The organism is Deefgea salmonis, assembly GCF_020531905.1.
GTDB lineage: Bacteria > Pseudomonadota > Gammaproteobacteria > Burkholderiales > Chitinibacteraceae > Deefgea > Deefgea salmonis.
Genome location: NZ_JAJAWG010000017.1, coordinates 1 through 41,474, shown reverse-complemented (window position 1 = coordinate 41,474; position 41,474 = coordinate 1). Strand labels below are relative to the sequence as shown.

The 41,474-nt window shown below is 49.9% G+C and carries 40 protein-coding genes; 26 read left to right on the top strand and 14 right to left on the bottom strand.

Annotated features, from left to right (window positions below):
• Positions 1–223: 223 nt before the first annotated feature.
• Both LG219_RS15055 and LG219_RS15050 read right to left on the bottom strand, forming a co-directional pair.
• Positions 224–1,627: a NarK family nitrate/nitrite MFS transporter gene (locus tag LG219_RS15055; RefSeq protein WP_284691705.1), complete on the bottom strand. Its 1,404-nt coding sequence runs from the start codon at positions 1,625–1,627 to the stop codon at positions 224–226.
• A 342-nt stretch (positions 1,628–1,969) separates the two neighbouring features.
• Entirely contained in the window at positions 1,970–2,614 is a 645-nt protein-coding gene (locus LG219_RS15050; RefSeq protein ID WP_226765267.1) for an NAD(P)H-binding protein, read from the bottom strand.
• 329 nt (positions 2,615–2,943) lie between these two features.
• On the opposite strand from LG219_RS15050, the gene yjjJ reads away from it, so the two are divergent.
• Positions 2,944–4,287 carry a type II toxin-antitoxin system HipA family toxin YjjJ gene (gene yjjJ / locus LG219_RS15045; protein WP_226765266.1) on the top strand — a complete coding sequence of 448 codons (1,344 nt, stop codon included), beginning with the start codon at positions 2,944–2,946 and terminating at the stop codon, positions 4,285–4,287.
• Positions 4,288–4,694: 407 nt separating this feature from the next.
• Here the strand turns inward: yjjJ and LG219_RS15040 are convergent, their stop codons facing one another.
• The 4 genes from LG219_RS15040 to dsr1 all read right to left on the bottom strand — a co-directional run bounded on the left by LG219_RS15040 (position 4,695) and on the right by dsr1 (position 10,908).
• Positions 4,695–5,903, bottom strand: coding sequence for a type II toxin-antitoxin system HipA family toxin (locus LG219_RS15040; protein WP_226765265.1), 1,209 nt, complete (start codon positions 5,901–5,903; stop codon positions 4,695–4,697).
• A 41-nt stretch (positions 5,904–5,944) separates the two neighbouring features.
• Positions 5,945–6,283 (bottom strand): helix-turn-helix transcriptional regulator, encoded by a 339-nt coding sequence (locus LG219_RS15035; RefSeq protein ID WP_226765264.1) that lies wholly within the window; start codon positions 6,281–6,283, stop codon positions 5,945–5,947.
• A gap of 93 nt (positions 6,284–6,376) precedes the next feature.
• On the bottom strand, positions 6,377–6,811 hold the full coding sequence (locus LG219_RS15030) for a M15 family metallopeptidase (RefSeq protein ID WP_226765263.1): 435 nt from the start codon (positions 6,809–6,811) through the stop codon (positions 6,377–6,379).
• Between the two features lie 278 nt (positions 6,812–7,089).
• Positions 7,090–10,908 carry an anti-phage defense-associated sirtuin Dsr1 gene (gene dsr1, locus LG219_RS15025; protein ID WP_226765262.1) on the bottom strand — a complete coding sequence of 1,273 codons (3,819 nt, stop codon included), beginning with the start codon at positions 10,906–10,908 and terminating at the stop codon, positions 7,090–7,092.
• A 434-nt stretch (positions 10,909–11,342) separates the two neighbouring features.
• Between dsr1 and dusA the strand changes: the two genes are divergently transcribed.
• The 15 genes from dusA (at position 11,343) to LG219_RS14950 (ending at position 22,663) form a co-directional block, all read left to right on the top strand.
• The gene (gene dusA / locus LG219_RS15020; protein ID WP_226765261.1) at positions 11,343–12,338 is read left to right on the top strand and encodes a tRNA dihydrouridine(20/20a) synthase DusA; all 996 of its coding nucleotides are present in this window, start codon (positions 11,343–11,345) and stop codon (positions 12,336–12,338) included.
• A 4-nt stretch (positions 12,339–12,342) separates the two neighbouring features.
• Positions 12,343–13,002, top strand: a complete 660-nt coding sequence (locus LG219_RS15015; RefSeq protein WP_226765260.1) for a retropepsin-like aspartic protease family protein — start codon at positions 12,343–12,345, stop codon at positions 13,000–13,002.
• Complete coding sequence (rdgB, locus tag LG219_RS15010) at positions 13,002–13,601, top strand: RdgB/HAM1 family non-canonical purine NTP pyrophosphatase (RefSeq protein ID WP_226765259.1); 600 nt, start codon at positions 13,002–13,004, stop codon at positions 13,599–13,601. The genes LG219_RS15015 and rdgB overlap by 1 nt, the downstream gene beginning before the upstream one ends.
• Complete coding sequence (locus LG219_RS15005) at positions 13,598–13,819, top strand: hypothetical protein (protein WP_226765258.1); 222 nt, start codon at positions 13,598–13,600, stop codon at positions 13,817–13,819. The genes rdgB and LG219_RS15005 overlap by 4 nt, the downstream gene beginning before the upstream one ends.
• An 83-nt stretch (positions 13,820–13,902) precedes the next feature.
• Positions 13,903–14,427, top strand: a complete 525-nt coding sequence (locus tag LG219_RS15000) for a hypothetical protein (RefSeq protein WP_226765257.1) — start codon at positions 13,903–13,905, stop codon at positions 14,425–14,427.
• Between the two features lie 144 nt (positions 14,428–14,571).
• Entirely contained in the window at positions 14,572–15,756 is a 1,185-nt protein-coding gene (hemW, locus tag LG219_RS14995) for a radical SAM family heme chaperone HemW (RefSeq protein WP_226765256.1), read from the top strand.
• A 152-nt stretch (positions 15,757–15,908) separates the two neighbouring features.
• Positions 15,909–16,103: a hypothetical protein gene (locus tag LG219_RS14990; RefSeq protein WP_226765255.1), complete on the top strand. Its 195-nt coding sequence runs from the start codon at positions 15,909–15,911 to the stop codon at positions 16,101–16,103.
• Positions 16,104–16,148: 45 nt separating this feature from the next.
• Positions 16,149–16,715, top strand: a complete 567-nt coding sequence (locus LG219_RS14985; RefSeq protein ID WP_226765254.1) for a flavin reductase family protein — start codon at positions 16,149–16,151, stop codon at positions 16,713–16,715.
• A gap of 328 nt (positions 16,716–17,043) precedes the next feature.
• On the top strand, positions 17,044–18,255 hold the full coding sequence (locus tag LG219_RS14980) for an ammonium transporter (protein WP_226765253.1): 1,212 nt from the start codon (positions 17,044–17,046) through the stop codon (positions 18,253–18,255).
• Positions 18,256–18,743: 488 nt separating this feature from the next.
• Complete coding sequence (locus tag LG219_RS14975) at positions 18,744–19,133, top strand: Rid family detoxifying hydrolase (RefSeq protein ID WP_226765252.1); 390 nt, start codon at positions 18,744–18,746, stop codon at positions 19,131–19,133.
• Positions 19,126–19,485, top strand: coding sequence for a DUF3147 family protein (locus LG219_RS14970; RefSeq protein ID WP_226765251.1), 360 nt, complete (start codon positions 19,126–19,128; stop codon positions 19,483–19,485). Before LG219_RS14975 ends, LG219_RS14970 begins: the two co-directional genes overlap by 8 nt.
• A gap of 88 nt (positions 19,486–19,573) precedes the next feature.
• On the top strand, positions 19,574–20,005 hold the full coding sequence (locus LG219_RS14965) for a CoA-binding protein (protein WP_226765250.1): 432 nt from the start codon (positions 19,574–19,576) through the stop codon (positions 20,003–20,005).
• A 142-nt stretch (positions 20,006–20,147) separates the two neighbouring features.
• The gene (dapF, locus tag LG219_RS14960) at positions 20,148–20,981 is read left to right on the top strand and encodes a diaminopimelate epimerase (RefSeq protein ID WP_226765269.1); all 834 of its coding nucleotides are present in this window, start codon (positions 20,148–20,150) and stop codon (positions 20,979–20,981) included.
• A 15-nt stretch (positions 20,982–20,996) separates the two neighbouring features.
• Positions 20,997–21,707: a DUF484 family protein gene (locus LG219_RS14955; RefSeq protein ID WP_226765249.1), complete on the top strand. Its 711-nt coding sequence runs from the start codon at positions 20,997–20,999 to the stop codon at positions 21,705–21,707.
• Positions 21,704–22,663: a tyrosine recombinase XerC gene (locus LG219_RS14950; protein WP_226765248.1), complete on the top strand. Its 960-nt coding sequence runs from the start codon at positions 21,704–21,706 to the stop codon at positions 22,661–22,663. The genes LG219_RS14955 and LG219_RS14950 overlap by 4 nt, the downstream gene beginning before the upstream one ends.
• 112 nt (positions 22,664–22,775) lie before the next feature.
• Here the strand turns inward: LG219_RS14950 and LG219_RS14945 are convergent, their stop codons facing one another.
• Both LG219_RS14945 and bioA read right to left on the bottom strand, forming a co-directional pair.
• The gene (locus tag LG219_RS14945; RefSeq protein ID WP_226765247.1) at positions 22,776–24,335 is read right to left on the bottom strand and encodes a cyclic-di-GMP receptor FimW-related protein; all 1,560 of its coding nucleotides are present in this window, start codon (positions 24,333–24,335) and stop codon (positions 22,776–22,778) included.
• A gap of 18 nt (positions 24,336–24,353) precedes the next feature.
• Positions 24,354–25,685 carry an adenosylmethionine--8-amino-7-oxononanoate transaminase gene (gene bioA, locus LG219_RS14940; RefSeq protein WP_226765246.1) on the bottom strand — a complete coding sequence of 444 codons (1,332 nt, stop codon included), beginning with the start codon at positions 25,683–25,685 and terminating at the stop codon, positions 24,354–24,356.
• A 342-nt stretch (positions 25,686–26,027) separates the two neighbouring features.
• Between bioA and ltaE the strand changes: the two genes are divergently transcribed.
• Positions 26,028–27,056 (top strand): low-specificity L-threonine aldolase, encoded by a 1,029-nt coding sequence (gene ltaE / locus LG219_RS14935; protein WP_226765245.1) that lies wholly within the window; start codon positions 26,028–26,030, stop codon positions 27,054–27,056.
• 336 nt (positions 27,057–27,392) lie between these two features.
• Here the strand turns inward: ltaE and LG219_RS14930 are convergent, their stop codons facing one another.
• Complete coding sequence (locus tag LG219_RS14930) at positions 27,393–27,893, bottom strand: TlpA disulfide reductase family protein (protein WP_226765244.1); 501 nt, start codon at positions 27,891–27,893, stop codon at positions 27,393–27,395.
• A 307-nt stretch (positions 27,894–28,200) separates the two neighbouring features.
• On the opposite strand from LG219_RS14930, the gene LG219_RS14925 reads away from it, so the two are divergent.
• The 6 genes from LG219_RS14925 to LG219_RS15485 all read left to right on the top strand — a co-directional run bounded on the left by LG219_RS14925 (position 28,201) and on the right by LG219_RS15485 (position 34,715).
• A complete protein-coding gene (locus LG219_RS14925; RefSeq protein ID WP_173531806.1) occupies positions 28,201–28,485 on the top strand; it encodes a co-chaperone GroES in 285 nt (94 codons plus the stop codon).
• A 92-nt stretch (positions 28,486–28,577) separates the two neighbouring features.
• Entirely contained in the window at positions 28,578–30,218 is a 1,641-nt protein-coding gene (groL, locus tag LG219_RS14920; protein ID WP_226765243.1) for a chaperonin GroEL, read from the top strand.
• A 196-nt stretch (positions 30,219–30,414) separates the two neighbouring features.
• Positions 30,415–31,665 (top strand): porin, encoded by a 1,251-nt coding sequence (locus LG219_RS14915; protein WP_226765242.1) that lies wholly within the window; start codon positions 30,415–30,417, stop codon positions 31,663–31,665.
• Between the two features lie 9 nt (positions 31,666–31,674).
• Positions 31,675–32,088: a hypothetical protein gene (locus tag LG219_RS14910; RefSeq protein ID WP_226765241.1), complete on the top strand. Its 414-nt coding sequence runs from the start codon at positions 31,675–31,677 to the stop codon at positions 32,086–32,088.
• 44 nt (positions 32,089–32,132) lie between these two features.
• Positions 32,133–33,704: a diguanylate cyclase domain-containing protein gene (locus tag LG219_RS14905; RefSeq protein ID WP_226765240.1), complete on the top strand. Its 1,572-nt coding sequence runs from the start codon at positions 32,133–32,135 to the stop codon at positions 33,702–33,704.
• A gap of 114 nt (positions 33,705–33,818) precedes the next feature.
• Positions 33,819–34,715 (top strand): ankyrin repeat domain-containing protein, encoded by an 897-nt coding sequence (locus LG219_RS15485; RefSeq protein ID WP_226765239.1) that lies wholly within the window; start codon positions 33,819–33,821, stop codon positions 34,713–34,715.
• A 135-nt stretch (positions 34,716–34,850) separates the two neighbouring features.
• On the opposite strand, the gene LG219_RS14895 is transcribed toward LG219_RS15485, so the two are convergent.
• From LG219_RS14895 to tssF, 3 genes are all read right to left on the bottom strand, one after another.
• Positions 34,851–35,306, bottom strand: coding sequence for an acyl-CoA thioesterase (locus LG219_RS14895; protein WP_226765238.1), 456 nt, complete (start codon positions 35,304–35,306; stop codon positions 34,851–34,853).
• Between the two features lie 217 nt (positions 35,307–35,523).
• Entirely contained in the window at positions 35,524–36,543 is a 1,020-nt protein-coding gene (tssG, locus tag LG219_RS14890) for a type VI secretion system baseplate subunit TssG (RefSeq protein WP_226765237.1), read from the bottom strand.
• Positions 36,507–38,360 (bottom strand): type VI secretion system baseplate subunit TssF, encoded by a 1,854-nt coding sequence (tssF, locus tag LG219_RS14885; RefSeq protein ID WP_226765236.1) that lies wholly within the window; start codon positions 38,358–38,360, stop codon positions 36,507–36,509. The genes tssG and tssF overlap by 37 nt, the downstream gene beginning before the upstream one ends.
• A 208-nt stretch (positions 38,361–38,568) precedes the next feature.
• On the opposite strand from tssF, the gene tssA reads away from it, so the two are divergent.
• A complete protein-coding gene (gene tssA / locus LG219_RS14880; RefSeq protein ID WP_226765235.1) occupies positions 38,569–39,690 on the top strand; it encodes a type VI secretion system protein TssA in 1,122 nt (373 codons plus the stop codon).
• Between the two features lie 113 nt (positions 39,691–39,803).
• On the opposite strand, the gene LG219_RS15540 is transcribed toward tssA, so the two are convergent.
• A complete protein-coding gene (locus LG219_RS15540) occupies positions 39,804–40,004 on the bottom strand; it encodes a DUF2345 domain-containing protein (RefSeq protein ID WP_226765234.1) in 201 nt (66 codons plus the stop codon).
• Between the two features lie 177 nt (positions 40,005–40,181).
• Positions 40,182–40,397: a hypothetical protein gene (locus LG219_RS14870; RefSeq protein WP_226765233.1), complete on the bottom strand. Its 216-nt coding sequence runs from the start codon at positions 40,395–40,397 to the stop codon at positions 40,182–40,184.
• A 68-nt stretch (positions 40,398–40,465) separates the two neighbouring features.
• Here LG219_RS14870 and LG219_RS14865 point away from each other — a divergent pair, with 68 nt between their 5' ends.
• Both LG219_RS14865 and LG219_RS14860 read left to right on the top strand, forming a co-directional pair.
• Positions 40,466–40,735 carry a hypothetical protein gene (locus tag LG219_RS14865; RefSeq protein ID WP_226765232.1) on the top strand — a complete coding sequence of 90 codons (270 nt, stop codon included), beginning with the start codon at positions 40,466–40,468 and terminating at the stop codon, positions 40,733–40,735.
• Between the two features lie 77 nt (positions 40,736–40,812).
• Positions 40,813–41,295 (top strand): DUF2345 domain-containing protein, encoded by a 483-nt coding sequence (locus tag LG219_RS14860; protein WP_308444095.1) that lies wholly within the window; start codon positions 40,813–40,815, stop codon positions 41,293–41,295.
• Positions 41,296–41,474 lie beyond the last annotated feature (179 nt).

Genomic DNA, 41,474 nt, shown 5'->3' with positions numbered 1-41,474 from the left:
CATTCCCTCTCCCTTGATGGGAGAGGGTTAGGGTGAGGGTGAAACTACGGCGTGCAGCTCAACACCCCCATCCCAGCCTTCCCCCATCAAGGGGGAAGGGGTTACAGTCGCGCCACTCAAGCGCTGGCGATTTAACGTATCAACACCCAACTTGAACATCGTACATCTATTCAATGTATTGCCCTCTAGACCACAAAACACAAAGCCTAGATGGCAATACCTACTAGCAAGGCAGCTCAGCTTTGGGGCTAGCGTAATAACGCCAAGTCATCCACACGCAGCTCACATAAAAAGCAATAAACGCGTACAAGGCTAATTCTGGCCCGCCACTGGCTTGCATCGACAAACCAAAGCTTTGCGGAATAAAGAAACCACCATACGCACCAATCGCACTAATAAAGCCCGCTGCTGCTGCCGATTCTTGCATCCCGCCCAAGCGCGCCGCTTTCAATGCAGCTTCATCGCTGCCCGTTGCCTCACGCATTCTGAGGGTGGCAAAAATCGTTGGAATCATCTTATACGTCGAGCCATTACCCAAACCGGCAAAGGTAAACAGCAATAAGAACATGGCAAAAAAGCCTGGCCAAGAACCGCCGCTTAACTGTCCATCCACGCCCAACTCAGGCAAAAACGCCAGCACACCCAACACCGCACATGCCATGCCAATAAACACACCTAGCGTAACCTTAGCGCCGCCGATTTTGTCGGAAATAATACCACCCACTGGGCGAATTAATGCCCCGATCAACGGTCCTAAAAAGGCATACTTCATGACAGCAACATCAGGAAATAACGACTTCGTCAACAAGGCAAACGCCCCAGCAAAGCCAATAAAGCTACCAAAAGTACCGATATACAACCAGCACATCAGCCAGTTGTGCTTGCGGCGGAAAATCACCGCTTGCTGCGCAAACGACGAGCGCGCATCAGCAATATCATTCATGCCAAACCAAGCGGCCACTGCAGCAATCGCAATCAATGGCACCCACATAAAGCCCGCGTTTTGTAACCAAAGCGATTGCGCAGCGCCTGCTTTGAGATAACTTTGCGCCTCGCCACCAAAAGCCCCAAACAACGGCAAAGTGATCGCCAACGGAATCAATAATTGCGCCAAAGAAACGCCCAAATTACCAAACCCAGCGTTTAAGCCATTGGCTGAACCTTTTTTCGCCGTCGGGAAAAAATAACCAATATTGGCCATCGAGCTGGCAAAATTGCCGCTACCCAAACCACAGAGCAGCGCAATCATCAACAATTCGGTATACGACGTAGTGGGATCTTGCACCGCAAAGCCCAGCCACAACGCCGGAATCAACAACACCGCCGTTGAAATCGCCGTCCATTTACGCCCGCCAAATCGCGCTGGCATAAACGAATAAAAAATCCGCAGCGTGGCGCCCGACAATTGCGGCAGCGCCGTTAACATAAACAACTGCTCTTTACTAAAATTAAACCCTGCCGAATTCAGATTGAGCGCCACCACACTCCACAGCACTGAAATCACAAAACCCAAAGTCAAACAGGGAATCGAAATCGCCAAATTGCGTTTGGCCACCGACTGACCTTGCTCTTGCCAAAACACCGGATTTTCAGGCTCCCAACGGGTTAACACCGCACTTTTTGCCATGATTTTTACCTTTTCATTTGCCAGCCGCACCATTCATTTCTGCGGTATAGGGGCAACTATACGGCAAAAAAAAAGCGCCCCACGGGCGCAGACCAGCAAAAACCTACCCCCAAAGGAATAGGCAAAATCCACCAAAAATCCGCCTTGGCTCGCAACACAGACCATATCACCGCATGCCCACGGCATAAACCAGCAATACGGGGCGCTCAGCCCGACACCACAACATTGCGAACTACCTCAATAGAGATAGGGGCGCAATAATTAACAACTTCAATTCCTTTGATTTTTCGCAAACTCAAGCCATGAAAAAAGCCATCTCGTCCCAACATCAAAACCAACACCTCAATCGTGCTCTATTTGGGCTGACTCAATCACGCTCACCCCGGGCGCGGCGCGTAATGCCGCGGCCAGCATGGTCGCCGCGACATGCTCAACCTTCACCGCGCGCCACGCCACTGGAATACACGCCGCCAAATGCCGATTGAGCCATAAGCCAAATTCTTCGGCGCGGCGTCGATCTGGCCGCACGCCGGCATCGAGCAAAGACGGCCGAACAATCGTTAACGAGCCAAATCCCAAGGCGCGCACATCGCGCTCTACCTCGCCCTTAGTACGCAGGTACAAACCGCGAGCCTGTGCATTCGCCCCCAATGAAGAATTCAGCACCAAAGTCGGCGTTGCGGCCTGATGTAAACACTGGGCCGCCTGCAAGACATAGTCGTAATCAACGCGCCGAAATGCCGCCGCTGAGCCAGCGATTTGGCGCGTTGTGCCCAATGCACAGAGTGCGGCATCCACCTGCCACCATGCCGCGTCAGTGGGTAGCGCGTCAAAGTCGACAATCGGATTTTGCAATTTAATATGCGCCGTTAAAGCGCGCCGCGTTGGTGCAATCACCCTTGCGACATTAGCGTGCGCCAAAGCCTGTTGCAATAATTGCTGACCGACTGCACCGGTTGCCCCTAAAATCAACAGCGTTTTTTGCATCTATCCAACCTCAAGATCAAACATTGATCGGTGGGTATAACCAGCTAAATCCTGATGAATATAATCGTCAAGGCAATACCCAATAAATTTAACAAACTACATATTCGTTCTGATGGCTTGCTTGCAAAAGCCACAGTGCATTAGCCATGCCCCCTGTCCCTTCAGTAGGTTTGCATGACTATGCCAATAATCCAATAATCGCTCTATTTGCTCACTCAAAAACATCATTGCCACGGCATGATCCTCAGGCCCTTTCTTTTTGCTAGCATCATGACAAAAATACGCCTAAGATACAATTCATTTTCCTATTCAAGAATCAATTCACTCACATGTCTCCACGCGCAGAAAGCATAAAGTCAAAGCTAGAAAAAGGACCACTATCTGCCAAGCAACTGGTTGATATGATTGGCGTTAGTCAACCAACAATTTCACGCGCCATTGCGGAGTTAGAGCATAAAGTCGTCTCGATTTCAGAAAAAAAATCTATTCAATATGCTTTGCGTGATACCAGCAGAAAGCTGACTGACATGCCCATTTTTCGCATTGATGCCGATGGATTAATTCGACAATTAGGCACGCTCATCCCTGTTCGTCCAGAGGGCTTTGTGATGCAAGAAGTCAAAGGCAGCTCATTGCATAGTGATGGCCTGCCATGGTGGTTATTTGACATGCGCCCACAAGGCTATCTGGGACGCGCCTATGCCGCGCAATACGGCAACCGATTGCAACTGCCTGAGCGACTTTCCGACTGGACTGACACCCATGCATTACAAGCCCTACTGGCCTATGGACATGATACGGCGGGAAATTTGCTCATTGGTGAAACCGCGCGTCATCACTGTTTAAACAGCCCTATTCCTCAGCCCATCGCAATAGAAAAAAAAGGTGAAGAGTACGCCCGATTAGCGGTGGCGGTACTTGAAGGCGGGGGCGCAGGCTCATCGGCAGGGGGTGAACAACCCAAATTTACCACTTATGCAATGACCCCAACGGGAACACATCACGCCATCATTAAATTTAGTGAGCGCGAAGTTGGCCCGGTCAGCGAACGATGGCGAGATTTACTGCTCGCCGAGCACGTAGCTTTAGAGACGCTACGCGAAGCCGGCATTGCAGCCGCGCAGACGGACATCATTGACCATGAAGGACAACGATTTCTCGAAGTGATTCGTTTTGATCGCATCGGGCCATTGGGCCGCTGCGCACTATTTTCTTTGGCAGCACTGGATGCCGAATTTGTTGGATCAGGCAAAGGCGGGTGGCCCATCATTGCCGAGCAACTGGCAGCCAACAAGATCATTAAAAAACCAGCCGTCAGCGCTGCGCAGCTTTTATGGGCATTTGGCACACTGATCGGCAACTCGGATATGCACAACGGCAATCTGTCGTTTATCTCCGCCGATGGCCGACCCTATGACATTTCACCCGCTTACGATATGGTGCCAATGGCCTTTGCACCACGCACCGGGGGTGGATTACCGAACGTGATTGCTGAAGCACAAATCTATACCTATATCCCCAATGAAACTTGGCACCTCGCCGCATCATTGGCATGGACATTTTTAAATCAGCTCAAAAAAACCAGCGCTTTGAGTGAGCGATTTACCCCCTGTCTGATGGCCCTTGAACAACATATCCATATTGCCAGCGCAAAAATAGCCCGCCTCGGCTAAATATCGGCACGGTGTATGCCAATTCAGATCACAAGCAATAAAAAAACCACCCTTGTTATCCTCACAAGGGCGGTTTGATTATTTTTTACTCACGACCTACCAGCCGCATTGGCATTGGGTTGCTTAGGCTTATCTACCGTTTATCCACAACTTTAACCTCAGAACTTGTGGATTTAAAATATTCATCTAGCGCAAATTTGAGCGGCGTTTTTACCGGATGGGCTTTGCGCCAAACTCAAACCCAACCGCACACCAGACTGATTGCACTCGAGCCAAACCCCTTTATCACGCGGCTTGTTCACAATCACCGCGATCGCCCACGCCCGCCGCCCGAACTTTAGCCATCAAATGCAAATGACCGACCACATTGGTCGCTATTTCAGCGTGCGATACGCCATTTTTTTCGCTTATATTGCCTGATCCATCGCCCTCCATCGGGTGTGAAGTGAATCAAGATGCGCGGCTATATATCGCAGATCAGCATCACTCATACCGGCATCCACCATTTTTTTTCGCCACGCCTGACTCACCGTTGCCATCAATTCGCGCACGACATTGATGGCCTCTTCTCTTTGATAATGAAAATGATGCGCTTCTGCGAGTAACTGTTCCAAACTCGGTGAGGCATTTTCATTCACCAATGGCATGCCCATATATTGCAGATGTGTGCCTTGTGGATGAACATCATAAACAGGCGCTAGCCGGTATTGATTGTCACCAACATGTAAAAAACCATGATTTTTAATATGGTCATCCGTATTGTCGATCAAAATATTGAATACCATTCGCCGAAACAATTCTTGGCAATCTTGCTTAGGGTTCGCGCCAAAACGGCTTATTGCTTGAGCCAATTCGACATAACTGCCTTGGCCTGACTCATAAGCCACATTCAGCAAACCCGCTGCAGATAGAAAATGGATGCGTTGCTCGCCTTCAGGGCTCGTTATGCGATCAAACCTTTTGATTAAAAAAATTATTCTTTGGTTGATTTCAACACAGCGAAATTCTGCGGTTTGTATGCCGCACATTTTTGCTAATGCCATTGCGCCCGCTTCGGCCAATTCAATATTGAAAGGATCTTCTCGCAGCGGGAACTTAGCCAGCCACAGCGCGCCTTGATCAGCAATGCTGGCCTTGGGTCTGGCGCCACCCAATGAGCCGCCCTGCGTCAACAACCGGCGAATATCCACGGGCACTTCTTTAGCATATTGGATGGCCATCGCCATTTCATACAGCTCGTCCAATGACAATTGGGGTGTTTCAGCCAGCACCTGAGGTTCATCATGAATGACCACCAAAGCACCAATGCGATGCTGATTAGTACAAGACAACATCGCGTAGTCATCTAGGGCAGCCCCCTGATTAGCAGCAGCCAAAACGAGGCGTCCCCATGCATCAGGTAGTGAGTCTTTTAGGTAAGGTGGCAATGCACCACCATCCCGAATCCTTTTGGCTGACAAATGATTAATCGCCAGAGATAAAGCCGGATCGGGGTGGAAGCGAAAATTGTGCTTTTGCTGATATTGCCGCCCATAGCTGAGCGTGCCACTTTCAACAACACCTTGCCGTTCTACTTTTAGTAATGCGGCAGGTATCGGCTGAACTGTACTTGGCAAATACACTCCTATACGCAAACTGTAATGACGTGAAGATGCCATCAGAAATCAATCTCCTCATCCGTAGGCAGCGTTGGATTTACCTTACGCACTCGTTTACGCATCGCTTCGGATTTGATCAATGATTCCACAGGCACGGGCGCAACGGCTGATAGGCTATCCAAGCACCCTAAAATACCTAAAGCATTCACCAATAGCCCGATTTGAGTCGTTGCTTCACCCTTTTCTAGCGCAGCATAAGTCGACAACGAACACTGAAGGCGCTGCGCCATTTGCGCCATCGTATCACTGCGCATGATACGCAGTGTTCGTAAGCGATTACCCAACTCGGCCAGCGCATTTTTACCCGCATCATCAACAGGAAGAAGTTTTCTAGTCATGCTATAGCAGTCATTAAATAGAATAAAAACTATTATAGTACGCATTAAAGTACTTTGTTGCACAAATCAGTGGCGTAGTGCTGCTGCGCCCCATCAGCGTGCAGTGCGCCATTTTTTACGCTCAAAATGCGGGTAATCGGGCGTTTTCCAGCGCCCGCCCCAAGCCAAACCAAGGCGCTCGCCAATCGGGCCGAGGCATAAATAAAAAGCCAACTCGCGGGCGGTATTGCCCTGCAGATAGTTGCCGTTTTCAAACACCCCGACATCCAGCGCCTCAGCGTCGCCATGCGCCGTGTCGGCCAAATCGGTATTGTGCGCGCTATGCGTTACCCACGTGACCTTGCGCCCGGGCTTAGTTCGCCCTTGCGCGTACAAGGCATTTTGCTCAGATTGCGGCCGCCAAGTGCAAACCAAACGCACCGCAAGCGCCGGATTTTGCTGCTGCAAAGCGGCATTGGCCTCAGCCACCAACTGCTCAGCCAGCAAGCGAATGCTGACATGCAAATCTTTGAGATCACGACTCGACATGATTTATCCCTATAAAAAAGGCCAAATCAATACATCAATCAACGCTGGCGGATTTACCGTTGTTAATTTGGCTGGCCGGATTTTTTAAATAGCAGTCAAAACTATTGTTCGCCAAGCTGTTCGCAACAAACGTCCCTTCCCAGACATCTGCATCACCATGCTTTACGCTTCGTGCGCAGACCCAGCAAAGTGGACACCTACAAGCCGAGCAGGCACAAAAAAAGCTGGCTAGGGAGCCAGCTTTAAAATTACTTATTCAGTGACTTTAATCTCTTCAATTATAAAATGCGACGTAAGCAATCATTGAGTCGTATAAAATTATCACTTTGTTCAAGTATTGGTTTCTCTTGTTTAATTTGCACCAAGCATTGTTTCAATTCACTAGGTGGATACTGTGGATCCCCAATAACAACGTCAAGCAAAAACAATAACTCATCTGGAAATTGCTTACATAAATTCGACTCAACGAGCTCGCTAATTATGTAACTCGGATGTTCAACAGGACCAAGCCAAGTCTTGAAAGTTTCAAACGCCGAAGGAAATTCATGCCCTGCAGCTACAATTAACCGGATCACTAATTCGGAAATTAGCGGGGTTACAAGTTCTTTCGATTTTGGCCACACGTTTTGCCAATACGGCAGAATACGATTTTTCCAATACTCCTCACGCTGCTCAGAAGCACCTTCGAGAGCTTGCAGAAGTGCCTGAACAGATGCCTCCAGTCCCTCTTGCGGCAAGTTTTTAAACGCAGTTCTAAACTCTTCAGAAGTAAAGCCCGGAGGCGTTTCTAACGCTACATACGTAAGAAAAGCCGCAAACTGTTGACGATGCTTACCTAAATCAGCGAAATGGTTAGCACTTTCAAGAAACTGGGGCTTAAAAGCAATCAATAAAGGCAGATAAATTCGCGGCGACCATAAAAATCCTTCCCAAGCTGCTTTTGCTTCAGCAGGATTAGTCCAACAAAATAGTGGCAATAAATATTGCTCAGTCCAATCTCGATCCACTCGGAAAACAGCGATTAATCTCGAACTCAGCAATACTCGTCCATGACGAAACCTATCAATATTTGTATCGCTAAGTTCCGTAAATAAGGATTTGAACTCATCTGAAAGCAAATCACCATCGTTCGGTTTGTGCTTAAACCAAAGGTTAATAAGCACCTGCGTTACATGCCCTATGGGATGGTTTATGGCTTCCTCTACCGGTTCATTAATCGGTTTGCCATTAATTAAAATGCCCGTACTTGCTTCTAGTGGCAATGTCAAAACACGGCGGCACAAATTCAACAATATCTCCTCATATCGACTGATTGATTTAGATACAGTCATCATCCACCACGTCAATTGGTGAGCAACATCCTGAAGTTGTTTATCAGGCACGAGACCAACTAAGGGTGCGACATAATTCCAGGATCGCATCACCATGCCTTTTTCGCTCCAAACTTGCAGCGCTTCACGCCATCGCTCAACTGGCCACACTCCATTACGCGCCAAATCACACAGAGCGAACAAACTATTCAACATATGTTTGCGGCAGACCTCGCGCCAAGTGTCCTCCTCAAAAAGCCATTGTTTTTTTGGTGTTTTTATTAACCACTGAACAAGTTCGCTCCGCTTTTTGGGTGCTATATCAACATTACAACTGTCTTCCCAACTTAAGTCATCACCCCCACCCATCCAATATGAAAACTCATCTCTCTCGTTGATTGCCAACTGCCATTCAGGGTTGTCATCGGACAACTCTGCCAAGCGTTCTGCTGCAAGTTTTCCCAGATTGAGGCCCGACGCTTTTAGCTTGCTAAGATGACGCCAGATAGAGTGGGCCACCAAATTCTGCAACGCCCCCTCGTCCAAGTTACCCCGAAACGTATGCGGCCCCAACAAAATTGCAGACTCAAGACGGTTCTGATCAAACTCACCCAACCGTTGGCCCTGCAAAACAAATAGCCTGAACACCTCCCGCCTCGTCTCTGTAGACCATAGCCACATCGCGCCATCAGCCAAAAGCCAATCGACCCACTGCTCTGGCAAAATGCGATCCTCTATGCTGGCGGCAAACAGGGCCAGACGCTTAAATATGGGATATGGTAGCTCGAACCACACGAGCGCTATTTTCGTCGCGCGCGGGCAGTCATTGACACGAAGCGCCAGCCAAGAATCACGCAACAGCTCTATCAGACTGGCCCAGTCGTCAAAACCTTGATTTTGCTTGTGTGGCGCAATAGAGGGCAAATAAAGATATGAACGATCTACATGCTCATCCGTATCGCCCAACGCTTTAAACAAATCCAGTGCATCGCGCAACAATTGCTGAAAATCTTCCAACAGATGCGGCAAAGCTAATGTCCAGTCAGCATTATCAGCCAACTCACTCAGAGTTAAATGGACGTGATCAGTCGCCAGTACGAGATCATAATTCACCAATTGTTTGAACCGCGTGCGCTCGTCAACGCTCTCACTGTCGTCACTCCAACGAGATGACTCCCTCAACATTATTTGCGGAGCAAGCAGCTCGCGCAATTCTAAGCGCAACGTAATAGTAAGGCCTTCTTGCCTTAACCGTTTAGCCCAAAGATAAAGATCAGGCCCAAGTCCTTTTGACTTCACTCGTCCACTAAGCAATAAGCGCCAAAATGTTCGCATTAAAGAGCCAGGAATAGCTAGAGGTGAATTTAACCGAATTTCATCTAATTCGGCGGTATTACCCTCTCTCTCTAGAGATGCCAAATGACTCAGTTTCGATTCAATCATACGCCGCCATTCATGATGTATTCGGCCTCCATCTTGAGCGATCCAGAGTATCAGCCTGGGGTCGCCCAAATGACGTAGAAGCCAAAAAGCCAAATGACGCATCACGTCATCCCACTGACTACCTAGCAAGTCACTTGAAGCCAACACCATACGTGGAGCTTGATCATAAGCAACTGGTCTACGAATTAAACTAAAGCTAAGCTTGCCGTCTAAATCACGGCTCGGCGAAACGCCAAAACGTGGCAGATCAACACCCCCAAAATGGTCTTTAGAAAATGTATCTAACAGCCAGTCGAGTGAAGGAGCCGGATTGAAACTAGCAAAAGATTTAGCTGGCAATCCCGATTTATCTGATAAGGCCCATAATACTCGACCGACAAAATCATCTTGCTGCGTACTTTCCTGTGGCCGAGCCAGTGCATGTTTTACAACGATGGCCTCTTTACCCTGTACTCCGTCACGATAGATATTTGCCCAAGCATGCAAGGTAACGTGTAACGCAGAATGGTCGTAGCTATTAGCAGGCACTTTATAGAGAATAGGTTTGACGCCTTTGGAGAGCCATTCAATAGTTTTACGATGCTCCTGCCCCGGTTCAACATCACCTAACGCCCAAGCCTGCAGCGTGATCTCCCCCTGCATTCGATCGGCGGCCAACGCGTCCATCATGTAGCGCAGCACAGGATCATTGAGACTGTAACCCACGAAACAAACCACATAGTTGCGGAATAACTCGCTCACAAAGCGGGCTGCCCAGCGTTCCGTCAGGTAGGCCAAGCCAAAATCACCACTGGTGACAACTAAACGATTTAGAGCTGCATCATCCGCCTTTTCGGGCAGTTGACCATGCAAATAAACCAGTCCATCCCATCGGCTATTTTTTGGAATTGGCAGCATTGGTGCCGCGTAAGATTGAAATTTTTGACCCGTGCGTTTGGCCGCCACATCAAAGAGATTATCAAAGTTGGTAGTAACTAACCGCAGCGCACCTCCACGACTACGCCCCAGCCGCAACAATGCAGACTGCGTATCAATAGCGCCCTTGCGGCGTAGCTTGGGCTTCAACACTTGAGCAAGTTTACTGCGTACAGCAAAACGACCGCCCACAATACGCCGCTCTAAGAGATCAAGTGCAGAGTCAAACTGCTGACGCTTCAATGCCACAGCCTCAATTTCACTAGGATCTTCACCAATCAGCTTGTAGATTTTATTTACCAACCCCCCAAAACCAGGCAAGCCTGCTGGATAGGAAATACCCGCGCCACAAAAAAATACTACACGACCATCCTCGTGTGCCTGCAGCAACTCATCTGGAATGTCTGGGCCGTTTTCTATGAATTGCATTTATCCTTCCTATTCAATTATCGAGGCTTAAGGCGTGCACTAATGCGATAACATCGTACGGGAATATCCATTCGTCAGCTTGTGCTTGATATTGAATATTCGCAAATGACTCAGAAAGGCGGCGTTGCTTTAACGCTGCGGCGCTGATGGTGATTGGCGTTGGCATTGGATTGGTGGGTTACGCCCAAGGGCTAACCCACCCTACGCCCTGCTACAAATCATTTTTCTATAGATGTATTTGATTGCAGGTATTGATTTAAATGAGCTAGATGCCGATACCCTCGGTATCAAGCAAGCGCTGCCAAACTATTTCCCGCCGCACCCCAGCGCCCTTTAAGCCGCCGATTGACTAAAACAAGCCAGCGCGGCGGCAAACGCGTAAAATGATGCAGATTCAGGGCTTGGCCCGACACTACCGCGATATAAATACTGCAATGTCAATTCAAACACCCAACACCCCTTCCCGCCGCTTCTGTATTGCGCCGATGCTCGATTGGACTGACCGTTTTTACCGTAGATTCGCTCGAACGTTAAGCCAGCACACTTGGCTGTATACCGAGATGGTGAATACCGGCGCGATTATTCATGGCGATCCGATGCGGCATTTGCGGTTTGATCCGTCAGAAAACCCGATTGCTTTGCAATTGGGTGGCTCAAATGCGGCTGATTTGGCGCATTGCGCCAAGGTGGCCGAGCAATGGGGTTATAACGAGGTCAATTTGAATGTGGGTTGCCCTAGCGAGCGGGTGCAGTCGGGCTCGTTTGGCGCTTGCTTGATGCTGGAACCCGATTTAGTCAGCGATGCGGTTAAAGCCATGCGCGATGCGTGCAGTATCGACGTTACGGTGAAGCACCGGATTGGCATTGATCAGATTGAGGATTACAGCTTTGTACGCGACTTTGTTGGCCATGTGGCCGATGCCGGTTGCAGCACGTTTATTGTGCACGCCAGAAATGCGATTTTAAAAGGCCTCAGCCCGAAAGAAAACCGCGATATTCCGCCGCTTAAATATGCTTATGCCTATCAGCTCAAGCAAGACTTCCCGGCGCTAGAGATCATTATTAATGGCGGTATTACCACCATTGCCGACAGCCAAATGCATTTGCAGCATGTGGATGGCGTAATGCTCGGGCGCGAGGCTTATCATAATCCGTGGATTTTAAGCGAAGTGGATGCGGCGATTTATGGTGCGCCGCACGTTGAAACCACCCGCCGCGCGGTGATGGAAGACTTACGCGGCTTTGTCGACGCGGAGCTCGCGGCTGGCACGCCATTACGCTATGTGGCGCGGCATATTTTAGGGCTGTACCAAGGCCGGCCCGGTGCGCGGCATTGGCGGCGGATGTTGTCGGATGCTGCGTTGCTGAAAAACGCCGATTGGCGCTTGATTGAAGAAGCGCTTAATATTGTCGAATCTCGTCAGGATTAAACCCATGCTGCCCATTCGACCTTTCGCTGTACTGCTTGCTGCCGGTCTTTTAACGTTGCCAGCGTTGGCCATGGCCGATGAAATGACGCTCTTGGCCACCATGGGTGGCAAGGCGATTTTTCAGTTGAATGGGCTAAAGAAAACCTTGCAAATCGGCCAAACCGTGGGCGATATCAAGGTGATTTCAATTGCCGCTGATTCGGCGGTGATTGAGGCCAGCAATGGTCGGCAACGGCGTTTAGGTTTGGGTGAAGGTTATGTAATCTCGGCAGGCACGCCTAACGATGGCGACGGCAATTTGGTGCTGGTGCCTAGCCAAGGCGGGCATTACCTCACCGATGTGGCGATTAATGGCCAAACGCAGCGCGGGGTGGTTGACACTGGCGCGACGCATTTATCGATGTCGGCCAATGTGGCCAACCAGCTCAAGCTGAACTATCAAAACGGCCAGCCGATGCGCTCACACACCGCCAATGGCGTGATTCGCTCGTGGCTGATCGTGCTGCCTAAAGCCAAAATCGGCAATGTAACGCTGTATAATCTGGACGTGGTGGTGCGTGATAGCAACGACAACAATCCTATTTTAATCGGCATGAGCACACTCAATCGCTTTCAAATGAAGCGCGATCAAGAGCTGATGATTTTAAGTAAAAAGGCCTATTAATGGCAAAGCAACGCATTGTGTTAGCCAGCAATAACGCTGGTAAGGTGAAAGAATTCAATCATTTATTGGCCGACTTTGATTTAGAAGTCATCCCGCAAGGCGAGCTTGGCGTCAGTGAATGCCCTGAGCCGTTTGCTACCTTTGTCGAAAATGCCCTCGCCAAAGCACGGCATGCGGCGCAAGCCACCGGTTTACCGGCGCTGGCCGATGATTCTGGCTTGTGCGTGCATGCGCTAGGTGGCGCGCCGGGGGTGTATTCGGCACGCTATGCTGGCGAGCCCAAATCCGACGCGCGCAATAATAGTAAATTGATTGCGCAAATGGCATCGCACAGCGATCGCCGCGCTTGGTACTATGCCGCCTTGGTGTTGGTGCGTAGTGAGAACGATCCTCAGCCTTTGATTGCTGATGGTATTTGCACTGGCGAAATTTTAACTGCGCCATTGGGTGACGGTGGCTTTGGTTATGATCCGCTGTTTTGGCGGGCGGATTTGGCTAAAACCGTGGCACAAATGTCGGCCAGCGAAAAAGCCCAGATCTCGCATCGCGCCAAAGCGCTCAACACATTAATTGCACAACTGAAGGAAACAGGGCTGTGAGTCAGGATGAAAGTCGTTGGGCCCGCTGGGTAAGAGACGATGGCAGCGTGGTTTCGTGCACCGAAAAAGTCAAAGTCATGAACGAAAACCTCGATGAGCTAGTCCAAATGGCACAAGACTTATTTGAAGATGGCGTATTGATGGAAGTATCCGAAAGCCAAATGCGCGATGTGCTACAGCGCCTCGTGCAGAGTGTGCATAATCCCTATCAAAAATAAGTGATGCCAGCTAAGATCCGGCCTTGAGCAGGACTAGCCAATTGCTGTCTTGATGGTTACATTTTTAATAAGGTAGTCCTAAATTGCAAAAAACATTCCTTGCCCTTGCCCTGATGTTGCCGCTGTCTTGTTTTGCTGCTAAAGCCGCAGACGCTTCTAAACCCGAAGTTGCATCGCCATTTACCGCCGAGCGCAATAAAGCCGCGGGCAACTTAAGCACGTCTTTGGTGGTGATGCAAAAAATGGCCAAAAACTGCAAAATCGAACAAACCGAAGGTCTGATTAATTCGGCCACCAAAGGCTATATCGAGCGCAACAAGGCCTATTTGGGCATGCATTATGGTTATGTCACTGCCTTTCTCGATTTCGTAAAAGAAACCGCCGGCCCCGAAGAAGCCAAAAAAGTCAGTGGCGAATTACTCAAAGCCAACAATGATCAATCGAATAAAATCATTGAAGACATGACCAAAAAAGATGGCCCAACCAAGGCTTGCCAACGCTACTTTACCTATTTAGCGGCGGGCGAAATGGATATCAAAAAAGGCGCTCCCGACTTTAAAACCCTCAATGACATGCTCAATTTTGCCAATAGCCAAAAAGCAAAATAACGGCGTTTTCTGCGTTTAGGGCGGGCCAATTAAAGTGCTCGCCACAGACGCGCCTCAAGAACGCTTGAGGATGAATAACCAAAACCACCGTTTTAATTTCTTATCTTAGGGCTGGCCTTGCTCAGCCCTCATTTGTTAGGCCCTATGCAAACCGTTTCTTTTTCGCAATCGGGCCTAACCGCCCTGCCCCCGTTGGCACTTTATATTCACTTTCCTTGGTGTGTGCGCAAATGCCCGTATTGCGATTTTAATTCGCACGCGGTCAAAGACGGCATTCCAGAGCAGCGCTATATCGATGCGCTGATTGCCGATTTAGAAAGCAATCTGCCGCAAGTTTGGGGCCGATCGGTGTCGAGTATTTTTATGGGCGGCGGCACGCCGAGTTTGTTTTCCGCCGCCAGCATGGATCGCTTGCTCGAGGCGATACGCGCACGCATCAAACTCAACCCCGACGCCGAAATCACCCTTGAAGCCAATCCGGGCACCTTTGAAGTCGAAAAATTTGCCGGCTACCGCGCTGCGGGGATTAATCGCTTATCCATCGGCATTCAAAGCTTTAATGCCACGCACTTAAGCGCTTTAGGCCGTATCCATAATCGCGACGAAGCCCTGCGCGCCATTGAGATCGCCGCGCAGCACTTTGATAATTTTAACCTCGATTTAATGTATGCCCTGCCCAAGCAAACGCTGGCCGAGGCCGAGGCCGATATCGACCAAGCGATTGCCTGCGGCTCAACGCATTTGAGCGCTTACCATTTAACGCTCGAACCCAATACGCTGTTTCACCGCTATCCGCCAGCCTTGCCTGATGACGATTTAGCCGCCGATATGCAAGAAATGATTGAAGCCAAGCTCGCGCAAGCTGGGTTTGGCCACTACGAAACCAGTGCTTTTTATAAGCAACACCCAACTAAAGATCACCGCAGCCAACACAATTTAAATTACTGGCAATTTGGTGACTACCTCGGCATTGGCGCTGGCGCGCATGGCAAAATCAGTTTTCACGACAAAATCATTCGCCAAGCGCGGTTTAAGCAGCCCACAGAGTATCTGGCCAAAATGGCGATGGGCTCGGCGCTGCAAAGCGAAGAAATCATCGAAAAATCTGCGCTGCCGTTTGAATTTATGCTCAATACATTGCGCTTAACCGGCGGTTTTCCGATTGCGCTGTTTAGCGAGCGCACTGGTTTGCCGATGAGTAAAATCGTTTACGAAATTGAGCGCGCCTGCACTGAGGGCTTACTCGAGCGCGATTTGCACCATGTACGGCCAACGCTCAAAGGGCAGCGTTTTTTAAATGTGCTGATGGAACGATTTTTGCCGGATTAAGCGGCAACGCACAGTACAATGCTCCGCATAGAGATGCACACGGGGTGACGCGCCGTGTTCACGTCAGCTGAACAGCCGAGGCAAGGCATTGAAAAGCCAACGCAGAGGCGCAGAGAAAAGCCAAATCAGGATTCAAACCACGAGTAGGCACGATGTGTGAAGCAGCGACTTGGTCTTGTTTTACTCTGGTTTTACTCTGGTTTTACTCTGGTTTTACTCTGGTTTTACTCCGCGTCTCTGCGCCTCTGCGTCAAAAAGATTTTTTAAGTGAACACCACCATGCGCTCGGCTTGATTTGCGGCTTAAGCCAATTGCCTGTGGCTGAACATCTGGGTATATTCACCTAACAATTAATAATCAATGGCTAGCGCCATATACCTCTGGATTACACAATGGAATGGCCTGTTACGGCGCTTTCGCCAAGTGAAAAATACAATTTAATTACCGACTGCGTTGTGCCTCGGCCGATTGCTTGGGTGACCAGCACCAATCCGGACGGCAGCATCAATATTGCGCCATTTTCTTATTTTAATATTGTCAGTAGCGAGCCATTGATTGTGTCGCTCAGTGTCAATCGCCGGCAAGATCAAAGCGGGCTGAACGAGCAAAAAGACACCGCGCAAAATCTACTCAATGGTGGCGATTGCGTGATACATATTCCGTCGCACGATCATGCGCCAGCAGTGCACGCCACGGGTTCAAGCACACCACCGAGCCAAGCGCAAATTGATGCGCTCGGCTTGATGTTTGCCGCCTCACAAGCCGTCAAAACCCCGCGCATCGAAAACTGCGCCGTCGCCCTCGAAGGGCGTTTAATGCAGCATATCGAAGTCGGCCAACCGATTGCCGCCGATTTATTGCTGATTGAAATCGTGCATATTTATGCCGCTGACGACCTACTGCACAATGGCCGCGTTCACCCCGAACCGTATGCGATCAACGCCAATAAGCGCCCCTAAATCACCATTCTGTTTCAAGCCAGCATCAAAAAACCGCAACCGCGTCATCGCCGTTGCGGTTTTTTTTGCCCTACGCATTGCACTTTTTTAATTACACAACACAAAAGCTTTGAGTTGGTAAGAGTAATAATTACAATTGTATTTTATTTCACCAAACAATCCTCAAGATTACAATTGCGCCAGATCAGCAGTTTCATATGCCCTGTACCATAATCTACTCAGTAGCCGTCAGTAGCCGTCAGCAGCCGTCATCAGCCGATGCGACAAGGCAGCGGCAAAGCACGGCACCGTGGTTGCCCAGCGAATCCATCGTAAACAGGAGAGCAACATGTACCTTATTAATACCGGCGATACCGCCTTTATCATTTTATGTACGGCGATGGTGTGCCTGATGACGCCGGGCTTAGCCCTGTTTTATGGGGGACTGACTCGCAGCCGCAGCATGCTGTCGATCATGATGCAAAATTTCATCTCTATGGGGGTGATTTCGATTGTGTGGATTTTTGGCGGTTTTAGTTTGGCCTTTGGCCCCGATATCGGCGGCGTGATTGGTGATTTGACTTACTTTGGCTTTAGCGGCATTGGCGGCATGCCCCACCCGCATTACGCGCCATCGATTCCGTTTATTATGTTTTTTGCTTATCAAATGATGTTTGCCATCATCACGCCCGCGCTGATTACTGGCGCATTTGCCGAGCGTTTTGATTTTAAGGCTTACCTCAAATTTATCGTGCTGTGGATGCTGCTGGTGTACGTTCCCGTGGCGCACTGGATTTGGGGCGGTGGCTTTTTGGCCAAACTCGGTGTTATCGACTTTGCGGGCGGGATTGTGGTCCACACCTCCGCTGGGTTTGCTGCCTTGGCCACGGTGATGTTTTTGGGGCAACGCGATATTGCGCCCGATGACAAGCCAGAAGCCAGCAACTTACCGCTGGTGGCGGTTGGCGCGGGTTTACTGTGGTTTGGCTGGTTTGGCTTTAATGCCGGCGGCGCGTATGCCGCCAATGCTTTGGCCGCGTATGCCTTTGTCAACACCGCAGTGGCCGGTGCGGTGGCGATGGTGGTTTGGCTGATGCTCGCTTGGCGTTTTGAAGACAAACCGAGTTTTTCTGGCGTGCTAGTCGGTGGCGTGGCCGGTTTAGCCACCATCACGCCAACAGCGGGTTATGTCGAGCCTTGGGCGGCGGTATTGATTGGCGCGATTGGCGCAACAGCATGCTACTTTGCCAAAACCTTGCAATCGCGCTTTAAATACGACGACGCGCTGGAAGTCTTTCGCGCGCATGGCGTGGGCGGTGTGGCGGGGTCACTATTGGTAGGAATTTTAGCCAACCGCGCGATTGACGACGTCAACGGCGGCTTACACCAATTTATGATTCAACTGATTGCCGTGGTGTTAGTGGCGGTATATTCCTTTGCTATTACTTGGGTGATTATGAAATTAATCCATAAACCCCGCGTGAGCATTGCGGCAGAAGAAGAAGGCCTCGACGAAGCCTTACACGGCGAGCGGGCGTATTTTTTTGATAAAGACAACTAAGGCGTTTAGATTGGCTCACTGGCTGGGTGATTGAAGCTGTGGTGTTTAGACTACGTGTTGATGATTTTAAGTGCCTGCGGCACATTGTTTTACAGTCGCAGTCAGTGGCGGCCCCTCTTTCTTTGACTCGCCAAAGAAAGAGGGGGAAAGAAACGCGCCCCGAGCGCGCATCGGTCCCCGATGCCCTCGATTGTCGTGAGCCAAACGATAAAACTGTTTGTCTCCCTTCCTCACTCGGTGCGCTTAAACGGGGTTTTAAGCCCCTACTCGACGAGCGCGGCACTGCATCAAACCCAATCTAAACATTGCCATTGAACCGGTGCTGCCCTCAAAGCCTTGAGCCGACTTCTATGTCGGCTCAAGGCTTTTACTACGCGGAACACTGTCAAAATCCAGTCAAATTGCAGTAAACTCTGCAGACAAAACTCACTTAATATCCTCGCCGCCGCTGCCGCTGGCGACTTTTTCCCTCTCTAGGAGCGCTCCAAATGAGCAAATCGATTATTCATTCCGAGCAAGCCCCGGCTGCTGTGGGTACGTACTCGCAAGCGATTAAAGTCGGCGACACGGTGTATTTATCCGGCCAAATTGGGCTTGATCCAGCGTCAGGCGTCTTGCTCGATGGCTTTGAAGCGCAAACGCACCGCGTATTTCAAAATCTACGCGCGGTTTGCCAAGCGGCTGGCGGCGATTTATCTGACATCGTCAAATTGGGGGTTTTTGTGGTCGATTTGGCCAACTTTGCTCAACTCAATGCCATTATGAGCGAATACTTTAGCGCACCGTTTCCGGCGCGCGCGGCAGTCCAAGCGGCTGCGCTACCCAAAGGCGCATTGGTTGAAGCCGATGCGGTGATGGTTTTGCTGCGCAATGAGTAGCGGCTATCTGATCGCCAAATACCTGATCACAGCGGCGGTCGTGGTCGGTATTTCTGAAGTGGCGAGCCGTTTTGAGCGCATCGGCGGCCTGCTGGCTGCCCTGCCCTTAGTTAGCTGCTTAACGCTGATTTGGTTATATATCGAACAAAATCCCGCCGACAAAATTGGCGCTCATGCTTGGTATACGTTTTGGTATGTACTGCCCACATTGCCGATGTTTCTGGCGTTTCCATTGTTGCTAACGCGGTTTGGCTTTTGGCCTGCACTCAGTATTGCAGCCATCGCCACAATGCTGTTGTTTTTGCCTTACAGTTTTTTACTCAGCCGCTATTTTCAAATTCATTTATGGTAAAACTGCGAAGCAATGAGCTTGGGCTTAAGGGTATCTGCTGCAAGCACTTATTTAATAAAGCCTAGCAGCATATACCCAAGGGATCATAATGCCATTCCAAAACCCAAGCGACGCCCAAATCCAAGCCTTGCTGCAGATGACGCGCACCATTGCGGTGGTTGGGCTGTCGGATAAACCGCAGCGCGCCAGTTACATCGTCAGTAGCAAAATGCAAACGTGGGGTTTTGACATCATCCCGATCTCCGCCAAGCCACAGGCACAGATTTTAGGCGCGGTGGTGTATCGGCAATTGAGCGAAGTCACCACGCATATTGATTGCGTGGATGTGTTTGTTCGCAGTGAGGTCGTCGGCGACATCGTTGACCAAGCGATTGCGCTGGGCATTAAGCTGATTTGGTTGCAAAAAGGCATTAGCGATGAAGCCGCCGCCTTACGCGCCCAAGCTGCAGGGCTGTGCATCGTGATGGATCGTTGTTTAATGACCGAATATCAGCGCTTATTTCCGCAAAAGTTGCTTTAAAATACCCGCCACCACGCCCTTAAAGGCGATGCCAATGCGCGCAAGCGCTGATTTGGCCGCATTTTTCATTATTCTATTTCAACACGCTTGCACTGATAGGCAGGCTCAGCGTAGCCTTAGCACACCTTAAAATTTCGCCAAAATCATGAAACTCAATTTCAGCAAAATGCACGGCCTCGGGAACGACTTTATGGTGATCGACGGCGTGCGCCAAACCGTGGCACTCAGTCAGCAACAAATCGCGCAGCTGGGCCATCGGCAATTTGGCATTGGTTTTGATCAACTGCTGCTGGTTGAAGCCAGCACCACACCGGGCATCGATTTTCGCTATCGGATTTTTAATTGCGATGGTTCCGAAGTTGAGCAATGCGGCAATGGTTCACGCTGCTTTGCGCGTTTTGTCGTTGAACAAGGCTTAAGCGACAAAACCGAAATCGCCGTAGAAACCGCCAAAGGCGTGATCTACCCGCGCCTTGAGCTCGATGGCAATGTCACCGTCAACATGGGCGCGCCGCGCTTTGCCCCAGCAGATATCCCTTTTATTGCCCCCAATGAAGCGATGATTGATCCCTTGATTGTCGATGGTCAGGTTTACGACATCTCCGTGGTGTCGATGGGCAATCCGCATGCGGTGCAAGTGGTGGCATCGGTTGATGCCGCGCCGGTGGCGCTGCACGGCGCTTTGATTGAAAATCACCCACGATTTCCGCAAAAAGTGAATGCCGGTTTTATGCAGATTTTAAGCCGCAATGAGATTCGCCTACGCGTCTTTGAGCGCGCAGCGGGCGAAACGCTGGCCTGCGGCACCGGCGCTTGCGCGGCTGTCGTCGCAGGGATACGCCGTGGCTTACTCGACGCCACGGTGATTGTGCATACCCGAGGTGGCGATTTAAGCATTAGCTGGGCGGGCGACGCACACCCCGTCATGATGACCGGCCCAGCAGTGACCGTCTTTGCCGGCACGATCGAGGTTTAACCTAAGGATACCCATATGCAAGCCAATGAAGTCGTACAGTGGTTACAACAAAATCCAGAATTTTTTGATGCGTTTGCCGATGATCTCGCCGAAATCTATGTGCCACACCCTCATCGCGGTCAAGCCGTTTCATTGGCTGAGCGACAATTACTCACGCTGCGCGATAAAAATCGCTTACTCGAAGCGCGCCTTGGCGAGCTGCTGCAATTTGGGATCGAAAACGACCATATCTCGGACATGCTGCATCAGCTCACCGTTGATTTAATGAAGGCCGAAGACTTGCCGAGCATTATCGGCACCTTGGAATACCACCTAAAAGCCCGCTTTGCCGTACCGCATTTGGCGCTGCGCTTATGGCTGCCCAATATTGACTCCAATCTATTGGAATTCACCCCAGTTGAGGACGGCATTCACAAGCTGGTCGACAATCTGAACAGCCCGTATTGCGGGCCATACGTGACTGATGACGTGTTAAATTGGTTTGCGCTTGAAACGGGTGATCTGAGGTCTTTTGTGCAATGCGCGCTACGCACTGGTGACTTGCCGTTTGGGATTTTGGTGTTGGCCAGCCCCGACCCGGAGCGCTTTTACCCGGAAATGGGCACGCTGTATTTGCAACGTTTAGCCGAATTGGTTTCTGCCGTGATTCGCCGCGTGGTACCAGTAGCGCCAATATCGAGCAGCGAGCCGGTGAGCGCCACCGAGGTTGAGGCCGCGCTCACTTGAAGCCGATTCGCCGCCCAAGCCAAGTTGTGCCGGAAGCAACGGCGCAGCATTTCGCGCATTTCTTTCGCTATTTGCACGGCGAAAAAGCCGCCAGCGCCCATACACACCATGCCTACCAGCATGATTTACAGCTGTTGGCCGACTGCGTTGGCGCGCGTGATTTAGCCGCACTAAGCCCGTTAGACGTGCGCGGCTTTGTGCGGCAATTGGCCAGTCGTGGTTTGTCGGGGCGATCCATTGCCCGCACTTTATCGGCTTGGCGGGCGTTTTATCGGCTGATGTGCCGTGACTTTCATTGGTCGAGCAACCCGATTGAAGGCGTGAAAGCGCCCAAGCATCGCCCAGCCTTGCCAGCGGCGATGAATATCGATGACGTGGTGGGTTTTTTAGAGCATATGCCCGATGAAGATCCGCTGGCCTCACGCGACAAAGCCATTTTTGAGCTCGCTTATTCATCAGGCTTACGAGTCAGTGAGTTGGTGTCGCTCAAGCTGATCGATCTCGATCTGTTGCACGGCATGGCCACGGTGACCGGTAAAGGCAATAAAACGCGGCTAGTGCCGATCGGTAAAATCGCCGTAGAAACGATTCGCCGCTGGTTATTGATTCGCACTCAATTGGCCTACCCGAACACCCAAACTGTTTTTGTCAGCAATAAAGGCACGCCGCTCACGCCGCGCGCGGTGCAATTGCGGCTGAGACAATGGCAAGAAAAACTCGGCCTGACCGAGCCACTCTACCCGCACAAACTGCGCCACAGCTGCGCCAGCCATTTATTGCAATCGTCGGGTGATTTGCGTGCAGTACAAGAATTACTCGGCCACGCCAGCATCGCCACCACGCAGGTTTACACGCATTTAGACTTCCTGCATTTAGCCCAAAGCTACGACAAAGCCCACCCGAGAGCCAAAATACCAGACAACAACACCGAGGTATCTGGCCCTAAGCCTGAATAATCAAAGCCTACATCGATATACATTGAGTTATTTTGGCTTTGTTTAGATTGGGTGTTGATGCTGTGCCGCAGGCACTTAAAACCATTAACACGTAATCTAAACATCGCCCGGATCAAGCACTGGTATATTCAAACAAGTCATAACCCATCTGCTGCTCGATCAATTTGGCGCTGCGAATTTTAATGCTGACGCCCTCAGTAGTCAGCAGCATAAATTCACGCAGCGGGGTATAACTGCCCTTGAGCGCAATAATGCGCTGCGCTTGCTGCAGCACCGCAATGGCCGGCAGCAAAATCGCCACTTGATTGGCTGCGGCACTTTGCAATGGCCGCATCAACACCGGCTGCGCCTTGGCGCTCATTACTTGCAAGCCCATTTCGGTCGCCCCGTCATGGCGTTGTTGCAACCAGCGAATCGATGCCACCATCCAGTTCTGGCCGCCATTGGCCCGAATCGCGACAATTTCACCGGGTTTAGCCTGCTCACTGGGCAAATCACGCGCCAAAATGGCATAACCACCTGGGCTTTCATTGACCACTTGCCACGGCATCACACAGCGCTCTAAATCATTGATCGCGGCCAATTGTTCAGTCAGATCTACCGGTTGATTGCTCAGCGGCAAGCCATCGTTCAGTTGCTGCACGGTGGCCTGAAAGCCCAGCGCCACCTCAACCAGGCTTTGCGCTGGAATTCGCTGATACAGCCGCTGCGGCGAAATACTCCATTGCCGAATCACCCGCCGCAAGATTTCTAGCCACATTTGTACTTTTTGTCGATCATTGGCCAGCGGCACTTTGGCTTCAACATTCATTTCAGCTTTATGCAGTTTTTTGGCCAGCTCAATGGTATCAATCAAAATCGACTGGCCGGGCAATTGCTCAAGCGAGCGATTACCCACAAAGTGCGGCGGCTGATCCAGCTCTAGCTCGACCAAGAAAAACCCCGCGCTGGAATTTAATTTACTCACCGGTTGAAAGTGCGCATACATCGCATAGCTTTCGATAATTTCGATGATTTTATCCAGCTCAGCACCAGAAAACCGCTGCGGATCGGCCAAGGCCAGCAACAAAATTTGCTTATACAAAGTGGCAATCGGTCGGGTTGATTTTTCTTTTGGATTGTCGGTTTTGCGTTCATCTAAAAAGCGATTTTCCGCCGCATAGCGAAATAGCTGATGAATTTCGGCCCACATGCCACTGGGCATCGGTTGAAACAAACGGCTACACACTTGGTAAACCCGCCAAAAGCTATACATCACCGCTTGCAATAACACCGGCAGCATTTTGGACGAAGTAAAAAAAGTGAATTTTTTATCCACTTTATCCATCAGCGCCAGTTTCCAACCTAGCGCCATTTCGCCCCATAAATTCAGCGCCAATTGTGCCGCTTGCCGCGCCGATTCTTTCATCGGCAAGCCGGGTGAGGCATAAGCCGATTCAAAAGCGCCGGTCAGCATTTCCAAAGAATTTTGGTATTCTTGCAGTAATTTAATCCGCTCTTCGGGTTCAAGCTTGATGCGATTTAACGTCGATAAGGCATCGAGCAGCATCCGGCCAGCTTCTTGCACGCCAGCTGGCAAGCCAATCAACCATTGCCGTAGCCGCTGCGGATTGGTTTCTACAGCGCGGGCTAATTTAGGGTTTGGGTCTGGCAAGGTCAACAATAAAGACATAAACAATATGCTCGGTGATTACCAGCAGCGCGCCAAGGCGTTCAGCGTGCCTGCCAGCAGAAATTGAGCGTCTTCTGCCGTCATAATATACGGCGGCATGAAATAAACCGTATGACCAATCGGCCGCAACAACAAGCCTTCTTTTAAGGCTTCTGTAAAGCAAAGCGTGGCAAATTGCGCCGGAGCGTCAGCAATTTCGAAAGCCCAAATCATGCCACAATTTCGCCAATGCCGAACACGTGGATGCGTAGCCAGTGGCGCAAAAATGCGATTAAACTCGGCGGCCTTACGCTGATTTTGCGCAATTACGTCTTGATCGCGAAAAATCGCCAACGTCGCCAACGCGGCAGCGCAGGCCAATGGATTGCCGGTATACGAATGCGAGTGCAAAAAAGCTTTGGCCGTTTCATCAGCATAAAAGGCAGTATAGACCGCATCACTACATAAAACGGCAGCTAGCGGCAAATACCCCCCAGTAATCCCTTTAGAAAGACAAATTAAATCTGGCTTGATCTGCGCTTGCTCGCAGGCAAACATGGTGCCGGTGCGGCCAAAGCCAACGGCGATTTCATCGGCAATCAATAACACTTGATACTGATCACACAGCGCGCGTGCTTGTTGTAAATAGATCGGATCGTACATCGCCATGCCCGCTGCGCCCTGAATCAAAGGCTCAACAATCAAGGCGGCAATCTCGTGATGCTGCGCGGCTAACACGCGGGCCAAGTCTTCAATCGCCCACAAAGCCACGTCGCGCGCGCTTTGGCCGGGCTGGGCTTGCCGAGCATCGGGGCTTTGCACGGCAAAATTGTCCCGCACCAAGGGCGAGTAAGCTTGACGGAAAATCGGCACATCGGTCACGGACAATGCACCAATCGTTTCGCCGTGGTAGCTGTCTTGCAAATACACAAAGCGGTTTTTGGCAGGCAGTCCTAAATTACGCCAATAATGCGCCGTCATTTTGAGGGCAATCTCGGTGGCCGACGCACCATCCGAGCCGTAAAAAGCATGGCCCAAGCCGGTCAACTCGGCCAATTGCTCAGACAACGCCACCACCGGCTCATGGGTAAAGCCCGCCAGCATCACATGCTCGAGCTGATCCATTTGCTGGGTAATCGCCGCCTTAATTTGCGGTTGATTATGGCCAAACAAATTCACCCACCAACTCGACACCGCATCCAGATAACGCGTGCCATCGGCGTCATACAGCCAAACACCATCGCCACGGGCGATTGGAATCAGCGGCAAAGTTTCATGGCGCTTCATTTGCGTACACGGATGCCAAACCGCCGCCAAACTGCGATTGAGTAACGCTTGATTGGCGTGCTGGGGAAGCGTTTGCTGAGTCATAACAAAACCTAAAATTTCAATTTGGGCATTTTAACAGCATCACCCCTGCCCCGCCTTATGCGCTGTTGACATGCCCCGCCGCACGAGGACGATTTGCTTTGGTGGCGCAAGTAGTCAACCCGAGGTGTTATTCAGCGCATGCTCCGCAGCGAACAGCGCCCCGCTTACGTGGCCTTGCCTCAAGCCACAATCAGCGCATACGCGGTTAGCCAAGCCAAGCCAAGTCAACAGACCCTCAGCAAATGTAATTATTCAGCCCACAAAGCATCGCCAGAATGATTGACGCCACGGCGCGGCGAACTTTAGACTGAGGCACTCCCTTGTTTCACTCTGGCTTTTCTGATGAAAATTCTCGACTTACGCAGCGATACCGTCACTCATCCTACTGCCGCCATGCGTACTGCCATGGCCGAGGCCATTGTCGGTGACGACGTGTATGGCGACGACCCAACCGTCATCGCCCTCGAAACCGCAGCGGCCGAGCGCTTAGGCAAAGAAGCGGCCTTATTTGTCCCGACCGGTACTTTTGGCAATCAATTGGCGATTTTGAGCTACTGCCAACCGGGCGACGAAGTTATTGTTGGCGATGATAGCCATATCGTTTGGCATGAAGTTGGCGGCGCCGCCTTGATTAGTGGCGTGCAGCTCAGAACCATCGATAGCGATTTAGGGACGATGAATGCCGAAAAAATCCGCAAAAAAATCCGTCATGGCGTGGATATTCACGAGCCTAAAACCGCGCTAATTTGCGTCGAAAATGCCCATTCCAATGGCCGGGTGATTGCGCTAGAGACCATGCAGCAAATTTGGCAAGTGGCGCAAGCCGAAGGCGTGCCAGTGCATTTAGATGGCGCGCGGGTATTTAATGCCGCCAGCACTTTACAAGTCGATGTCAAAACCATCACCCAGTATTGCGATAGCGTGATGTGTTGCCTGAGCAAAGGCTTGGCCGCGCCAGTCGGCTCAATTTTGGCCGGCAGCCATGCGCTGATTGCCAAAGCGCGCAAAAAACGCAAATTGCTCGGCGGGGGCATGCGCCAAGTTGGCGTATTGGCCGCGCCCGGTTTATTGGCACTCAATGAGATGACTACGCGCTTGGCGGACGATCATCGCCACGCCCAATTATTAGCCGCGCAATTGGCCAAAATTGACGGCATTGTTATCGATCTGGATTCGGTGCAAATCAATATGGTGTGGTTTAACTTTAGCCGCGAGATTGATGTCGACAAGCTGATGCAAAGCTTGGCCAATGCAAATATTAAAGCCAACCCACCGGAGCACGGCGCAATGCGTTTGGTGACGCACTGGCAAATTGAAGAGACCGACCTCGCCCGCGTTAGCCAAGCAATTGAAGCGGGTATTGCTCGCTAAGCTATATTGAAAATAGATTAGATCAAGATACCCAATGGTCTGGGTATTTTTTGGATTTGGCGTTGATATTTTAAATTGCACGCATTTGAATAGATCGACTGTAGCCCCTTCCCCCTTGATGGGGGAAGGCTGGGATGGGGGTGTTGAGCTTAAAATGCACTTTGTTGTATCACCCTCACCCTAACCCTCTCCCATCAAGGGAGAGGGAATGCCGCGATACTCTAACCACCATCAACTCGTAATCTGCACATTGCCTAATCTGTTGACGTTTGATCGCCATAAAAATGGCGCGAATCACTTCGCGCCATTTTTTTACATCACACACCACTCGGCCAACTACGCTCCATGCGCCTGATTGACGATATCAATCAATTGCTGCTCGCTAAGCTCGCCGACGATTTTTTTAATCAAACGCCCTTTCGGGTCGAGTAAAAACGACGTTGGGGTTAATTGCACCTCACCAAAAGCGCGCGCAATCTCGCCACTTTGGTCGTACACCATTTCAAAAGGCAGCGGCGTTTTGGCCAAGTAATTTTGAATATACGTCGGGTTGTCATAACTCATCGCCACCGCGATGGTGATCAATTTGTCTTTGCCCAATTTATTTTGCGCGGCGACCAATCCGGGCATCTCGGCCATACAACCAGTGCAGCTGGTGGCCCAAAAATTAACCAGCACCACCTTGCCTTGATAATCGGCAATTTGCATCGGTTTACCCGCCATGGTGGTCATCGTTTGCTTGAGCGGCATTTTTTCTGCGGCGCTAAAGGCATTAAACCCCAGTGCAGCCGCACCGATCAATGCCGCAGTGAGCGCAATTTTGAAACCGAGTTTCATTCACAGCATCCTTAATTTGACCAAAGTGCCGAGCATTTGGCATTTCAACTGAAAAACAAGGCACTATTTTGAATGGAAAATGCCTTAGCGTATAGCGTGGCGTGCATTGATTTTTTTACGGCTCAGCCCCATACCCCCAATAGCGTGGTGGCCAGCGTGACGCAATAAAAAAAACCGCACCAGCTCTTGAAAAAGAACCGCCTCGCCCCTACCATTTAGCACTCAGGCAAGTAGAGTGCTAAACACCTGCTTGTACAAACAAATTTATACCTCTAACGACTGTTCAATACTCAGGAGTTTTAAACCCATGAAAATTCGTCCATTGCACGACCGTGTGGTCATCAAACGTGTTGAAGCTGAAGCTAAAACTGCATCAGGCATTTTGCTCGCAGGTAGCGCCGCTGAAAAACCAGACATGGGTGAAGTGGTTGCTGTTGGTGCTGGCAAAGTATTGGAAAACGGTAGCGTTCAAGCGCTGACGGTTAAAGTTGGCGACAAAGTATTGCTCGGCAAATACGCACAAAGCGTAAAAATCGACGGCGAAGAACTCATCGTTGTTCGCGAAGAAGAAATCTTCGCAATTGTTGAATAATTTTTGGATTTAAGCCCTTGAGCTTGGTGGGTTACGCCTTAAAAATCCAAGGCTAAGCCACCCTACATGATTTGATATTGGAGAATTTAAAAATGGCTGCAAAAGAAGTAATCTTCGGCGATAGCGCTCGCGCAAAAATGGTTGCTGGTGTCAATGTATTGGCCAATGCCGTTAAAGTAACTTTGGGCCCTAAAGGCCGTAACGTGGTGCTTGAGCGTTCATACGGCGCACCAACGATCACCAAAGACGGTGTTTCTGTTGCCAAAGAAATCGAATTGAAAGACAAATTCGAAAACATGGGCGCACAAATGGTGAAAGAAGTGGCCTCTAAAACTTCTGACATCGCCGGTGACGGTACGACAACAGCCACCGTATTGGCACAAGCCATCGTGCAAGAAGGCATGAAATACGTGGCTGCCGGCATGAACCCAATGGATTTGAAGCGCGGTATCGACAAAGCCGTGATCACTTTGGTGGCTGAACTCAAAAACATCGCTAAACCATGCACCACCAGCAAAGAAATCGCGCAAGTTGGCTCGATCTCAGCGAACTCTGACGAAATCATCGGCGAAAAAATCGCTGCTGCGATGGAAAAAGTCGGTAAAGAAGGCGTGATCACCGTTGAAGACGGCTCAGGCTTGGAAGATGAACTGGACGTAGTTGAAGGTATGCAATTCGATCGTGGCTATTTGAGCCCGTACTTCATCAACAATCCAGAAAAACAAATCGCTTTGCTCGACAACCCATTCGTGTTGTTGTTCGACAAAAAAATCAGCAACATCCGTGACTTGCTGCCGATCTTGGAAGGCGTAGCTAAAGCGGGCCGTCCATTGTTGATCGTCGCTGAAGACGTGGATGGCGAAGCATTGGCGACCTTGGTAGTCAATAACATCCGTGGCATCTTGAAAACTGTTGCCGTTAAAGCGCCAGGCTTTGGTGACCGTCGTAAAGCCATGTTAGAAGATATCGCGATCTTGACTGGCGGTACTGTGATTGCAGAAGAAGTTGGCTTGACGCTAGAAAAAGCTGAATTGTCGATGCTCGGCCAAGCTAAACGCATCGAAGTGGGTAAAGAAAACACCATCATTATCGACGGTGCAGGCTCTGAAGATTCAATCAAAGCGCGCGTAGCAACAATTCGCCAGCAAGTTGAAGCTTCAACCAGCGACTACGACCGTGAAAAACTGCAAGAGCGCGTGGCCAAATTGGCTGGCGGTGTTGCGGTTATCAAGGTTGGCGCAGCCACTGAAATGGAAATGAAAGAGAAGAAAGCCCGCGTAGAAGACGCATTGCACGCCACTCGCGCTGCGGTTGAAGAAGGTATCGTTGCTGGCGGCGGCGTTGCATTGCTCCGCGCTCGCTCTACCATTACTGAATTGAAAGGCTCAAACGCTGATCAAGACGCAGGGATTAAAATCGTTCTGCGTGCCATTGAAGCGCCATTGCGCCAAATCGTACAAAACGCCGGCGACGAGCCAAGCGTTGTGGTGGCTAAAGTATTGGAAGGCAAAGGTAACTTCGGTTACAACGCAGCGACTGGCGAATACGGCGACATGGTTGAAATGGGTGTACTCGATCCAGCTAAAGTAACGCGTTCAGCCTTGCAACACGCCGCTTCTGTGGCTGGTTTGTTGTTGACGACAGATTGCATGATTGCTGAATTACCAAAAGATGACGCTGCTGGCATGCCAGATATGGGCGGCATGGGTGGTATGGGCGGCATGGGCATGTAATTCCCACCTTGCCTTGGCAGGGAAAGATCAAAACCGGCGTTTTCGAACGCCGGTTTTTTTATGCCCAGCGATTGCTGTCACCAAAACAAATAAATGCTTACCTTGAAAACAGACCATTCCTCAGCCAAATTAAAGGGTGCCCGAACTCATTCACCAAGGCTGTGCTGTGAAATTTTTTATGTGCCTCAGTATATTCATGCTGTACACGGCCACGGCCACGGCTGCCGAAGAAATTGAATTAGATCCTCATCTTGAGACTGACGAAGTCAAACCCGCCGACCGATTGAGTATCAGTGGTTTTTATACCTTAGGCATCAACCACAATGACAGCCCTAGCCAGTATATTCGTGACCTATCGCAATCCAATACCCATCACGGCCACACTTCCGCGACCACCGATAGTCGCGTTGGCGTACAGCTGCTGGCCGATTTTACCCCTCAATGGAGTGCGGCTTTACAAGTAACCGCCCGAGAAGGCGTTGATTATGCCAATGGCGATGCGGTTGACTGGGCTTTTTTGCGCTATCGCCCGAATGAAAATTGGAGCATTCGTGCAGGCCGGCTCAGCATTGATATGTTTATGCTGTCTGATTTTCGCAACGTAGGCTACACCTATCCTTGGGTGCGGCCGGTGCAAGATTTTTATGGCTTAATCCCGTTTTTTCAATACAACGGTGCCGATATTCAATTTCGCCAACAATTGGGTGATGGCGAGCTCAGGCTAAAAGGTAATATTGGGCAAATCAGCTCAACATTAAACGCTGGCGTAAGCGACTTTCGTATTCACGGTAAAAAACTAGCGAGCGCCTCACTCGAATGGAGCGATGATATTTTTCATCTGCGCGCCTCAATCGGCCAAATGGATTTGCACGGTAAAGTACCGGGCAGCGATGTCCTCGCCAATGGCTTAGGCCAACTCAGTCCTTTTTGGCCTAGCGCCCTTCAAATTCAGCAAGATTTAAACATTGATGGCCGTCTTAAATTTTTATTATTCGGCGCCAATTACGATAATGGCCCGTGGTGGCTACAAGGCGAATGGGGGCGCGTGCAATCGGAAACCGTGATTTATGGTCATATGGAAGGTGCGTATCTGAGTGCGGCCTACCGTATCAATGCTTTTCAACCCTATATCACGCTTAGCCAAGCCAAATCGAAAAACGCCCCATATCGTGCCCCATTACCTCAAGGCCCATTACCACCACCTTTAGCGGCCGCCAGCCAGGCTTTAGCCGCTGGCGCAAACCAGTTTCTGGGCAGTTTATACACCGATCAACAGACCTACTCGATTGGCATTCGCTGGGATTTTCGTCCCAGAATGGCGCTGAAGTTTCAATATGATCGCATTCACGCCACCGACGGTGGTAAAGGCTTATGGGAAAATGGCAATACGCAAACGGGGCCATTGAAAGCCAATGTCTTTAGCTTGTCATTTGACGGTTTATTTTAGGTGCGGATGATGAAAAAAAATCTGCTCCTCTTATTTCTTACGCTCAATTTTAGTTTTGCCCATGCTGAACTCTGGGTGATTGCGCACCCACAAAATGCCGCGGTATCACTCACACCACAACAAGTCAGTGATATTTATTTAGGTCGATTATTCGGCGGCAATGTGCCATTGCAACCGCTTGAAATCAATTCAGATGAATTGCGTCGCCGTTTTTACTTTGCGTTGACGGGCAAGCCTTTGGTTAAAATTGACGCATACTGGGCTAGACTACAATTTGCCGGCCAACAAAAACCACCACGGCGGCTAGCTGATCCCGCTTCGGTGATTAAAAGTATTAGCCTTAATCAAGATCAAATTGGCTTTATTGAGGCCAATACCTTACCCAGCCATAGTGGGGTAAAAGTCGTGCTTAAATTGGAATAAATATCAACATGGCTTTTCGACAAACTATTCATTACAAACTGTCAATGACGATCGCTCTATGTGCGATTTTAGTGGCGTCGATTTCTTCTTTTATTATTTATCAGCTCAATTACGCCAATGAAATCAAACACAGCTATTTAGATATTAAAAACCTTATGGCCGCAGTTGAAAAAACTGCCGCCGTCGCAGCATTCAGCGGCAACCAACAAATCGCCAGCGATGTGATTAATAGTTTGATTCTTAACCCACTGATTCGCAACGCCAACATGAATGGCCATAATCATTTACAGATCGCTGCGGGAAAAAAGTCCAACGATACCGAATTAAGATTACCACTGTATGAGCCGCTGGATGAACGTAATATCGCCGGCTATTTAACCGTAGAAATCAATACGTCCGAAATGGACCGCCGCGCCAAAACGCGATCAATCGACACGGCGGTTTCCTTATTTATTCTGTCCTTATTAATTGGCTTGGTGGTGTATATCGTCGTTTTTTTTAAATTAAGCCGGCCACTTACTCAATTATCCAGTCGATTACAAACCATAAAACTAGCCACCGATGATCGACTCCCTCATTTAAACAACAAACAATATGATGAATTAATTCAACTCACGCACCACATTAACTATCTACTCAATATGGTCAGCGATGTGATTCATGCCGAGCGCGAACTTCGCGCGCAAATTAGCAAACTTGAACAGCAATTTAGAGGGATTTTTGAAAGTGCCAACGTGGGTATTGCGCTGCTGGATGAATCCGGTCGACTGATCTTAGCTAATCCGGCCTTTGCCAAGCTACTGGGTGAAGGCATTCATGCCCAAGCCAAAATCAGCGGCCAATGGATTGACCGCCTATTTGCTCAACCCTATCGTTTTTGGGGGCAAATCTATGCCAGCTTAGAGCGCAATCAAGCCACGGCGAACGATCTGCAAACCTGTAATGATTGGCTACACGTGATTATTTCAGCCAGCTATAACGACGCCCATACGCCCTATTACCAATGCTTAATTTATGACATTAGCGACCGAAAAAAACGCGAAGACCAAATGCGCCGCAGCGCAGATTATGACCACCTTACTGGTTTACAAAATCGCCATGCCAGCGAAAAAATCTTAATTCATTTACTCAGCAACACCATTGCAAACAAAAATCAACTGGCGATTTTTATGATTGATTTAGACCGTTTTAAATACATCAATGATACCTATGGCCATGAAGCTGGCGACAAAGTCCTGCAAGAATGCGCCAGCCGCATGAAGCAACATTTCACCCGTGACGAAGATTTAATCGCCCGCTTAGGCGGCGATGAATTTATGATCGTTGCCTATTTTGAAGACATCACCCAACTTCGCGCCATGGTACAAGCGCTGATTGTGAGCCTTAATTTGCCAATCGAACTTGGCAATGCCGTTTTTGATCGCGTCGGCGCCAGTATCGGCATTGCGCTGGCTCCCCAGCATGGCAGCAATAGCAATATGCTGATTAACAAAGCCGATCAAGCCATGTACCAAGTGAAACGCTCTGGGCGCAATGGCTTTTGCATCTATGGCAGCCCCCATTGCCTAACGCCACAATCGCCGTCGCAGCAAATCAATCCAGCATTGGGGCATTAAATCTTGTGTTTTTCAGCGCGCCGTAGCGATAAAATCCACCTCGGTATTTGTGACGATATCCACTTAAAACGTTAAAATAGTGCGTAGCACTGGCCTGCCCTATGGAAATACGCTGTGAACCCCCAATTACTTGAATTACTCAACGGACAAGCATCAAACTACCCGCATCATCTGGCGCAACTCCATCCGCATTTGCACGATTTAATTGCTGCAGCCTCCAGCAGTGATGAATTTGAAAACTACTTACGATCTTTATTAATCGACCAGCGTGGTAATCGACAAGGTTTTTCGTCCGTGGTGATTTCAGAAATTTTTCGTTTAATTCAAGCGTGCGAGCAAAAAACCCAAGGATATAGCGACGCCGAAGCGCCAGACGTGTGGGAGCATGTGAAACAAGCACGCGATCACTTAAACGCCTGCGGCATCACCTTTAATCTAGAAAGCTTCTTTGCGGCTGCTGAGCGAGGAGAAACATTAAAGCTGGTGTTGTTTTTAAAAGCGGGCATGAAAATCGACGCGCGAGATCACCACCAAAAGACGCCACTCATTTGGGCGGCATCATTTGGGCATCTACCCTGTGTTGGCCTGCTCTTGGCCAATCAAGCCCAAACCGACCTTGCTGACAGTGGCGGCTATACCGCAATTCACTGGGCCGCCGCCAATGGACATGCCGAAGTGATTCGACTCTTACTTGAGCATGGCGCAAATGCCAATCTCAGTAGCCACACCGGAAAAACCCCATTGATTCAAGCTGCCGCACGTGGGCAGCGTGATGCTTTAATGCAATTGATGGACGCTGGCGTTGCGCTCAACACCCAAGATGCCGCAGGAGATACGGCACTGCACAAGGCCATCACGCAAGGGTATGTGCACGTATCTCAGGCACTCATTCACCATCATGCAGATACCCACCTATTAAATCGAGAACAATGCAGTGCTTTTGATTTGGCGACGCGACATCCCAATCTGGCCATCCGGCAACTGGTCAAACAGCAACCCATTTCGGCTTAGGCTCTACGTTCGCGCCCCTGCGTGATCAAACGCAGACATAGCATGACGCTGTGGCAGGCTTGGCCCCTTGTTTTAGGGAAAAAATCACATCGATTTTGATCGGTAAAACAAACGTCAAAGCCGCAAACAAGCGACTTATTTTTTCAATAAGCGCACTTCACGCCGCGCCCTAGCTTGTTCCCAACGCGTTTTCGCCTCGTCGTCAGCGGGGGCTAAAGGCTCAATCGCCAGCGATTGCCCCTCGGCATTCATGGCCACCATCGTAAAATAACAACTATTGGTATGGCGCTCGGTCTGCTCGCAAATATTTTCTGCCACCACCCGAATGCCAATTTCCATCGAAGTGCGACCGGTGTAGTTCACACTGGCTAAAAAATGCACTAACTCGCCGACATAAATCGGCTGCTTAAAAATCACCTGATCCACCGACAACGTCACCGCATACGCACCCGCGTAGCGACTTGCACACACATAAGCGACTTGATCGAGCTGCTTTAATAAAGCGCCACCGTGCACCTTACCAGAAAAATTGGCCATATCCGGCGTCATGAGCACCGTCATGCTAATTTGATGCTTTGGACCATCCTGCATAATCAAAACCTCAAGGTATATACACCTAGCTTAACATCTAAAAGCCACCCCACGATATACCCCATAAAACTATGGTGTTGAATCATTTACAAAAAGCAATATGATCACAGCACTCTGCTATCCCCGCATGCAAAATACTCATCATCCGCACAACGCTGATATGCAATAAGACTGCAAGTGCATTTGCCAAATGCAAAATCACTGCCAACCTGAGCATTTAAGCCAGTAAACAATAATACCGATCACTTGGATTTTGCTTTACATCGCCCATCCAACAACTCGCGCCCAAGCGAATAGGCTGCACTGCACTCAGCGTCATTGCCGGCACATCGCGCTGATCTAAAATTAATGTCACATCACACGCCAACGCCTGCCCCAAGCAAAATTGCAGCAATGCACGTAAAGCCTGTGCACCGTCGCCATCGGGCTGCAAAGCATTAAATTGCGCCATCGACAAAGGCCCTAAGCGCAAATTGACTTTCGTTTGTCGATCCCACACCCGATCACCCGCAAAGGCCGATATACCCAACTGACAAAATGCCCCGCCCAGCTGCGTTTGCTCGTGCAACGGCAAATTCATCCACTGCCCTGCAAACTGCACTAACTCCGCTCGAAAGCCAAAAAAACCTTCGATTAAAGTAGTTAACGCTTGGCTGGAGATGGGTTTTTGGCTCAACAAACCCGCAAAATAAATAAATAAACTTTCATTTTGTAAGCTTCCTTGCCCCATTTGCGCCCGCAAAGCCCCCAAGCCCATACCGCTTAAATCAAGCAAATTTCGACTAAAACCATCTTGCTCGCCATTTTCAACTTGCAGCCAAAAACGGTATTTCTTCCACGCACCGTAAAACAGCGCAATCGAGCGATGGCTAAAAATATCTAAAAATGCATGTAAAGTTGGGTCTCGAAACTGCTGTTGGCGCTCAATCAGCAGCTCGGTATAGCTGGTTGGCAACACACCACTAGGCCCCGTCAAGCCCATAAACGCCACTTCTAACTCATTGAGTGCGCCTTCTTGCGTCTCTACGGAGCGATAGCGCGTGATTTCGCTGGCCGGAAACGCTAAATTGGCCAAAGTGCGAAAGCGCAGTTTTTCAGGTAACAGACTGCGTTTTTCTCTACGCTGTTTTGCACTTAAACTTAGAATCCGTACCGCTTGAAAAAACCGATATGGACTGGGGTCAGCATGGATCTCGTTTTCTAAATGACGAGGGCTTCGCCGGCTCGAGCTCGCCATAGCGCAACCTCCTGTTGCTTAGTATTAACGCGTAAACGAGTAAAACTATTGGGCGCACAATACAGCGCAAAAAATCGCTCCAACACACTGGCAAATAAATAAATACTGCTACCAACATAAAACGCTTCATCTAAGGTGAGTGTAATGTCGGTCCCGCGAACAAAACCAGCAAAATCTCGCCCCAATACCCGTGTGACCGCCGGCGCACTCTCTATGGCTGCAATACCTTGAATTTGCTTGGCATTCACTGCGGAATCGGTTTGGTTATAGAGCACCAACATTTCTTGCAAAGCACCCCGTCCAGATTCGATTAACGACAAATAATTAAGCGATAAATGCGAGACCAGCCGCCATTGCAGACCTCGTTTTTGCGGCGGACGGATACTGGCCGTGGGTTTACGCAATAGTCGAACTCGTCTAACGACAGAATGCCCAGGCAATGTGAAATCAGTATGTTGCCCCGACTGATTGCCACCAAATGGAATCATCTCCGGCAAATCGCGATTACTACATAGCATTTCGATGCTGAGCACCTCTGCCCCTGGGCGAACGGGATTAAAATCCAAATCCACCAAATGCAGCTCTAAATCAGTCCCCTTATCATCGCCTCGTGACGAAACCTCACGACTTGCATGCCAATAAAACCGAGATCCCGCAGGCTCAGCCCCATGGCGGATAGCATAAAACGGTAACACTTCTTCACTACGTTCATCGCTACCGGTTTTTTCGACCCGCACTACGCGGCGCAACTGCATCACTTCAAAAGCCTGCTGCTTACGTGCATCGGCCACAACGGGATAACTGGCTTTTTGATGCGTCACTCGAATTGGCTCGCCCTGATGCACAAACAAATTCACGATCGGCGTACAACCCAATTTAAAATGCGAGGCCTGTAAATGCTGCAATAAGCGCGCGTGACGTTCGGTATCTGGCCAATGCTCAATCAAACACTGAATCACCAGTGTATTGCCACGAATCACCCGCGCTATCGGCGCTAACTGCTGCAATTCAACAAATAAAAATTTATCTGGGAAACTGAAATACTCAGTAAGTAGGCGATAACCCAAGAAAGATCGCTCATCATATTCGAGCATGCCTTCATCCCGCCCAAAGCCAACGGGCTGCAATGCCGACGCCGGCAAGGTACGTGTCACGGCGGGGTCTTCACTGCCATCGCCGACTCGAACCCGTAAGGTATTGGACAAGAGCAGCTCATACACCAAATGCATTAATGCCGGCTCACCGTCTAAGAAAAACCGCAGCGACTGCAAATCAATCTCTGCAATGGGCAAACCAGCATGGGTATTGAGCTCAAAGGTTAGTACTGCTGCGGCATCGGGCGCGATACGTCGTAAATGAGGCGAACTACTGCTTAATTCGATTAAGGCGCGATTTAACGTCAGCGGATATAAATCAACCGGATAACAAGAACGAAATTTGCACGTCACACCTTGAATAGCCGGAGCATGCACGGCTTGCCCGCGGGCAATGGTGTAGCGCTTGGCGATTTCGGGACGTTCCGGATCGCATTCATACTGCACAATGCTCGATGAAGGAATCGGCCGCAAATAATGCGGATACAGCACATCTAAAAAACTAGCTGCAATTTCGGGGTATTCGTCGTCTAATTTTTTGTGAATTCGCGACGCCAAAAAAGCGAACGACTCAATCAAACGCTCAGTATGCGGATCTTCACACTGATCGCCCTCTAACTGCAAACGCCCAGCAATTTTGGGATAACGTCGAGCAAACTCACCCGACAATTCACGCAGCAAACTGAGCTCACGTTCGTAATACGGCAATAATGAATCTAACATGCGGACACTATTTTCCAGGCACTTCAGAGATAAAAACCAAAAATAATCAACACAACGGCATGATTAATCGTCTAATTACTGACATTATCATATTTTAAATAGTAATATTAAAGACATTTTCGCCAACAACACAATTCACACAACTGACTAATTTATAGTATTTTTCACCAGACTCCTTTACGCCATTGCAAAGAGCAATCGAACGAATATGACGCACACTGAAAGCCTGAGTCCCCTGCTCGCCCCAATTCATCCCGACCACATCGCCGGTCAAGACTTAGCTTACTCACCGCTATTTGATCAAATCCGCGAAGCTCGCCGTGCCGACGACCCAACGTTGTCTCAAGGCGAGTGGGGACAAGCACTCAAAACCGCCGATTGGAATAAAGTGATTCAGCTGTGCGAACAAGGCCTCGCCCAGCAAAGTAAAGATCTACAGCTGGCCGTGTGGTATGGCGAAGCACTGGTCAAAACGCGTGGCTTTGTTGGCGCCCAACTGGCACTGCAATTGCTCGATGGCCTGCTGGAGCAATATTGGGAAACCGGCTACCCCGAGTATGACCCCGACGATCTGGACGAACGCGTCGGCAAGCTCGAATGGTGCAATACCCAACTTGGCATGGCGCTGCGCGAGGTCGCGCTAACCGACCCCAACCACGGCGGCTACAACTGGCAGCAATGGCAAGAATCGCGCGATGTCGAAAATATGGGGCTCAAAGATGATCAGGCCAAAGAAGCAGCCATTGCCGAAGGTAAATTGGCCGGCGACGTCTTTGATAAAAGCGTCAACGCCAGCGGTCCGACGTGGTTTAGCCAACTGCACCAACAACTCACCTCGGCTCAAACCGCCTACCAAGCTTTTGATGACCGAATCGAGCAACGCTTTGGCCATGCAGCCCCCGGCCTTGCCGAATTACGCAACGCATTAAAAGATTGCCTCGATGTCGTTAACCGCCTGCGTCTGCAATGGGGCGAGCCCACCCCTGCACTTGCCGCCAATACCGGCAGCCTACTCACCGCGCCGATCGGCTCTAAAGTGGTTGAACATATGCCCAACACCGCTGCACCAACACACTCTGCGCCACCGCCAAGCTACACTGCCAACGCCACCACGGCAGGCCCAATCCAAAATCGCGCCGATGCGGTGCGCCAACTCACCGAAGTCGCCCGTTATTTCCGCCAACACGAACCGCACAGCCCCGTCGCCCTACTGGCCGAACGCGCCGCCAAATGGGCCGAAATGAGCCTAGAAGAATGGCTCAGCTCGGTGATCAAAGACGACGCTACGCTGGGGCAACTGAACGAATTGTTGGATATTCGAAGGAATTGATTGGGTATAATCATGTAGGCTATATAATCTGTGCTCTGCATGCACATACCATGCCAAAAATTTGGAATCAATTTTTGATGAAGGCGACACGTTATGCCGCCTTCATCAATTATTTAGCGCTGTAAAGCTGCCGGGTAAGTGCTGGCGTTGCTGGTCGATGCGGAGTTATGATTCGCGCTTTTCACGCTAACGGTGCTGGGGCAGTGGATTTCGATATTGCCGCCTTTTAGGCGAATATAGCCTCCGCCCGCGGTGACGAGGATTTCGTCTTTGGCGACGACGGTGATCAGCTTGATTGTCACTTTATCTTTCACGCCACTCACAAACAGGCTGATGTGCTGCTCGCCGTTTGCGTCAAGCTTTGTGGCGTCGTCAGTGCAAGGCCATCTTGGCCGTGGAGCATCAATAATTGCTACCCGCTTCTCAACTTGAAGCATCGAGTAAAAAATAGAATGCGTGACATCTCAACTTACCGAGAAAAGCGCAGCACACTAATCATTCCCATGAAACACGGTCCTAAATTTCATAATACCAATGCTATTAAGTCCATATTCATTGAGTTGAGCAATAAAACCAGCCATTGAATCGTGGATATAATTAGCCAAAAAATGTTCTATCTCTTCGTTCAGTGCATTCAAATTCATTTTTTTGGCCACTTCAATCAACTTGCGCTCTTTATCCCCTAGCGCCAACCCAGAGCTTTTCATTAACTTCTCATAATTCTGTGCAGCTGAATGTGGTGCATAACCAGGGCTTCGTGGGTCGGTACCTAAACTTGCTAAACGCTGAATTAAGCATTGCTGTGTTTGCCCAAGATAATTTCGGTGCTGAACTGATGCGTTCACCCATGGTGCAGTGGCTGCAAATCGTGTATTCGGCGCAGCGAATTGCCGTTTATGAAGCGACGCGAGCTAAGAATCCACAGCGGTGGTCAAGCAAAACGCGCAACTGGGAAAGGACGAAAACTGTGCATTTGAATCCAGAAAAGCTATCCGATACAGAGGTCTTACTTGTAAGGGAAAAAATGGCGCAAAAGATGGCATAGGATTTAACGATTGAGGCGACAACTAGTTTGACAATTACCGCGACCAATAATGTGCGATTCGTGCTGGGCATGGCCTATTGCTGACGACCGAGGCCAAAGGCGGCGCAGCCGATAAACAGCTGGATCGCAACCCGGCCACTAGCCAGCTTGAATCAGCGTTAGAACTGGCGAACAGCTTAGCCGAAGTCGCCACCAAGCAACTGGCCGACACCATCGAAACCGGCGACAACGAGCAAAAGATCAAACCCGATAATTCAAATAGTGAAAAAAGCAAAACTGGCCACCTGCACCACCAACTGCACGCAGCAAAAAGCTGGGAAGCAGGAACGAACACGGATTCAGAAGGCGAAACCCAATCCAAAAACCAAACCGGCCAGCAACCGCTGCTGATGCTCCACGGCCAAGACGGCCTCGCGTTGACCACGCCACAGAGCCTAACCCAAACCGCCAGCAGCAACATCGACCAAGTCGCGCAACGCGACAGCAACCAAACCACCGCCGCCGCTGGATCCACAACGTCGGCCAGCACATCAGCCTGTTTGTGGCTGGTACCAAGATAAAATCGTGCTGAAACTCATCGCCGCCAAAGGCAAGGTATAGTGGTCCCAACAAAACAGACAGTAGTTTAAGATGGTTTCTGCGTAAGCGCTCAGCCGCTCCACCACTTTGAAGCTTATTTTTCTGTTAGCGCTCGTAGCGGTAGTAATTCGTCGATGCGGCTGTTCGGCCAAGTGGGGAG

What these genes read in the sequence shown, in the direction of transcription:
- tssF (WP_226765236.1), bottom strand. Translation starts at nt 38,360, where the DNA reads ATGTTAGATTCATTATTGCCGTATTACGAACGTGAGCTCAGTTTGCTG.
- LG219_RS14975 (WP_226765252.1), top strand. Translation starts at nt 18,744, where the DNA reads ATGAGCAAATCGATTATTCATTCCGAGCAAGCCCCGGCTGCTGTGGGT.
- LG219_RS15015 (WP_226765260.1), top strand. Translation starts at nt 12,343, where the DNA reads ATGCTGCCCATTCGACCTTTCGCTGTACTGCTTGCTGCCGGTCTTTTA.
- LG219_RS14870 (WP_226765233.1), bottom strand. Translation starts at nt 40,397, where the DNA reads ATGAAAAGCTCTGGGTTGGCGCTAGGGGATAAAGAGCGCAAGTTGATT.
- LG219_RS14910 (WP_226765241.1), top strand. Translation starts at nt 31,675, where the DNA reads ATGAAAAAAAATCTGCTCCTCTTATTTCTTACGCTCAATTTTAGTTTT.
- tssA (WP_226765235.1), top strand. Translation starts at nt 38,569, where the DNA reads ATGACGCACACTGAAAGCCTGAGTCCCCTGCTCGCCCCAATTCATCCC.
- LG219_RS14955 (WP_226765249.1), top strand. Translation starts at nt 20,997, where the DNA reads ATGCAAGCCAATGAAGTCGTACAGTGGTTACAACAAAATCCAGAATTT.
- LG219_RS14895 (WP_226765238.1), bottom strand. Translation starts at nt 35,306, where the DNA reads ATGCAGGATGGTCCAAAGCATCAAATTAGCATGACGGTGCTCATGACG.
- LG219_RS14925 (WP_173531806.1), top strand. Translation starts at nt 28,201, where the DNA reads ATGAAAATTCGTCCATTGCACGACCGTGTGGTCATCAAACGTGTTGAA.
- LG219_RS14965 (WP_226765250.1), top strand. Translation starts at nt 19,574, where the DNA reads ATGCCATTCCAAAACCCAAGCGACGCCCAAATCCAAGCCTTGCTGCAG.
- LG219_RS14970 (WP_226765251.1), top strand. Translation starts at nt 19,126, where the DNA reads ATGAGTAGCGGCTATCTGATCGCCAAATACCTGATCACAGCGGCGGTC.
- LG219_RS14905 (WP_226765240.1), top strand. Translation starts at nt 32,133, where the DNA reads ATGACGATCGCTCTATGTGCGATTTTAGTGGCGTCGATTTCTTCTTTT.
- dsr1 (WP_226765262.1), bottom strand. Translation starts at nt 10,908, where the DNA reads ATGCAATTCATAGAAAACGGCCCAGACATTCCAGATGAGTTGCTGCAG.
- LG219_RS14985 (WP_226765254.1), top strand. Translation starts at nt 16,149, where the DNA reads ATGGAATGGCCTGTTACGGCGCTTTCGCCAAGTGAAAAATACAATTTA.
- LG219_RS14990 (WP_226765255.1), top strand. Translation starts at nt 15,909, where the DNA reads ATGTGTGAAGCAGCGACTTGGTCTTGTTTTACTCTGGTTTTACTCTGG.
- bioA (WP_226765246.1), bottom strand. Translation starts at nt 25,685, where the DNA reads ATGACTCAGCAAACGCTTCCCCAGCACGCCAATCAAGCGTTACTCAAT.
- hemW (WP_226765256.1), top strand. Translation starts at nt 14,572, where the DNA reads ATGCAAACCGTTTCTTTTTCGCAATCGGGCCTAACCGCCCTGCCCCCG.
- LG219_RS15030 (WP_226765263.1), bottom strand. Translation starts at nt 6,811, where the DNA reads ATGTCGAGTCGTGATCTCAAAGATTTGCATGTCAGCATTCGCTTGCTG.
- dusA (WP_226765261.1), top strand. Translation starts at nt 11,343, where the DNA reads ATGTCAATTCAAACACCCAACACCCCTTCCCGCCGCTTCTGTATTGCG.
- LG219_RS15050 (WP_226765267.1), bottom strand. Translation starts at nt 2,614, where the DNA reads ATGCAAAAAACGCTGTTGATTTTAGGGGCAACCGGTGCAGTCGGTCAG.
- groL (WP_226765243.1), top strand. Translation starts at nt 28,578, where the DNA reads ATGGCTGCAAAAGAAGTAATCTTCGGCGATAGCGCTCGCGCAAAAATG.
- rdgB (WP_226765259.1), top strand. Translation starts at nt 13,002, where the DNA reads ATGGCAAAGCAACGCATTGTGTTAGCCAGCAATAACGCTGGTAAGGTG.
- LG219_RS15055 (WP_284691705.1), bottom strand. Translation starts at nt 1,627, where the DNA reads ATGGCAAAAAGTGCGGTGTTAACCCGTTGGGAGCCTGAAAATCCGGTG.
- yjjJ (WP_226765266.1), top strand. Translation starts at nt 2,944, where the DNA reads ATGTCTCCACGCGCAGAAAGCATAAAGTCAAAGCTAGAAAAAGGACCA.
- LG219_RS14930 (WP_226765244.1), bottom strand. Translation starts at nt 27,893, where the DNA reads ATGAAACTCGGTTTCAAAATTGCGCTCACTGCGGCATTGATCGGTGCG.
- ltaE (WP_226765245.1), top strand. Translation starts at nt 26,028, where the DNA reads ATGAAAATTCTCGACTTACGCAGCGATACCGTCACTCATCCTACTGCC.
- LG219_RS14945 (WP_226765247.1), bottom strand. Translation starts at nt 24,335, where the DNA reads ATGTCTTTATTGTTGACCTTGCCAGACCCAAACCCTAAATTAGCCCGC.
- LG219_RS15035 (WP_226765264.1), bottom strand. Translation starts at nt 6,283, where the DNA reads ATGACTAGAAAACTTCTTCCTGTTGATGATGCGGGTAAAAATGCGCTG.
- LG219_RS14980 (WP_226765253.1), top strand. Translation starts at nt 17,044, where the DNA reads ATGTACCTTATTAATACCGGCGATACCGCCTTTATCATTTTATGTACG.
- LG219_RS14915 (WP_226765242.1), top strand. Translation starts at nt 30,415, where the DNA reads ATGCTGTACACGGCCACGGCCACGGCTGCCGAAGAAATTGAATTAGAT.
- tssG (WP_226765237.1), bottom strand. Translation starts at nt 36,543, where the DNA reads ATGGCGAGCTCGAGCCGGCGAAGCCCTCGTCATTTAGAAAACGAGATC.